The sequence below is a fragment of the Deinococcus cellulosilyticus NBRC 106333 = KACC 11606 genome, assembly GCF_007990775.1.
Classification (GTDB): domain Bacteria; phylum Deinococcota; class Deinococci; order Deinococcales; family Deinococcaceae; genus Deinococcus_C; species Deinococcus_C cellulosilyticus.
On the sequence record NZ_BJXB01000030.1, the window covers coordinates 1 to 56,822 of the forward strand.

The following is a 56,822-nucleotide window of genomic DNA, read 5'->3' on the forward strand; positions in this document are numbered from 1 at the left end:
TTACGCCCTGGGCGGCAGCCTGCCCGAGTGCCAGCGTCAGTGAAGCGATTCCAATCACGGACATCCATTTCTTCATCTCTCTCCTCCTTCAGGTGAGAACTGCAACACAGCGATTTCAGCGGCAGCGAAACCCTGTGGCATGTCTGGTTTGGTCCTTGGTTCACGCACATAGTAACACCCTGCTTTCGATCCGTCAATTGTGAAATCACTGTCCCACAAGGAAAAGAAATCGTTTTCAATGCGTGCTGTATGACATTTTTTGAATCAGATCAAAGATGTCCTGAGGGCCTCAGAAAATCTTGAGGGATTGCTTACATTCCCAATAAGAAAACAGAAGTGACGCCTGAAACGCCACTTCTGTTTTCAAACCTGCAAGTTTTATTCAGGATGTTTGGCACTGAGTTCCAGGAAAGCCTTGAGCATGGCCCGGTACTGGGCCAGAAACTGGGCTTTCTCGGACTTGACCTGCTCCAGACCCGTTTGCATTTCCTGCACTTTGGCATGGGCCTCGGAGAACATGCGGTCCCGGTCCAGGTTCGCTTCCCTGAGCAGTTCATCGGCACGCTTGCGGGCCTGGTCCAGAATGGCCTGGGCATCACGCTCGGCCTGTTCACGGATGGCCTCTGCTTCACGCTTGATGATCTCAGCCTCACGCTGGGCATTTTCCTTCATCTGGTGGGCGATCTGACCGGCAGAGATCACAGCACGCTTCAGGTCATCCTCGCCTGAACGCAACTCTCCAAGCTGGATCTCGAGATGCTGGATGCGGGTTTGCAGGTCGTTGGCGTTCACCAGCATCTGTTCAAACTCGCTGGAGAGGTTCTCCAGAAACTGCTTCACTTCCCGGCGGTTGTAGCCACTGACGGCACCCGAGAACTCCTGACTGCGAATGTCGAACGGTGTGATGTTCATAGAAAAATGGCACTCCCTATCCGGATGAGCGTGGCCCCAGTTTCGATGGCCAGCGGGTAATCGTCACTCATGCCCATGCTCAGCTCTCTGAGGTCCAGTTTAGCGTTTAAAGCTGCAACCCCATGAAACACCTGTCTGGCTGCCTCAGGCTGGTGGTAGGGTGCCATCACCATCAGGCCCTCCACCTCCAGACCAAGCTCGCGGGTGGTTTTCAGCAGTGCTGGAACCTCCTCAGCCGGACACCCGTGCTTCTGCACCTCACCATTATGCACCTGAATGAGGAGTTTGGGAGCCCTCCCCCACTTCTCGGCATAGCGGGCCAGGTCTGTGGCCTGTTCAGCATGCTCCAGCGTATGAATCAGGTGCACCTGCGAGAGATATTTGATCTTGTTGCTCTGGAGGGGGCCAATGAAATGCCACTCCAGCCTGGGATCGGTGAGCTCTTTCAGTTTGTCCCTGAGTTCCTGGCCCCGGTTTTCTGCCAGCCGGAAATGCCCAAACTGCAGCACTTTCTCCTGAATGGCCGAAATGGGCTGACCTTTGCTGACAGCAATCAGGTGCACTGTTGCAGGGTCCCTTCCAGATTCCACAGCACAGCGTTCAATGTCTTTCAGGAGAAGCGGCAACTGCACTTCATCCCTCCGTTCTCTGTCCAGAACAACATGCTGAATGGACCGGCATCCATGCACGTTCCCGCATCCTGATATCGTGTGAGCAGGTAGGATCGGTTCATAGGGGTAGTCTACACCACCCCTCAACTCTTCTCATGGGAGGGTCTCAGGGGGATTTCTTACTTTCCACAGCGAAAGCTGATGATTTTCATGTGAAAAGCCTTATTCTTCAATGGGAAGGCTGTTGTGTCTGTGATGTTCATCTGAGAAAGACCTCCTCTGAAAACACAGGAGATGAAGGCTTTCATGAAGTGCAGCTCTCACCTTTTGACCCACCACTTCACGCTTCTCACTGCACAATTCAGGAATAGTAGAGAAATACGGAGGAAGCATGCGTAAAAGACTGGCACTCACCCTGGCCCTGCTCAGCGTTCCTGCACTGGCCCAGCAACAGGGCACCCTGAGTGAAATTCGAGTACAAGGAGCAGATGACCTGCTCAGCAGCCTGATCAAAATTGAGTTGCCTTTTGTGATTGGCGATCCCATCAGCAAAGTCGATCCCAAACTTGCTGAACTGGCCGTGGAAGGCCTGGGTTTTTTCAAATCTGTGGATGCACGTCTGCTGGAAGAAAGCGGACAGACCATTCTGGTGGTGCAGGTGGAAGCCAACCCCACCATCACCCAGGTGGAGATCAAAGGCAACACCCTGGTCCAGTCCAGCCAGATTCAGGCCCTCCTGGAGAACCAACTCAACATCTCTGCAGGCACAACCCTCAACACCCTGCGCGTGGACCAGTCCCGGCAGTTGCTGTCTGAGGGATACCGTCAGGCGGGTCTGCCTTTCGCTCCAAAAGTCCAGACCGATCTCGCTGTGGACAAAGATGGGGTGAAACTCACCTACACCATCGACGAAACGGCCCCCATTGAAAGCGTGAAAGTGACTGGCAACACCCTGGTCACAGATGAAGAACTGCAGCAAGCCGTTGCCCCTCTGGTGCAGGCCAAAACCTTCACCATGCAGGTGTACCAGCAGGCCCTGCAGAACATTGCCAATCTGTACTCACGCAAGGGGTATCAGGGCAGTGGACCCAATGTTTCTGGTGCTGAATTGGCCGGGAACGTGCTGACCATCCAAGTGCGTGAGCTGAAAATTGGCAGCATCGACACCAGCAACCTGGGCGAAGGGGTTCAGCTGACCAGCAAGCCCGGGGATTTCCTCAACACCCAGAAATTGCTCGATGACGTGCGTGCCCAGGGCAACCGACTTGGCAAGTATGTCAGTGTGGAGTACCAGCAAGACCCCACCGAACCTGCAACCGTCAATGTCAGTTTCGTGCTGTCTGATCAGGCCACAGGCAAAGTTGAAAAGATCGTCATCAACAATGAAACCGCGCTCACTGAGGAAGAGTTGCGCCCCCTGTTGCGCCTGAAAGCGGGTGACCAGTTCAACCTGGAGCTTGCCCAGAACGATTATATGGCCATGCAACGGGCCTACCGGGAAAAAGGCTTTGAACTCGTCACCCAGCCCAATCCCATCGACTTCGATGGCACCACCCTCACCTTCAACCTTCGAGAGCTGAGAATTGGTGGCTATGAACTGGAGTGGAAAGGAGACCACCGCAGCCAGGAGCGTCTGGTTCTGCGAGAGTTGCCCCCCGCAGGCAGTGCCTTTAACAAGGACATCTTCAACAAGAGCCTGGAGCGCCTGATCCGCACAGGTTACGTTGCACCACCTGAGGTCCTCACCAAGGTCAACCCTGAAGACCCCAACAGTGCCATCTTCGTTCTGAAGCTCACCGAGAACAGCAACCGTTACTTCAGCCCAGCAATTGAGTACAACAGCCTGGGTGGAGGCTGGAGTGGAAGTCTGGCTTATGAGGACAACAACTTCTTCGGAACGGGTCACAGTGCCAGTGCCCAGGTCAGTGCCAGCCTCAATGAGGCCAACCAGCCCTTCAATGGACAGCTCAGTTACAGCATTCCCTGGCTGGACTTTGATTTCCTGGATTTTGCCACCACCCCCACCAGTGCTTCTCTGAGTGTGTACTCTATGGTGACGCCCAACCTTCCCATCAAGCGAACGGTTCCTGGCACCACAGATACAGAAGACACTGGACGCCAGTACTCTGAACGTGCCACCGGCTTCAGCGTCAACCTGGGTCGACCCATCACCCCCGAGTTGCGGGTTTCACTGGGATACAGCATGGAATGGACCCAGGCCTACCTTGAACGCCGCGCTGCAGGTGAAGGTGGCCTCCCAGACAATGACCCGGATCTTGTGGCCAGTTTCCCTCCAAACGGTCAAAACAGTCAGGTCTACAGCAACCTGTCTTTTGACAACACCAACTTCCCGGAATTCCCCAGCAGTGGGTTCAGAGCCAGTCTGGGAGCCTCGTACGGGTTCGGTTACACAGGCAGCACCCGCCTGAACTGGTGGCAATTGACAGGTGGCGGCCGCAGCTATTTCGGATTTGGCAACAAGATGGACAACGGCATGGACCAGTTCGCCGTCGCCCTGAGGGCAAATGCTGGAACCATTCTGGGCTCTGCCCCCGCTTCCCGAACCTTTGTGATTGGGGGCAGTGAACCTTCTGACCGTTTCACCCTTCGTGGGTACGACAACAAAGCTTTCACTGGAAGCAATTACTTCACAGCAAGCACAGAGCTCCGGTACAACACTGGCCTTTCCACAGGGTTTTCACAGGGACTCTATGGGGTTGCTTTCGTGGATGTGGGGGATGCCTGGACCAAATCCAGCGAATTCAAAGTCAATGTGGGGTACGGCCTTGGGGTGCAATTGAACCTGGGCACTTCCAGTTTCCTGCTGCCTGCCATCCGACTGGATTATGGCTTCAGTCCCGTCAACCCGAAAGGCAAGTTCCACTTCAGGCTGGGTTCTTTCTTCTGAGCCAGATGACAACACAACATCACCCCGGCATCAGCCGGGGTGTCTTTTTGACCATCGATTATCCTGCTTTGCACGTGCAGGTCTCAGCGCAGGATTCGAGGATAAATCACCACTTTGCTGCTGGGCTTGATGTCCGCCCGACTGACAATGCCCACCAGCACACTCCCTTTGAGGGTCTTCAGGCTGTTGACCATGTTGACGGTGTCAGCAGTGCTCAGGCCAGAAGGCAGGTTTTCCAGTGGAATCCCCTGTTCCTGTAAAGATTTGATGGCATCCAGAGCGAGGTTCTGCAGGAACTGGGTGAGTTCCCGGTTGGTCTTGACTCCGGTGGGGCCCACATTGATCAGCCTGGAGCGGATGGGTTGCTCTCGCACATAAAGCACCCTGTTGTCCAGCAATTGCATGTCCACACTGACCGGGAAACCCTTGATCTGGTTGTTGGTGGCCCGAATCACCACCAGCACCTCCCCGTTCAGGTTGCGCAGGTTCTGGGAGAGCACAGAGACCTGATCTTCACCAACCAGAAGTGCACTGGGTTTGCCTCTAGCGCCTCTGGAAATGGCTTTCAGTTCTGCCTGACGGATGGCACGGTCCAGCGCATCAATCCCCTCATCGGCCTGGTAGACCCCCTGAAAAACAAGGTCACCCTTTTCAAAGATGGCATCCTGGGTGCGTCTGGCCTCCAGTTCGGTTCGTTGCTGGTCCAGGCTGACTTTGAGCTGGGAGGATTCAGATTTCAGTTCCGCAATCTCCTCGGTCATTTTTTTGATGGAGCCTCGCAACTGGGCATTGTCTTTTTTCAGGTCTTCGGACTCCTTGATCAGCTGCGCCCTCAGGTACTGCAAACCGGAAACCTCTCCCTGAGCAGCCTGTCTGGCTTTCTTGAGGGATTCGTTTTCCTTCTTGAGGTTTTTTTGCTCTGTGCGCAAGGCATTGATGGTGGGGCTGATCTGCTTGATCTGTTGCTGGGCAGACTGATACTGGGCAAGTGCCTGCTGGTACTCTGTCTGGATCTTCTGATACTGTTCTCGCTCAGTGGTCAGATCGGCAACCATCTGGTCATAACTGCTGCGCAATTTTTTGTTCTGTGCTTCCAGATTGGTGCTCTTGATTTCAAGCTCCCGGATGCTCTGTTCAAGCACCTGGCCTTGTTGAAAGAGGGCAGCTGCACGTGAGTTCAGTTTCTGGTTCTGGGATTCAAGAGCAACCCTGTATTCCTTGAGCTCATTCACTTCTGCTTTTAGACTGTCAGATTCCTTCTTCAGGCTGTCCCTGGCCTTCAGTGCTGCCTCACGCTCGGAGCTGAGACGAACCACATTGTCCTGGGTGACTTTCAGCGCAGCCTCCAGCTCTTCTTTGTTTTTTCGGAGGGGAGCAATCTGCACCTGCAGTTCCTGCAGTTCCTTGCGGTACTGTTCAGCTTTGCTGATGGTGACAATCGCCTGCTGGTTCACCAGTGCAAAACCCAGCATGCTGAGAAAACTGATCCCCATTCCTGTCGCCACCGCATAGATCAGGGCTGTGGTTTTGGGCCTGAGGCCAAAAAGACGGATATGACGCCTGCCCACCCGTCTGGCCACGTTGTCTGCAACGTAAGCAATCAGACCGGCAAGCAGAACCACAAAAACGAGGAGCACCCAGAGCATCCTGACCTCCTCTTATTCGCTGGCCGCTGGGACAGGGTCCAGAAGCATCACAGGACCCTGAGCCTGCAAGCAGCAGACATGGACATGGAACCTCACAGGAGCATCGGTCATGGTCTTCCGTGGGTTCTCAGAGTTCGAAGTTTTCACCGAGGTAGTGCCTGCGGGCGCTGTCATCGCGGGCAAACTCTTCCGGGGTTCCCTGGAAGCGCACCTGTCCATCGTACATCAGGTACACCCGGTCACAGAGGGCCATGGTTTCCCGCACCGCGTGGTCCGTGATGAAAACCCCCAGCCCTCGACGCTCACGCAATTCTTTGACCAGGCGCTGGATCTCGGCCACACTTTTGGGGTCTACACCTGTGAAAGGCTCGTCCAACAGGATGAAATCCGGGTCTGTGGTCAGTGCACGGGCGATTTCCAGACGCCTTCTCTCGCCCCCAGAAAGCTGATACGCAAAGGAGTTTGCCAGTTTTGTGAGACCAAATTCCTCCAGCAAGGAATCTGCACGGTTCTCCTGATCCTGCCTGGAAAGATTCTGGAATTCCAGAATCGCGAGCAGATTGTCTCTGGCGGTCATTTTACGAAATGCACTGGGTTCCTGGGGCAGGTAGCCCAGCCCTTTTTTGGCCCGGTGGTGCATCGCCAGACTGGTGATGTCCTCCCCTTTCAGGGTGATCCGGCCACCGTTGGGGCGAACAAAACCCACCATCATGTAAAAAGTGGTGGTCTTGCCCGCACCGTTGGGACCAAACAGTGCAACAATCTCGCCCCGCTTGATGTTGAGGTCGACGCCACCCACCACAGTTCGTTTTCCGTATGATTTGTACAGCCCTGAGGCTTTAAGTTCCAGAAGGTTTGATGAAGTCATCAGTGTTCACGTTAGCATGCTGCAGGATGTGACCCATGAGCAGAAAAAACCCCGCTTCTCGCGGGGAGGAAGGGCTTCATGACAGTGTGCCACCTCTGCATCAAACTCACTGCAGGGTGCTGAGGAAAGCGTGCAGGTCTGCCACCTTTTCGTCACTGATCTGGTTGGCAGCAAAGTGCGGCATGGAGGGTTGCAGGGTCTTGCCTTCCGGGGTCTTGCCTTCGCGCAGGGTGGTGTTGAATTCTGCAACAGACCACTTGCCCACCACACCAGCAAGTTTGGGACCAAAGCCTCCTTCAGCGTTGGCACCGTGGCATCCAGCACAGTTGTTGCTGACAAACACTTCTTTGCCGCTGTCGACATTGCCGCTGGCCTGGGCAGAGTTGCCACCGTTGCTCTCAGGGTTGTTGCCGGTGTTGTTGATCACGTCTCCACCAGCAGGGCTGCCAGGGCTCTGACGTTCAGGGTCATCTTCCTGTGTGCCAACAGTTTCAGAAGGTGCCGTGTCAGGTTTGGCCTGATCGTTGGTGGGGTTGTCTGCAGCATCATCGATGGGCTTGTCCACTTCGGCGTTGCCTTCAATGTCCCCTTCCTTGCCCGGGTCCTCTGTGGGATTTTCAGGATGATCAACGGTGGTTCCTTCTGCACCGGACTCTCTGGCCTCTTCCGGGCTGGGAAGGCCCTTGTCATCGTGTCCAGCTTCCACGCTGTGGGCACTGCCATCCCGCACACCCAGATTGTAGGCGTAAATTCCACCCCCCACCAGAAGCACGGTGAGAATGGTGATGTTCACAGCAAAACGGTTCATATGTCCTCCTCGGTCTGGCTTGCAGCCTGTTCGAATTCTTAGGCTACATCATGAAGACTTCCATTTACAGGTCTTTTCAGACAGGTTTATGCCTCATCTGGTGGCAATGCCACCAGGCAACCCCTGTTCGGCGTGAAACCCTTTGACAACACTTCACTGTACGAAGCCCTGTCGGGACGCTTGTCCCTTTCATGGCGGGTCAAGGGTCAAAAGGGCTTGCATGGCCCGCATGCATTCTTCCCGGTACTGGTTCAGGTCTGCCTGATCGTCAAACAGGAACTGGATGGCCAGACCATCAAGCACAGCCCGCATCAGTTTGGCCTGTTCCGGGGTCCGGGCGATCCCCACCTTGAGCATGTCGGTGTTGTCAAAAAGCATCTGCGTGAGAAGACGCAATTCATAGACTTTGGTGCTTGCAGACAGAAAATCCAGATAGACCGTGTAAAACCTCTTGGTGTTCAAGAGGCCATAGAACTGGTTTTCCACAAACACCTTCAGGCGGTCTTCGGTGGTGCCCTGTTGCCGCACTGCCCGGGTGGTGGCCACCGTGATGGTGCGCACGAAACGCTGCAGCACCTCTTTGAAGAGGCCTTCTTTGCTGCCAAAGTAATACACCAGTGTTCCCTTGGCGACCCCTGCCTGCTGGGCAATGTCAGAGAGCGTCACACTGGCATACCCCCGCTGGTAAATGGCGTGGTAAGCCGCCTGAACAATGTGGGTGCGGCGCTGTTTCTCTGCTTTTGGATTGACGGTTCTGGCCATAAGGGTTCTGGGAGAGGCCAACAAAAAGGCCGGGCAAAATTGCTTCTGCCCAGCCATGTTAGCACTTTTGCTGCCTGCGTTTACGCCTCAATTGGCTGGCTTGCGGTCGTAGGTGGTGACCATGTAGGGCAGGGTGGTCTGGTGGTAACGGCCTTTTTCGTCGAACCAGTACACGTAACTGCCATTGGTCTGCTCAGACTCAGCCCGGGTGACTTTACCGTCCACCAGTCCATTAAAGATCTCCTTGCCATCGTAACTGTACAGGGTGATGTACTGTCTGGTGTTGGCAAAGTCGAGCACCTGACGCCTGAGCTGGTTCTGGGTTTCGCTGCGGCAACCCACCAGTGCCAGCGCAATGACTGTAAAAGCAACAATGGATTTCTTCATGTGCACCTCTTACCCTCTGTTACGCTTTCAGGGTCCAAAAAGATCCCGTGGTCGTTCAGGGAGCAGGGGGAGCGTCTACAGGGGCTTCCTCACCCATGTCTTCGGGCATGTCCATCTCTTCGCCCATGTCCATCTCTTCGCCCATGTCCATGTCTTCACCCATGTCCATGTCTTCCGCCTGTGCAGGTGCAGGGGTGTCCACGTGGACCACTTCACCGTTCAGTTCAACCGGCACTTTGGCAATGTGGGCCTGCATGACTTTGTAGGCAGCACTCTGTTTGATGGTGGTGGCCAGTTGCTCTCTGGCCTCTTCAAAGGGCACCAGACCTGCTTCATTGCGCTTGTTCACGACCAGCAGGTGGGTGCCGAACTGGGTGGTCACCTGCTGCAACTGTCCAATGGGGCCTTCAAAGGAAGCCTTGTCGAATTCGGCAACGGTTTCACCTTTGGAGAAGCAGCCGAGGTCGCCGCCCTGTGCAGCGCTGCCCGGGTCCTGGGATACTTCCTGGGCCACTTTTGCAAAGTCTTCACCAGCGTCCAGACGGGCCTTGGTGGTGGCTGCAATTTCAGGGGTCTGCACCAGAATGTGCTTCACACAGGCCTGTGCAGAACGGTTGAATTTGTTTTTGTCCAGGAGGTACAGGATGCGCAGGCCTGCCTCGGGCACTTCCGCCTCTGCCTGGAAGGTCAGGTTGTTGATCCAGTTCTGGGTGGCAATGTCACGGCCAATCAGTTCGCGCAGGAAAGCCTCATCACGGATGCCTGCATCTTTGATGGCCTGCAGGTAAGCGGCCTCATCGGGGAAACCTGCCTTGATTTGCTGGATCTGGTTGTCAATGACAGCGGGATCTGCAGCAAAGCCCTTTTCCACAGCCATGTTGGAAGCCACAATCTGCTGAACCACATCTTGCAGAATCTGTTCGCGGTAGGGGTTGAAAAAGGCATAATTCTCAGGGGAAGCTGTCATGCCCTGCTGGTTGAGCAGGCGGCCAGCGTAAGCCTGATATTCGGTTTCAAATTCAGCCAGCGTCAGTTCCTGGTCGCCGTAAGTGGCGGCCACTGCGTTGGGATCAGCGGGAATTTCTGCAGTGGGTGCAGCAGGAGCATCAGCGGGTGGGGTGGGAGCGGTCTCCTGGGCGAAGACAAAACCTGCCATGGCCAGCGTCAATGTGATCAGATGTCTTTTCATTTCATTCCACCTTAGCAGAGAAAGAGAAGCTTGGATAGCGTTTTTGGCACCAAAGGAGGGGCCTGATTTCATGCCCTTTTGACCGTGACAGACGATCCTGAGAAATTGTTTTTACAGCAGCATGAAAACGCTTCACTGTGATACACAAACCCCACATGCAGTGGTTTCTCTCACCTGCCTTTGCTACACTCGGGCCGTGTCGAGTTTGCGATTGATTGAAGCGCCCTCCAGGGACCATTATGACGAGGTGGTGGCCACACTCCCCTACACCAGTCCTCTTCAGGCATGGGGGTTCGGGGAAGCCCGCAAAACCCTCGGGCAGGAAGCCCACCGTTTCCTGATCCAGAAACAGGGCAAAACGGTTGGGGCTGTTCAGATCCTCCGAAAACCCCTGGTGGCGGGTTTCAGCCTGCTGTATGTTCCCAGGGGACCTGTCTTCGAGAATCCCGATGACCTGCTGGATCTCCCAAAGGCCATTCGCAGCTTTGCCAGAGCCACCGATCTCAGTGTCAAAATTGAGCCCCCCAACCCCATTCCCAGCACCGATCCACAGGAACAGGAAATTCCTGAACAGCTGGGAATCTGGAAGCGGGCCAAAACAGAACAACCCGAACACACCATCGCCGTGGATCTGCGCCTCGGTGAAGACGAACTGCTGAAAAACCTCCACCAGATGGCCCGCAGAAACGTCAAAACCGCCCAGAAACTGGGAACGGTGGCAGGCCGGGATGAAAATTTTGAGGACTTCTGGCATATCTTTGAATCCACCAACGAACGGGCAAAGCTCGGGCAGTATCCCAAAAGCTATTACACCACCATGCTGAATGCCATGCAGGGCAGGCACAGCGAAGCCTACATCGTGCTGGCCCGCCATGAAGGAAAAGCCCTCGCAGGAGGATTTTTTGTGGCGGTGGGAAAAGGCACATATTACCTGTATGGTGGCTCCATCCGGGATGACCGCCTGACCCCTGAAGGTGAACCTTATAAAGACGTGAAAGCCCCAACAGCTTTCTACTGGAATGCCATGCTGGACGCCAAACGCAGAGGCTATGAATTTTTTGATTTCTGGGGGATTCCAGCCAGACTCTCTGAAGACAAGCACTCTTTTGGGGTCTTCAAGATGAAAGAGAACTTCGGGGGCTTCAAACTGTGGTACCCGGCGTACGAAATCGACCTGAACCCTCTGGCCCCAGTGGTTCGCAAAATGCTGCAGGCCAGAAAGCGCCGCATCAACATCAAGATGCGTGGAACGGCTGAGGACGTCCTTTAAAGGCCGAGAGCACAGGGCCGAGGGCAGAATGTTCTGCCTTGTGAGCGCCTGAATCAGGGGTAAGACAGGATTGAGAGCAAAAAGAAAAAATCTTTAAATGGATTTGCAGGACTCTGGGCGCTTCCTGTAAATCCATTGTGAGATGGGACTTCTGGATGTGCAGGTGGTCTTGCTGAATGCTTTAAAGTCTGTTCAGAAAATCACATGACTGGACAGTAAAAGCTCTCGGCCCTCGGCCCTCGGCCTTCCACCTTTTGCTAAAGTAAAACCACATGAAGCCCGTTGCACTCATCGGTCCCCACCAGCCTGAACTCCCCGAGGTCCTCAGGCGCGTCTTTGAAGAGAGCCACCTGCAGCTGGTGCCCCACACCCTGCCGCAGACCCATCCAAGCAGTGTGCTGCAGAGCCTGTCCACCCTGGGCTATGCGGGAGGACTCATCAGCGATGATTTCAGTGAGTCGTACTTTTCGTACTGTGCCCGGGTGGGCGTTGAAGCCCGCCGCATCGGACGCATCGACACCCTGAGCAGCCTGGGTGGGGGTTTTGATGCCACCCACACCCTGGAAGACAGCCTGTTCCAGTGGATGGAGAACAGCGGTTACCGTTCTGCCGGAGCGAAAGTGATGGTGATCGGGGGAAACTTCAAGGCCAAAGTGGCCTTGCAACTGGCGAGACTTGGGTTCGTGTCGGTGATGCTGGCTGCCCAGAGCATGTCGGTGGCCGAAGACCTCCTGAAGGTGGTTCCGGTGGGCATCGAGAAATACCCACTGGTGGTGGGAGGGTACACCTTTGCTTCTTTCATGGAGCAGCAGGACCTGCTGATCATCACAGAAGATGTTGGCAAGTTGCGGTTCCAGCCCTACCATCAGGTGATGGACCTGTCGGACACCTATGGTCAGGTGATTGCACAGGATGGGGCACACGTGTGGGACAACAGCCAGCTGGAAATTCTGCGCCTCAGCCACCAACTGAAGTTTCTGACCGGGCGTGGCATTGCCCCGAGCCTGATCCAGTGGGCCTGGCAGGCCGTGCGGGAAGGGGCCTGAAGTGCAGCTCAAACTGTACACCTGCGATGTGCTGTATTCCGGAATGGGAACCCCCAGAAACAATGGGGCCATTGTGGTCTCTGAAGAACTCATTGTGGCCACGGGCACACCAGATGAATTGAAACAGATGTACCCGCAGGCCGTTTTTGCAGGGCACCACAGAGTGATCGCTCCAGAGCCTGCCAACGCGCACACCCATCTGGACCTCAGTGCCATGCCCTACACCGAAAAGCCCTACACCGAATGGATTGGTGAGGTGATTGCCTTTTCCCGCACAGGCAAGCGCAATCTGGAATCGGCTTTACAGGGTTTGACCCAGACGGCCCGCAAGGTGGGAGACATCGTCACCGAAGAGAACGTGATGGAAGCGTTGTTGCAACACGAATCTGCTCAGGGGATCGCCTACTGGGAGGTCATCGGGGTGAATCCTGAGCATGCAGACCCCATCTTTCAGGCCACGGTGGAACGTTTGCGAAGGTGGCGCAAGCTGGAACGTCCAGGGGGCATGAAAGTCGGGCTCAGTCCGCACACCCCCCACACGGTCTCTGGAAAACTGCTCAAAATGCTCTGTGAATTTGCAGATGCCGAGGGCTTTCCCATGCAGATCCATGTGGCAGAACACCCGAGTGAACTGGAGTTCCACACCTCCGGCACCGGAGATCTGGCCCGTGCCGTGGAAGGCTGGTCAGGACAGAAGACCACAGACATTCTGGGCCACGCCAATGGACCCACCATTGTGGAGCACCTGCATCTGCTGGGTGTGCTGAAAACCCGTCCCACCCTCATTCATGTGGTCAACGTTCATGAATCGGACATCCGCCTGATTGCCGAAGCAGGCTGTCCGGTGGTGACCTGTCCCAGAAGCAACCAGGCACTGGACTGTGGTGTGTTCAACTGGCCTGCTTTTGCCCAACATGGGGTTGAAATTGGCATGGGCACAGACAGCACAGGCAGTGGCAAAACCCTGAACATTCTGGATGAGATTCAGTTTGCCAGCACCCTGTACGGAGAGGAGGTGCCCCTGCGCTCTCTGGTCCGTGCTGCCGTCAAAGGCAATTACCGGGTGCTGGGCCTGAACGTGCCGTTTCTGAGGCGCGGCGAACCGGTCAGTAACCTGCAGTTCTGGTCATTTTGACTTGTGCTGGGCGTACCAGATGTAAAAACTGGTGGAGTTGAAGGTCATGAATTCCAGATCGCTGATGGACATCATGGTGGGCTTGCCAGGGGCCTGCTTGGTGTCCAGAATCCCCAGCAGCCGTGACTTGAAAGGGCCAGATTCAATGGTCCAGTAATTCACTTTGTTGCCCTCATACAGGCCCAGATACGTGACTTTTTCTGTTCCAATAAAGTCCTTGTAGTTGCCCGACCAGCCAAGCAAGATCAGGCTGCGGGACTGGGGTTTCTGCTTTGGATAGGACAGGGAGACCGCCTGGGCGGGCAAGCCTTTCAGGTACCCTTGCTCCCACATGAACATGTCCAGCAATTCTGTGGGGCTCGGTAGACGCTGGGCCCCTGCAGCTTTGCCCTGCCAGAATTGGTTGAGCAGAGCACTGTGGTCTTTTGCAAAAGCAATTGCACCTGCAAACATCAACAAAGCTGTCAATTTCTTCATGTCACCAATGATACTGTTTTGAACCAGACCGCACTGGTTTGAACATGTCAAACGCATTTTGGACCCGGTAGATGTTTTGGCGTATACCGCTTGAGTCCTCTAGGCAGGTTAAACTGTGGGCGTATGTTAACTTTCGAGCAAAAACTGCGCAATTACGCCGAAATTGCCGTGAAAATCGGCATCGGTCTCAAAGAAGGCCAGCGACTGCTGGTGCTGAGCCCCGTGGAAACCGCCCCTCTGGCCCGACTGGTGGTGGAAGAGGCCTACAAAGCTGGAGCCCGACTGGTGGATGTGCTGTGGAGCGACGATGCAGTGCAGCTCGCCCGTTTTCAGCATTCCAGAATCGACAACTTTGACGAGGTGTCGAACCTCAACCTGAGCGTCCAGATGGAATACGCCAGCAAAGGTGATCCCGTGCTTTCCATCCGCGCCACCGACCCCAACCTGCTCAAAGGCCAGGACCCCGAGAAGGTCAGCAAGTACAATCTGGCCTTCAGCAAGTCTCGCAAGCCCTACCTGGAACTGGTGCAGGTCAATGCTTTCAGCTGGACCCTGATCAGCGCACCGATCCCCAGCTGGGCCGCCTCTGTGTTCCCCGATGTGCCTGCCGAAGAGCAACAGGACAAACTGTGGGATGCAATTTTTGCTGCCACCCGCGCCGACCTGGAAAACGGCCTGCAAGCCTGGCAGGAGCACATTGTGGCTCTGGACCACCGTGCAAAAACCCTCAATGGCAAAAACTACAGTGCCCTGCACTTCAAGAGCACAGCCACTGACCTCACCGTGGGACTGCCGGAGGGCCACTTCTGGGAGAGCGCCCAGAACCCCAACCGCGCAGGTGACCCGTTCTGCGCCAACATCCCCACCGAGGAAGTCTTCACCCTGCCTCACCGCGAAAAAGTGGATGGCGTGGTTCGCAGCACCAAACCGCTCACCTACATGGGACAGCTGATGGACGGCTTTGAAATCACCTTCAAAGACGGTCAGGTTGTGGACTTCAAAGCAGAACAGGGCGAAGATGCCCTGCGCAAACTGCTTGCCACCGATGAGGGAGCCACCCGCCTCGGTGAAGTGGCCCTGGTGCCCACCTCAAGCCCCATCAACCGCTCTGGCATTTTCTTCTACAACACCCTGTACGATGAAAACGCCGTGTGTCACATCGCTCTGGGCAGCGCATACCGCCACAACATGCATGGAGGCGTGGACCTCTCCACCGAGGAATTCAAAGCCCGGGGCGGCAACGAAAGCCTGATCCACGTGGATTTCATGATCGGCAGCGACGACATGGATGTGGACGGTCTCCTGCCTGACGGCACCCGTGAACCGGTGATGCGTCAGGGCGAATTTGTGATCTGAGCCCCAAACCAAAAACATCCCCTGCATGCAGGGGATGTTTTTGGTTACCAGACTTCAGCTTCGAGTTCGACTCCTTCGAGATCCAGCCCTGAAACGGCCTCCCACACCTTCTGACCTTTGAGTGGGTGCACCCAGTCTGGCAGGATGTCTCCGAGGGGTTTCAGCACAAAGGCACGCTCCCACATTCGGGGATGCGGAAGGGTCAGGCGTTCGGTGTTCAACACCAAGTCGTCATAGGCCAGCAGGTCCAGGTCCAGGGTCCTTGCACCATTTTTGATGAAACGTTCCCGGCCACGGGCATGCTCGATGTTGAGAAGTTCTTCCAGCAGTTCTTCAGGGACAAGGGTGGTTTCCAGAGAGACCACGGCGTTCAGGTAGTCTTCCTGTGCATCCACGACCCCCACAGGGATGGTGCGGTACAGGCTGGACTTGCCCTGAATGGTGCCCAGTTCATCCAGCCAGTCCAGTGCGAACTGGAAACTGGAGACCACATCTCCAAGGTTGCCGCCCAGGGCAATCAGGGCCAGACTCATCTCACACGCTCCACTTCTGCATACACATCCCTGAACACCCCTGGGAGGGGCGCATGGGGTTTGTGCACACGGATCAACAGCCTCTGCAGTCGGGGGTGTTCCATCATCAGGCGGTCTGCGATGGTGTTGGCCAGCACCTCTATGAGGTAATAGCGTTTGGCGGTCACCTCGTCCTGCACCGTGAGGTACACCTTTGAATAATCGATGGTGGATTCCACATCATCGGGAATGCCTGCGAAGTCAAAAAACAGCTCTGCATCCACCACAAAACGCGCCCCGAGGCGTGTTTCCTCCTGAAACACCCCATGCCTGCCGTGAAACTCCAGACCAGAGAGCACCACTTTGCCCAGAGGCTGGTTGGCAAGCGTCGGGGGCACTTTTTCAGCAGAGTAATGGTAGCGGATGGCTGCACGGAGCGCCTCATCGTTGAGGCCATCAAAAATGGGACGGTTGTGCAACGCTTCCAGGGCACTGATCAACAGGTGCTCGGGCAGGATCTCACTCTGACCGAATTGCTTTGCCACAATGGCTGCCGTTTCCATGACCTCCCCCACCCCGCTGGACATGCTGATGGATTTCTGGTCCCTGCGGGTGGTCGGAGGAAACAGACGTTTCAGGCGCTTTCGGAGGACTTCCGGTGTGAATCCATGTTCAGTGATCTGCGTCTGAAAAGGGTAAGCTTCCCGCAACAGGCCCAGCAGAAGGTGTTCCATCAGGACTTCATCATGCCCGAGGGCATGGGCTTCTTCACGGGCATGCTGGAAAGCAGTTCGGGCGGCTTGGGAATACTGCATACACAAGGATTGTATATCAGTGGTCAGCCATCAGCGGTCAGCCGTCAGCAAAACCAGTGGGATGTTTTTCAGATTCTGGTTCAGACAAAAATAAAAAGGAGAATCCAGATGGATTCTCCTTGAAAGCTGAGAGCTGAATGCTGATCGCTGTTGGCTTATCGAACCACGTCGTAGAAGGCGGTGTCGGTGATCCACTTGTCCTGAGGGATGGGTTTCACGATGATGGAGAGCTTCTGGGCCAGTTGCTTCTGACCGCTGGCGTTCACACTGGCGAAGCCACTCTGCTGGTCCTCAAAGCGGGCCAGGGTGTTCAGGTCCAGTTGGGTCTTGCTGGCCAGGGCCAGAACCTTGTTGCGGCCATAAGGGGCAGCGATGTCGAAGGTGAACTGGTCGTTGGTGTCAGGGAAGACCTTGGTGGTGTTGGCCTTCACGAAGTTGCCACCGCCAGCGTACTTGTTGGGGAGAACCATGTCCACGGTGCCGTCTGGGCCCACGTTGAACAGGTAGATGTAGGCGTCCTGGGTGACTTTGACGTACAGTTTGATCTGTTCGCCGGGACGGTAGTCCGGATCGGTTCCGGTCTTGTTGACCCAGGTGTCGACTTTGAGTTCAGTGGGAACGGGGTTGACAATGATTCGCTGGGGACTGACCAGGGGGGCTGCAAGTGCGGTGGTAAGTGCGGTTGCGGCAAGAGCGCCTAAAACAAGTGTGTGTCTTTTCATGCATTCACCTTACCTGTCTGGCCTTGTACAACCGTGATAAAACCGGGCCAAATCTTTAATCAAGGTTTGATTTTTCCTGAATTTTTTCTTGGGAAAACTGTAGCCACGTTGAATTTCTCAAAAAATATGCCGTCCTGGACATCTAAACGCTTCTGAGCGCAGACCAGACTTTCAGGGCCTGAACATGGGCGGGAACATCATGCACCCGCACCATTGCAACGCCCACACCTGCCCCAAAAAGATGCACTGCAATGCTGCCAGGATCACGGCCTTTTGCGTCTGGAACGTTCGCCAGACGATCAATCATCTTCTTTCTGGAAACCCCGAGCAGCACCGGGTGGGCTGTCAACTCAGGGAGATCCCGGATCAACCTCAGGTTGTGCTCCAGGGTCTTGCCAAAACCGATTCCGGGGTCCAGCATCACTGAAGGCACACCTGACTGCAGGGCCATTTCTGCTTGCTGGAACAGGAATTCTTTTACCTCGCGGGTCACATCCTGATAGGTGGGATGTTGCTGCATGGTGCGAGGTTCGCCCTGCATGTGCATGATGATGGCCGGAGCCCCTGCTTCAATGCACACCCGGACCATCTCAGGATTTCGCAGGCCTGTGACATCATTGACGATGTGCGCTCCTGCTTTCAGAGCAGCACGGGCCACCACAGGTTTCATGGTGTCGATGCTGATGAGCACCTTCAGGTCCTGCACGGCCTCAATCAGGGGAAGCACCCTGCGGAGTTCCTCCTGTGCATCCACAGGATCTGCGCCAGGACGGGTGGATTCCCCACCAATGTCCAGCACCAGGGCTCCTGCCTGCACCATGCTTGCAGCCTGTTCCAGTGCATCTTGCAGGTGGTAATGCTGTCCTCCGTCACTGAAACTGTCTGGAGTGACATTCAGGATGCCCATCACTGCAGTTCCCGTCCAGTTCACACGCTGCCTGTTTTGAAAGGGCACACTGCCTGGAACCTCAATTCCGAAATCAAGGTGAAAGGTGTTCACGGGAATCAGAATAAGCGATCAGGGGTCAGCCGTCAGCCATCAGCGGCCAACCCTTAAACCATTCCACGAGAAATTCAGTTGGTCTCGCAGCCATTGGCTCTACACACCCACATGCTGTGACAAACACAGCTTTTGCTCAGGCATTGCTTCAGGGCTGAAAGCTGATGGCTGACGGCTGATGGCTCTTCAGGACAGCAGCTTGTAGTAGATGGCGTTGGCTTCCAGCACCCCGTGAATGTTTCTGGCATAGGCAGGAATGGAGCCCACAAAGCTGTATCCTGCGAAACGGTACAGCCTTTCGGCCTGGTCTCCGAGCACAGTGTCCAGAAAGAGGGTGGAGCGGCCCAGTTTCCGGGCAAGGGCTTCCACAGTGTCCAGCAGAGCTTTCCCGAGGCCCCGGCGTCTGTGGGTGGTCAGCACGATGAGCTTGGCGACCTCGGCACGGTGGTTTCCGTTGGTGCGGGTTTCCAGGTTGAGTTGCACGGTGCCCACCACCCGGCCTTCATCGAGGGCCACCAGAAGCCGTTTGTGGCCTGAGGCCACTGCTTCTTCAACAGACCTCCAGTATTCCTGCACTTCGGCTTCCGGGAGGGGCACCACGAAGCCGATGGAACTCCCCCCTTCTACAGCGTCTCTGAGCAGGAGGGCAAAATCCCGGCGGTGCTGGCGAATCTGTTCTGCGTTCCATTCCTGAATCATGCTGACTTCTCCGATCATGGTTTCCTCCTTCAGAGCACAATGCTTCTGGAATCAGGTTCTTCTGTTGTGTGGTTGTGGGCAGGTGGGGTCTGGATGCGTTTTCCCATCAGGGTCAGGCTGCGTTCCTGATCATCCAGAACGGCAATGTTGGGGAGTTCCCCGTGAATTTCGAAACCCAGGCTCCTGAAAAGGTTCAGGCTGGGGGTGTTGTGGCTGAAAATGAAAGCCAGCAAGGTGTGAAACTCCAGGGTGGGTGCGTGGTGGATCGCTTCGGTGAGCAGAACCCTGCCGAGTCCCTGCCTGCGGTATTCGGGGTGCAGGTAGATGCTGACTTCTGCTGTGTGCCTGTAGGCAGGGCGACCATAAAAAGGGGAAAAACTCAGCCAGCCTGCGATTCTGCTGTTGTCCTGCACGACCCACAGGGGGTACTGTTCGGGGGTGTGGGCTGCAAACCAGTTCCGGCGGCTTTCTACACTGACCGGTTCCAGGTCTGCGGTGACCTGTCTGGATGCCACTGTGGAGTTGTAGATGTCCACAATGTCTTTCAGGTCGCTGGGTGTGGCGTTACGAATCTGCACCATCGCTCCTTCCTGCCTGATCCTTTAAAGATCAGGTTTCGTGATGGATAGGTCAAGAGTATTCAGCTTCCAGAGAGGAATCAAGCGGAAGAAGTGAAACTGTCGCATCAGGTTTTTCGATGGATCTTTTGTCGGGATCTTTTAAACTGAAAGCATGGTAGAGACCGATCAGCTGCTGGCTTTTGAACGCATCGTCCGGGAAGGCAGTTTCTCGAAAGCTGCTTTTGCCCTGGGCATTTCCCAGCCCACCATCAGTGCCCGCATCCAGGCGCTGGAAAAAAGCCTGGGAGGAGCGGTTTTCACCAGAGGCCGCACCGTGCACCTGACCGAGCGGGGAACCAGTTTTCTGCCTTATGCCCGCCGTGCCCTGGCGGTACTGAATGATGGTCTGAATGCCGCTAAACTTGCTGCCAGTGGAGAGCAGGGTGCTCTCAGGGTGGCTGCGCTTCGCTCTCTGACGGTGCATTTGCTGGCCCGCTCCAGTGGGGTGTTCATGGAGCGCTTTCCAGAGGTGCAGTGCACCCTCTTTGAAGGGGACCACTGGCTGGTGATCGAGCAGTTGCATGATGGTGTGGTGGAACTTGGCCTGATCTGTTATCCCCCTCTGGATTACGGTGTGGCGGAGGTGCGGCCCCTGCTGCGCATGATTGAGCCGATCATTCTGGCGGTGCATCCCAGCCATCCCCTGAGTCAGAAACGGGTGTGGAGCCGGGAAGACTTCCTCCAAAGCTGTCCTCTGCTGTTGCAACAGCGCTGGTGGCAGGTGACTCCAATGGCCGTGAACACCCTCAACACCCAGGCCAGAAAGGTGGCGGATGTGCCGATGGAGGTGGGCAAACATCTGGTTCACACCGGACTGGCGGCTGGATTTTTCCCCAAGATGCTGATTCAGCCTGAACTGGATGCAGGGGTTCTGGTGCCTCTGGAGATTCAGGGCTTCCCTTCAATGCTGCGGGAAACGGCCCTGGTGCAACTGGCCCGCAGGCAGCACACCTCCCCCATCGCCCAGCATTTTGCAGGGATTCTGGCCCAGGTGGCCCGGAGCCTGGACATCACTGTGGTCCGGGAAAAGCAGGAGGAACCCGGCTGAAGGCAGTGAGAGCCCAGGTCTGGCCTTGCGAATGGTTCAAGCATTCAGCGAGCAGCGGTCAGGTTTCAGCCAAAGGATTTTGAGCTGCACTGAACGAACATCTCGCTGGACTTGCTGGGGTCTTTGCAGTGACGGCATTTTTTACACTTCAAAGCTTCTGCGGTGGGAGCAACTTTGCGCGGCCTCAGAACAAAAGCTTCTGGTTGACAAAGGGGATTTGCATTCCCTATGATGTTATCGTTCACAATACGACAGCACCAGCAGGGTCAGGGTTTCCACCTGAAGCTCTCATGCGCTAAAGAGCGCTAAAGGCTTTCTTGTAGTTTGAAATTCGGTTCGATCTTGAACAAAAATACACCTCAGGACCGCAGAGGCGCAACGCACCTTTTGTGGTTTTCTGGTCTTCTCTGTGTCATTTATGGCTTTCAATTGTGATCGTTCACAATCTCAAGGAGAATTCTGATGCATCAACATCAACCAACCCGCTCCAAAAAGAAAAACGCCCGCTCAAGGCTCAGCCTTGCACTTGCTCTGTCCTGTGCTGTGTCTCTGGCCTCTCCCGTCTTCGCTGCAGAAGAAGGACTGTTGCTTCACTACACCTTTGACAGCACCTCTGGAAACACCGTCGCAGACAGTTCTGGGAACAAAAAAGATGGTGTTATGGAAGGAAAAGCCAGCTGGACCGCAGCGGGCAAGATTGGAGGGGCCATCGATCTGGATGGAACCTCCGGGTTCATCCGTCTGCCAGAGGCCCTGCTTGCAGAGCAACATGACCTCACCATTGCCACCTGGGTGAAGCCTGATGCCCTGGGCACCTGGGCCAGGGTGTTTGATTTTGGGTCCGGGACCGACAACTGGATGTTCCTGACCCTGAACGACTTCACCAATGCCACCCGCTTTGCTGTTCTTCCCAAAGGCAGCAGTGAAAACCTGCTGACCGGACCGGCTTTCCCGGGAGGCAATGACTGGCACCATGTGGCGGTGGTGATTTCAGGCAACACGTACACCCTGTTCATCGATGGCATCCAGTCAGCAAGTGTCAGCAACATGCAGAATTTTCCCGTGAAACTGGGGGCCACCACCCAGAATTACATCGGGAAATCCCAGTTTGAACCTGATCCTCTCTTTGATGGCAAACTCGATGATTTCCGCATCTACAACCGGGCCATGAATGGTGAGGAACTGATGGCCCTGGTCACTGCAGGCATGACCGACGCCGACAGCGTGTCCTATGCTCAAAAATGGCTGAATCTGGGAGACACCTCCCAGCAGACCCACGACCTGAACCTGCCCACCTCTGGACCTTCCGGGACCACCATCCGCTGGGCCTCTTCAAATCCCGCAGTGGTCAGTGCAGAAGGCAAAGTCACCCGTCCGGCAAAAGGCCAGAGCAACCAGACCGTGACCCTGACAGCCACCCTCCAGAAAGGCACCACCACCGACACACGCACTTTTGATGTGCAGGTCTGGGCTCAGGGGGCCACGGCGTACACGCTGGATGTGCAGGCAGACCAGCCCCTGCATGCCATCAGTCCGACCCTGTACGGGATTTTCTTTGAAGACATCAACTACGCCGCAGATGGGGGTCTGTACGCGGAGCTGGTGCGCAACCGTTCCTTTGAATTCGATCCGCAGCTGAGTGGGTGGGCTGTGGTCACGGACGCTGGAGGGGCAGGAAAGGCCAGTGGTCAGACTGAACGCCCCCTCAATGAGCACAATCCTCAATACATGCGTCTGGAGGTTACGGCTGCGGGTGCAGGACTGTCCAATTCTGGATTTGATGGCATTGCCGTTCAGAAAGGTGCAGCCTACACCTTTTCGGTGCATGCCCGCTCGACCTCTCCCCTCTCCAGACCCCTCACCGTTCAGCTCAGAGGGCAACAAGGCGAGGTGTATGGGAGGTGTGAAGTTTCAGGTGTGACTGCAGCCTGGCAGAAATTCACCTGCACCCTGACCTCGAACACCACCGATCCTGCGGCCAGTGTGGCGTTGATGGTGAATGAAGTTGCCACGGTGGACTTTGACATGGTCTCCCTCTTCCCCGAGCAGACCTGGATGAACCGTCCAGAAGGCCTGAGGGAAGACCTGGCCCAGAAGCTTGATGACCTGCAACCGGGCTTCCTGCGCTTTCCTGGCGGGTGCATTGTGGAGGGAGGTTCCTTCTTCAACCGCTACCGCTGGAAAAACACCATCGGGGACGTGACTGAACGGGAAATCCAGCCGAACCAGTGGGCCAGTGGCTACTACCAGACCTTCGGGCTCGGGTTCCAAGAGTACTTCCAGCTTGCACAGGACATCGGGGCCGAACCCCTTCCCATCCTTTATGCAGGCCAGACCTCCTGCACGGGCACTCCAGACATGGTGGCCCTCGATGACCTTGGGCCCTACATTCAGGACGCACTCGACCTGATCGAGTATGCCAATGGGGACGCGAAAACCACCCAGTGGGGTGCCCTCCGGGCTGCGCACGGTCACCCTGAGCCTTTCAACATGAAGTATCTCGGGGTGGGAAATGAATTGTGGGGCCAGGATTACCTGAACCGCTATGAGAAATTCTACGACGTGCTCAAGCAAAAACACCCCGAAATCCAGCTGGTGCTGAGCGCAGGGGCTTTCCCTTCGGATTTCAATTTTCAGCTGGCCTGGGACTGGGTGAAGAAAACCGGCAAAGCCGACCTGATCGACGAGCACATGTACCAGTCTCCCCAGTGGTTTTATGACAATGCCACCCGTTACGACAATTATGACCGCAAAGGGCCAAAAGTCTTCGTGGGTGAATATGCCGCCCACGGGGTGGGCAAACGCAACAACCTGGAAAGTGCCCTGGCAGAAGCGGCCTTCATGACCGGACTGGAGCGCAATTCAGATGTGGTGCACATGGCCTCCTTCGCTCCTCTGCTGGCCAAAGAGAACCGCACCCAGTGGACCACCGACCTGATCTGGTTCAACAACCAGCAGGTGTACGCCACCCCCAACTATCATGTGCAGCAGCTTTTCAAGCAACATCTGGGCCAGCAGGTTCTGCCCACCACCCTGAAAAAAGAGGTCCAGACCCAGGTGAATGCACAGCCCATCACGGGTTCCATCCTGCTGGGATCATGGAACACTGCGGTGCAGTATGACGATGTGAAAATCACCGCTGGAGACCAGACGGTGAAGTACGGGAATGATTTCTCAGATGCCACCCGAATCTCCGACTGGAACACTTACCGGGGAGACTGGAGCATTGAAGAAGGCACCCTGAAACAGACCAGTGCAAGCCTCACCGATGCCAGACTCCTGCTCGGGCAGGGAGAGGACTGGAGCAACTACACCCTCAGCCTGAGGGCACGCAAAGACAGTGGTGCAGAAGGCTTCCTGATTGGCTTTGGGGTGAAGAACACCAGCGATTACCACTGGTGGAACCTGGGCGGGTGGGGGAACACCTCCACGGCAGTGGAAAAATCGGTGGGTGGGGTCAAAACCACCATCGGAAATGCCACCCCGGTGACCATCGAAACCGGACGCTGGTACGACCTGAGGATTGAGGTGCAGGGCAACCACATCCGCCTGTACCTGGACAACAAACTGATTCACGACATCACCGATGCCCCGTCCAGCAATGGTCCCCTCTACAGTGTCAGCAATTTTGACCAGAAAACAGGAGACATCATTCTGAAGGTGGTCAACACCTCCGGAAACACCCAGAGCACCCAGGTGAACCTGCAAGGGGTGAAAGACCTGCAACCCACAGCCACCCTGATTGAACTCACCTCCGCTTCTGCCCTCGACGAGAATTCCTTTGCTGCACCAGATCAGGTCAAACCTGTGACGCGCACCCTGGGTGGCATCACCCGGAATTTCAGTCATGACTTCCCGGCCCACTCCGTGACCATCCTGAGGCTGCACACCGGCAAGCAAGCGGTCATCGGGTCCATTGAGCCTGTCAGCATGCAAACAGGCATCGGGAAACGTCCGGTGCTTCCTGAACAGGTGACCGTGAAAAACACCGACGGGTCCACCCGCACGGTTCCTGTAAAATGGCAGCAGATCGATGACGTCCAGCTCAGCACCCCTGGCTCTTTCAGGGTGGAGGGCAGCGTGGAAGGAACATACCTGGAGGCAGAAGCTCTGGTGACCGTCACCCCTTAAACCCACCTTCTCCTGGTCCCCCTGCGACACCCGTCCAGGGGGCTTTGCTTTTCAGTCCAGAGCATCTTGACAACCACCCCGCAAAAGAAAAAAGTGAAGGGGATGATTGACCTTTCGATGTTTGATGCATTTCCCATCCTGCAGACCGAACGCCTGGTGCTGCGGGACATCCGCGAAACCGACATTTCCGATGTTTTTCAACTGTTTTCCAATCCTGAAGTGACCCGTTTTCACGGCACCAGCACCTTCATGGAAGAAAAACAGGCGGCTGAATTTGTGAATTTTGTGCAATCCCGCTACCGCGAAAAAACCGGCATCCGCTGGGCCATCACGCTCAGGGACACCGGGGCTTTCATTGGGACGGTGGGGATGAACAGCATCATTCAGCACCGCACTGTGATTGGGTATGACCTGTCAGAAGCCCACTGGGGCAGAGGGTACATGCCAGAAGCCGTTCAGGCCATGCTGGAATATGCCTTTTCTGTGGGCCTGTACCGCGTTCAGGCGATGGTGATCCCCGGAAACCAGGCCTCGGTGCGGGTGCTGGAAAAGCTCGGTTTCCGGGAAGAAGGTTTGCTGCGCTCCTGGTACCACTGGGAAGGACGTTACTGGGACATGCTGAGTTTTTCCCTGCTCAAACCCGAGTTCAGACCAGAATCCCGGCGCTTCTCAGGCGTTCAGCATTGAAAGGCACCTCCCTGAGGCGCTTTCCGGTCAGGGCAAAAATCGCATTTCCAATGGCTGCACCCACCGGAGCAATCGGGGGCTCCCCGACGCCTCTGGGTTCTCCACTGCCGTCTTCGAGCAGGAAGGTCTGGATGTCGGGTGCCTCCTCCAGGGAAAGCAGGGGATAATCCGTAAAATTCTGTGCGGTGATCTTGCCGTCTTTCACCAGAACCTCTTCTTTCAGGGCCGAGGAAACCCCCCACATCACTGCCCCCTGAATCTGCGCTTTTGCCCCATCCGGGTTGATGACCAGACCGGGGTCCATGGCGCACCAGATGCGGTGGACCTTTACCCTTTCTTTTTCCTGGTCGATGGAGACTTCCGCAACCTGGGCGATCAGGTTCTCAAAGGAACTTCCACAGGCAAGACCAAGCGCCCTGCCAGAAGGTCTGGGTTTTCCCCACCTGCTTTCCCGGGCCACCGTCTGCAGCACCTTGCGCATCCGCACACCCCAGGCAGATGCGGGCAGGTGTTTCAGGCGGAATTCCAGAGGGTCCGTCCCACTCTCGGCAGCGAGTTCGTCCATGAAGCTTTCGAGCGCGAAGGTGTTGGCGAACAGGCCCAGACCGCGCCACCATCCTGTGCGGACAGGCAGGTGCGGGTTGTAGGAGATGCCCTGTCTGTTCGGAATGTCGTACAGCACCTTTCCTCCGGCATAAGAGCCAAAATCTGCACCCATCAGGGTTTCCAGAAAAGAGGGCAAAGTGGAGAAAGCCACCACCCCACTACCAATCCGGTGTTCCAGTGTTTCAATTTTTCCGTCTTTCAGCACGGCAGAGAGCACCGAATGGGTGGGAGGGCGCAGGAAACCCTGGGTCATCTCCTCAGTCCGGTCCCAGCCCACATGCACCGGAGCACCTGCAGCTTTTGAAAGGATGGCGGCCTCCAGTCCGGCCTGGGAGTTGATCTTGCTGCCAAAACCCCCTCCCAGATAGGTTGGGATCACCTCAATGGTCTCTTCTTTGATGCCCAGTTTTTTGGAAACTGCACTGGAAATGCGGAAAGGGTACTGGGTGGAGGCCCAGATTTTCACTCCTTCTGGCTTGACATCTGCGAGGGCGGCCTGAGGTTCCATCGCAGCCTGGACAGCGAAAGGCGAACGGTATTCCGCCCTGATGACGTTGCCCTGCTTCAAACCTGCTGAGCCCTTGCCTTCCCTCTGGAAGGTCACACCTGCCTTGCCTTCTGGTCGGATCAGGTCCAGGATCTCCTTTTGCTGCCAGAGCTTTCCCTGATCCCACACGGCTTTCACATGCCTGAGGGCATTTCTGGCCTGATTGCGGGTCTGGGCCACAACGCCCACAAAACCTGCCTCCAGATCCACATGCACGGTTTTCACTCCGGGTTGCCTGGAAACCTGGGAGACATCGGCAGATTTCAAGTTGGCCTCCAGCGTGGGAGGCCTGAGCACAGCACCGTACAGCATGCCTGGCAAACGGGCATCGTAGCCATAGATGGCCTCTCCAGTGACTTTGGCAGGCAGGTCGATGCGCTGGGCTGAGGTCCCGATCACCTGAAAACCCCGCACCTTCTTGAGCACTGGAGGCGTTTTGGGAACCTCCCACATGCCTTCCTGACGCGCAAGGTCTGCATACAGGGCTTGCTGTTCGGTGCCTTTCACCCGGACGCCTGTGGCAGTGAGTTCCAGTTGCTCTGCAGGTTTCTGCAGCTGCCCTGATCCTGCCTTCAGAAGCATTTCACGGAAGGTGGCTGCAGCCTCACGCATGGGCCGGAAGGAAGTCAGAATGGATGCACTGGCCCCGGTGCCAAAAGAGTCTTTCGGCCCCTGACGGGTGGTGCTCTGCACAACGTCCAGATCTGTGACTTTCAGCCCGAGCTCTTCAGCAGCAAGCTGGGCCAGAGCGGTGTGGATGCCCTGCCCCATTTCCGACTTGGTGACATAAAGGCGCAGGGTGCTGTCCTCCCGGATTTCGAACCAGGCATCGGGGGTTTTTGGGAGCTTCGCCTGGCTTTTCAGGGAGTCCTCGGACCCCTCGGCGAGTTTGAGCTGCATGGCAGGTTTGCCCAGGTAAAACCCCAGGGCCACCGCACCGCCTGCTGTCCCCAGACCGATCAGGAACTGCCTGCGGGTGATCCTCCACTTTCTGGAGCTCATGACCTGCCCTCACGCACACGCTTTGCTGCATCCAATACAGCTTCCCTGATCCGCACGTAACTGCCGCACCTGCAAAAATTTCCAGACATCCCCTGCAACAGTTCCTCATCCGAAATCCCCGGTTGCTGTTCCAGAAGTGCTGCAGCCTGCATCATCTGGCCGGACATGCACCATCCGCACTGCAGGACCTGATGGTCCACAAAAGCCTGTTGCACCGGATGCAGGGTCTCCCCTTTTTTGAGCCCCTCGATGGTGCGGATGTTCTTGTTCTGCACGGCCTGCACGGGGGTCACACATGCACGCATGGGCTTTCCATCCACATGCACGGTGCAGGACCCGCAATACCCGATCCCACAGCCGAATTTGGTTCCGGTCAGGCCCAGTTCGTCCCGCAGGACCCACAGAAGCAGGTCGTTGGGCTCGGCCCCGGTCTGGTAGGTGTTCCCGTTGATGTTCAGTTTCACATGGCCTCCTGCTGGTGACCTCAGCGTAAAGAAACCACTCCTCCCTTTGGGTATGGTGGACTGCAAAGTCCCAAAAAGAAGCTGTGTAACATAAAACCCATGATCCCCACCCCGTCGGAACTTCTGGAGCAGGCGACGCACATGTGGCGGCGTGGTGTTCCTCATGCCCTGGTCACCCTGGTCCACAGTGGGGAGGGACTGCAAAACCCACCCTCCCGTAAAGTGGGGGCACGGATGTGGGTGGCAGAAGATGGTCACATCCTGGGTTCGGTGGGATTTGGAAGCTGTGTGGATCAGGCGGCCCGGAAACAGGCCCTTGAAGCCCTCTGGCAGCAAACCCCTTTCCTCTACAGGCACCACATGGAGAACCTGACCCTGGAAGGCAGCCTGAGTTGCACCGGAAACCTCACCCTGTGGATCGAGCCTGTTTCTGGTCTGTTTCCCTGCTGGAAACAGGCCCAGAACCTCCTGGAACAAAGAACCTCCTGTGTGCTGATCACCAGAACACACAGCACAGAACACGCCCTGACCACCAACCTGAAGGCCTGCCCTGGCAGGACCCACTGGGACGGTCAGCTTTTCATGGAACGGTGGGACCCACCCATTCGCCTGCTGATTGCAGGAGAGAACGACGTGGCACAGCACCTGTTTGCCCTGGCCCGCATGATGGACCATCAGGTGGAGTTTTTCGATCCAGCGCTGCATGATCCTTCCAGTCTCGATGCCTTCAGTGCCCTGGTCATCACCTCCCACCAGTACGATCAGGAAGTTGAGTTGCTCTCCCAGGCCCTGAAAGGACCTGCGGGTTATCTGGCGGTGCTGTCCAGTGCTTCCAGAGCAGAACGGCTTAGGGAGTACCTGCAGGATCTGGGCGTTCAGGACACAGAGCGAATTTACGGGCCTGCAGGATGGGACCTGGGGGTCTCTTCTTCAAAGGCCATTGCGCTGGGCATCCTGGCAGAGCTCACCGCAAAAATCCACACTGCGGCCTACCGGACCGAAAACCTGGAGATGGCCCGCTGGTAATCTTCCGGGGTGTCCAGATCCAGCAACTCACGTTCAGGCCGCTGAAGCAGCTTCACCTGAGCCCGGTGCTTCTGGAAGAGGGGTTTTGCGCCCTCCTGTAGATTTCTCAACTCAGGAAACAGGTGCTGCTGAAACTTCACAGGAGGGGCCTGCACTTCACCATACCAACAGGAAGCCATGGGTGCGTCCACTTCTGACAAAAGCTGGAGGGTCTCTGGAGACACAAAGGGCATGTCCGCAAGCATGAAGATCAGTGAGGAACAGTCCTGCAGGTGGTCCACAGCCATCCTGAAGCTGCTGCCCATTCCTGTCTTGAAGTCCGGGTTCTCAATCAGCATGCAAGGTTGATGCTTCAGCACAGAGCGGAGGGTGGAGGCTTCCCTCCCAAGGACCACCACCACCTTGCCAATCCCGGCCTGCACAGCAGTTTCAACGGCATGCAAGAGCACAGGTTTTCCATCCAGAGGGAGCAGCAATTTGTGTTCTGGCATGCGACTTGAGGCTCCCGCAGCCAGAACCACAACCGCAGTTCGTTCTGAGGTTTTCAGTACAGGCGCTCCCGGTAGCTTTCATCGAGACCCTGCTGGACCGATTCACGGGTCACTCCTGTTTTGTTCACCTGTGCAGCCAGCATCGCGGCCACATCCACCTCTGGAGCAGCATCCACCTGATCTGCCCACAGTTTTGAGCGGATGACAGCCTTTCCGCAGTGCGGGTAGCATTCCTCCACAGTGACAGCCAGAGCCAGTTTCGGAACTTTGCCCTGGGCAGTCAGCATCTCGAGCACTTCAGGATCGGTGACGATTCTCGCAGAGCCATTCACCCGGTAGGTTTCCCGCTTCCCTGGAATGAAAAACAGGATGCCCACATGGGGATTTTTCAGGACATTGCGGTAACCATCTGCCAGACGGTTCCCTGGACGCTCGGGAATCAGCAGGGTGTGGTCATCGAGCACCTTCACAAACCCTGCCTCATCTCCTTTGGGGGAAGCATCACACAGGCCCTCCCGATTGGAGGTGCTCAGCACAATGAAAGGTGAGCTGGCGATAAAAGCCCTGGAATACTCATCCAGACGTGTTCGCACCTTGTTTTTGACCAGTTCACTGGGTTCTCCGCCCAGAATGGCATTCAGTTCGTCTTCGCTTTGCACCACATGTTGAAAGTCGGGCATGCTCCCAGTATGCGGGAACACCCCGACCTTTAAGACAGAATGCTTAACCGAACTGCATCACTCCTGGGGAACATCTCCACGGTACTCCAGCAAACCACTGCTGCTCAGGTACACCGGACCTTTCTGCAGCATGGTGGTGATGGCAATGAACTCCAGGGGATCATTGACCGTGAGCAGATGCCAGGAACTGTCCTCAAGCTGCACACTGATCTGGTGGGTGTTGGTGGGGTAGTGCCACTGCAGGGTGTAACTCTTGATCGCTCTTGGGGCCACTTCCACATCGGTAAAGTTCAGTTCGTCTGCCATAAGGTCTCCTGCGGGTTTGGGCTGCTTTCATCGTACCCCATAGGGGGTAGGCGGGGTGTGATCGGGAATGAGCCGAGTGCCGAGGGCAAATCCAGAATCAAAATGCCATGAATCATTTGCATTCAAAAAAAGAGGAGAATACAGTTGAATCAGACCCTGCTCAAGTATGCAAATGCATGCTGTACATCTTGAACCCCATCGCTTTCCAGAAGGCCACCCCGCGTTCATTGTGGGTGAGGACCTCGACATGAATGCGGGCTTCTTTGAACACCTCCTGCTTGAGGGTCTCGAAGGCTTTTCTGCCGAGTCCTTGCTTTCGGAAGGGGTACAGAATCAGGAATTGCCTCAGGTACACCGTCTGAATGCGGGAATCAAAGGCATCTGTGCCAAATTTATAGAGGGCGTATCCCACCTTCTGTCCATCGTGAATAAAATAGACCGCTTCCCATTCATCCATGAGAAAGCTTTCCATGCGCTGGGTGAGTTCACGCAGGTTCATGGGGTTGCGGTGTCCCTCTTCCTGAATCAGCTCCCGGTTGTAAACCGCAAGTTCTTGAGCGTCTTCGGGGGTGACTTGCTTCAATTGCATGATGGGTAGTTTATCGCATTCACAGGTCAGGCGTCTGCAAGCAAAAGGCAGAAAGTGGGCCTGAGACGACTGAAACCACCACAGTACGATCAGGATGAGAGGAGGATCATGCAAGGCTCAACCTGTCCTTGCAGTCTTTTCTACAGACAACCCTTCTCACCCCCACCAAAACGCTATACAATGTCATCTCAGTGTGTCCTGACCTGCACTTCTGAACAGCAGGGACACAACACAAGCAGGAAAGTTCGACAGGTGTTAGATGTACGGTTACGAAGAACTCGTTCACGCTCTTGACTATCTCACTGACGAAGAACGCCAGAAGGTGGACCGTGCTTTTGTGCTGGCCGAAAAGGCCCACAGGGGCATGAACCGCAAGAGTGGCGAGCCCTACATCACCCACCCGGTGGCCGTGGCCCAGATTCTGGCCGAACTGAAAATGGATGCGGACGGCATCTGTGCAGGTCTCCTGCACGACACCGTGGAGGACACCGATGTCACTTTCGAGGAAATCGATGAGGCGTTCGGGCATGATGTGCGCCGCATCGTGGAGGGCGAAACCAAGGTCTCCAAACTGACCAAGCTCTCCAAGAACCTGCAAGACGAGCAGGCCGAGAACCTGCGCCAGATGCTGATGGCCATGACCGGCGACCTGCGCATCATCATTGTGAAACTCGCAGACCGCCTGCACAACATGCGCACCCTCGGCAGCATGCCCGAACACAAGCAGAAACGCATCTCCAGGGAAACCCTGGAGATTTTTGCTCCTCTGGCGCACCGTCTGGGGATCGGGCAGATCAAGTGGGAACTCGAAGACCTGTGCTTCAAGTACCTCTTCCCCGAGGATTTCGACAGCCTGGTGCGGGCCCTCAACATGCGCAAGTCCGAGCGCGAGGGGCACATCCAGCGGGCCATCGAGCAGATCAAGTTCACCCTGGGAGACGATCAGGAACTGACCCGCTGGGTCATCAAGATCGAGGTGAGTGGGCGCAGCAAGCACCTGTATTCCATCCACAACAAGATGGTGCACGAGCACAAGTCCATCGAGCAGATCTTTGACCTGCTGGCCATCCGGGTGATCCTGACCCCCAAACCCGTCACGGCAAGTGAAATCAACTTTGATTCACCCGAAGAGTACCAGAAGGCCCTGGAAATGGCCGAGCTTGGGCGTGAGAAACGGGTCTGCTATCACACCCTGGGGATCGTGCACAGCATGTGGACCCCCATCCCGGGTCGCTTCAAGGACTACATTGCCGTTCCCAAACCCAACGGGTACCAGAGCCTGCACACCACTGTGATCAGCCTGTCTGGCCTGCCCATCGAGGTGCAGATCCGCTCTGCGCGCATGCATTACATTGCCGAGTATGGGGTGGCGGCCCACTGGCTCTACAAGCAGGACCAGCAGGGCAAGGCCACCACCGAGCAGAAGATCAACTGGCTGAACCAGCTGGAGCAGTTGCAGCAGGAAATCACCGATGCCAGCGACTTCATCGATGCGGTGAAGAATGACCTGCTGTCCGGGCGGGTCTTTGTGTTCACCCCCAAAGGGGACACGGTGAATCTGCCCAAAGGGGCCACGCCCATCGACTTCGCGTACCACATTCACACCCGCGTCGGGGACACCTGCGTGGGGGCCATTGTGAACGGCCAGATTGTTCCCCTGAACTATGAGCTGCAGAACGGGGACCGTCTGGAAATCCTCACCAGCAAGAACGCCACACCCAGCAAGGACTGGATGAATTTTGCGGTGACCCGCTCTGCAAGAACCAAAATCCGGCACTTCTTCCGCACCAAAGAACGGCAGGACGCCCTGCAGAATGGGCATGACCAGCTGGAAACCTACCTGCGCAAGCGCAACCTGCCTGTCCGCCAGCTCATGCGCACCAAGGTGCTTGAAGATGTTGCAGAGAAACTGCTGGGTGCCCGCAACCCGGACGAGCTCTATCTTGCCATTCATTCCGGGCGCATGAATCCCGCGAATGTGGCCCGTCTGCTTTCCCCGCAACTGGAAGCGGAGCAGGCCCAGCCTGTGGTCAAAGCTCCACCCAAACGCAAAGCGCCACCGAAGCAGAAAGATGGGGGCATCATCATCGATGGGGTCATCACCGATGCCAAGGTGGCCCACTGCTGCAACCCGATTGTCGGAGATGAAATCCGGGGTTACCTGACCCGTGGTCGGGGGGTTTCCGTGCACCGCGCAGATTGTCCCAATTTCCAGCGTCTGCTCCGTGAAGAGCCGGACCGTTGCGTGCTCGCCACCTGGTCGGCTTCCAATGAAGTGGAGCAACTCGTGGATCTGGACATCATCTGCACCGACCGTCCCAACCTGCTGGCAGAAGTGCTGCAGGTGATTTCCGAGCAGAGGCGCAACGTGCTGCATGTGACTGCAGGCGTGGGCTCTGGGGGAATCGCCCACATCTACCTGAGGACCACCGTGAAAGGCAACAACGACCTGAGCCTGCTCGCAGATGCCCTGAAGCGCAACAAAGACATCCAGAATGTGCTGCGCATGTCGGGCAGCAAGGGCGGCATGCCCATTCCGGGCCGAAGCAGTTTGCGAAGCTGAGTTCACAGTTCACAGCAAGCAAGACCCGTGAAAACGCTCGCTGTAAACTGTCTTCTGTTGACTGTGAACTTTTCTTTGAGGGGTTTCACAGTCCTGCATCTTCTGGAGGCCTGAATGAAAGAAATCAATTTTGCCAAAACCATTTTGCAGGACCGTCCCTGGCAGGAAGTCTCCTCCGGGGAGGTCCTGCAGAGCTCAAAGGCCCTTCTGTCAGAGTGGATGGCAGGTGAAAAGCGTCTGGAGAGACCAAAACTTTACGATCACTATGCCCTTTTGCTGGTCGCTCTGGTGGACCGTGTTGAGCGATTGGAAGAAGAATTGCAATCATTAAAAAATAAAACCTGAGTTCAATACGCTCAAGTTTGCTTAGTTTTAGGGTATACTCTGGTATGCCACTCACGCTCATTCCCGTGACTCCCGAGAACTGGGAGCAGCTCATTCAACTGAAATTGCCGGCAGAACAGGAAAACAGCAACCCACCCAACTGGTATGCCCTGCTTCAGGCCAACCAGCTTCAGTACCTCGCCTACGGCATCCAGAGTGAAGGCAGGATCATTGGACTCGTCACCATTGGCTGGGTGAACGACACCCGCAGTTACTGGATTCACCACCTGATGCTTGATGCAGACCACACCGAACCCCAGCATGCCCTCGAGGCCTTGCAGCTTGCCATTCGTTACATTCGCGGGCTTCCGGTGGGAACCAACATCACCTATCCCCTGCCCGCCACGCTGTACCATCCCATCACCAATCAACAATTGCAGGAACTCGGGTTTGTGCCCCTCGGAGAATTCAAAGGACAGGTGATCTATGGCCTGCAGGCCACGGCCCTGCCTCCCCTTCCCATCGAGGCACCCGTGGCAGCCCTGCCCCAGGATGAGAAAAAGGAGATAAATTGGGAAAGAATTTTGCTGGGGATCATCCTGATTCTGCTCACACTGTATGGGTACTTTGAAGTGTATGTGCCCCGTCTGCCTCCGCCAGGTGATCTGCCCATCACCTGACGGAAGTTTTCTTTTCGCCCGATTCGCCTTCCTGGAGGAACAACATCATGAAAAAATGGCTCATTGCATCCGCACTGCTTTTTGGACAGGGCTTTGCCCAGCAGAACCTCGCTGAACTGCAAACCGAATACCAGAACGCCCTGAAAACCGCCCCCAAAACCACCGGAAATTCCACCTGGAAAAGCCTGATGGACCGTGTGGAAGAACTCAAAAACCAGAGTCCCACCCCGGAAGTGCTGCAACTCAGGGCCAACATCTACAGCGATGTGAAATGGTGGATTCGGGCCAAAACTGCCTGGGAAGACTACCAGAAGGTTTCTGCCCTGAGTGCCGACCAGAAGCAGCGCTATTCTGAAGCCCTGCACAATCTGGCGTTCACTGCAGCCCACCGCAGCGAACCCGACCTGCAAGAGGCCCTGCAGTACGCCCAGAAAGCCATTGAAGTCACCCCGGATTACTACCCTGCCCGTTATCTGCTGGCAGAAACCTACCAGGACCTCGGGGATTACAACAACGCCAAAAATGCCTGGAAACAGGTGCTGGAGCTGAATCCCAAGGACAGCAAAGCCCAGTACTTTGTCAATGTGGAAGACCGTCTGGCCAAATATGGCAAAGACCTGAATCAGGCTTTCACCAGGGGTTACGCAGCCTACGCTGAAAACCAGAAAGGTGAGGCCCTGAACCTCTTCAAGAAGACCACCGAACTGGCCCCCGACTTCTCTGAAGGCTGGCGTTACTTTGCCCGCACTGCTTTCGAGCTTGGAGATGCAAAGGCCGCCATGGAAGGCTACCAGAAGCTGACCGAGATCGAAGGCCAGACCCCAGAAAACACCTTCTGGCTGAACTATGCCACCGAAGCCAGCCAATTTGGCATGGATGCCGTGAAAGCCTACCGTTCTGGCTACACCGCCTACCAGAACAAGAACTTCAAGGACGCCGAGAACCTCTTCAAACAGGCCACCTCCCTGAGCCCCAGTTACCAGAAAGCCTGGGCCTGGCTTGGACGGGTCAGGTATGAGCAAAAGAACTACTCTGGAGCAGTCCAGGCCTACATGCAGGCTGTAACGCTTGATCCAGACGATGAAAGCAGCGAGTATTACCTGAAGCTGGCCAAGAATCGCAAATAATGATCCTGATAACTCAAACCCTTTCCTCCGCGAAAGGGTTTTTCTTTTTGCTGACGGCGGACGGCTGATGGCTGATGGCTGGATGGGACATCTGTAAGTCCAGTTCTGTTATATTAGACGGGCATTTCCCACAGGAGCCTTATGCTTTTTGCACTCGACAAAGACCCCAGACTGCAGGCCTTCCAGCAAAGCCTATCGAAGTTCCATCACAACAACACCGATCCCCAGAAAGCCAAAGAGCTGGGCAAGATGCTGGGCAACCTGTATTATCACGACCTTTATCAGGATAAGGGCTTTTATGCTGCTGCCCGGGAGGTTGCAGATCGATTGTGCAGCATTGATCCTGCAGCCCACCAGAGCGTCAGGCGGGCGTGGGTGCGGGCCCTGAATGCCCTGGAGCCGCAGGGAGAACTCGATGAGGTGGTCAGCCAGATCTACTGGAGCCGCAAATCCCGCTGGGAACGTCTGGCAAAACAGCTGAAAATTGCAGTGCCCAAGAAGTTTCTGGCTTACCGGGCCATCAAGGGCTCTGCTTTTGTTGAAGCGGTGGCACGGGCCTGGGAAGAGGAAGAATTCCCCCTGATGTCGGTCTGGCAGGAGTCGCTGGCCTCCTGGTCCCTGTCTGAAAAAGCTGCAAGGCAGTTTTTTGGGGAGCCTTTCGAAGAGGAAGATGCCGTGCTCTTTGTTGCCGAGATTCCCTTCGAGCAGACATTCATGGACAAGTTTCTGGACGGAGGAACGCTGGTGCTGGGCCATTTTGAAGAGGACCTGATTTTTGCTGGTGGCTACAAATCTGGAGACATTTTTGCCCTCAAGGAACGCACCATTGTGAAGTACCGGGGCTTTGAGTACACCTTTGACCAGCGCAAACTGCTGAGCAACATTCTGAAGGCAGGGATCTGACGTGGCCCGCAAAAACACCCCCGAAGTCAAGAAACCCGAGGCTGTTCTGAAGGTCATCCAGCAGCTCAGAGAGCAGGCCAGCACACCTGAGGTGCGCGCCCGTGCCATCAGCATGTATGGGGAAGATGATCCTGAAGTCCATCTTAAGCTCAGCAAAAGGTCCTCTTAAGAGGAGAAATAGCATATCCTACAAAGCAAAAAGCTTGCAGGACTTAATCTGTTCTCAGGTTTTATGAACCTGTTGTGGAGAACACATTTGATGCCACAACAGCAGATTCTGGTGAAAGATTGGCCCCGTCCCCATTTCAACGTGAAGGGCAAAAGCATACAGGGCACCCGGGAACCGGACACCCTGCATTCAGGACAGATCCTTGATTGTGTTGTGAAGTTTGTGGTGAAGCGGATGGATTCGAGGCTTACTCTTCGTGCTCATCGTCCAGCGTAGAAATGTATTCCTTGAGACTTGCCGTGTCCCCCGCTGAAAGATCCTGTGCGATTTTCTCAATCGCCAGTCGGACAACCTCACTCTTGGAGATGAGGCGTTCCGGGCTGGAGAGTTCATACGCAGTCTTGGTCAGGAGTGCGTCTTGCTCTTCAGAGATGACGACTTGCAGGCGCTTTTTTTCTTTCTTCGGCACGGTCACTCCTTTAGGAATATTTTAGCATCCAGAAATACACACAAACAACACTATCAGATATTGGACTTCCATGAGTCAAGTGTGTAAGATACTCCTAGGGCACAGCCCATACACTCTGGTAACAACTCAGCACCTGCTGATCTGAAAGGACACTATGCTTCTGGACACCCCCATTACCATTTTCGGTGGCTCCCACCTGAGCGGCGAATTCAAAGCACAACCCTCCAAAAATGCCGCGCTGCCCATCATCGTGGCCAGCCTGCTCAGCAAAGAGCCCGTTGTTTTGCACGGGATTCCCAGACTCGCAGACATCTACACCATTCTTGAACTGATGACCGGCCTCGGCACCAAATACCGCTGGCTCGGACCCAACACTTTGGAGCTCCACACCCCCGAACTGACCTCCACCGTGGCCCCTTATGCTCTCGTGAGCAAGATGCGGGCTTCTTTCATTCTGATGGGCAGCCTGCTCTCCCGCGCAGGACACGCCGAAGTCAGCATGCCCGGCGGTTGCGCTTTCGGTCAGCGTCCTGTGGACCAGCACATCAAGGCTTTCCGCGCCATGGGTGCAGAGGTGGACGAAGAGGGCGGCAATTTTATCGCCACCCGCACCGATACCTTCAATGGCTCCTACGTCTTTGAAATCCTCACCGTGGGCGGCACCCAGAACGCCATCCTCGCCGCAGTCCTCGGTGAAGGAACGGTCATTCTGGACAACGCCAGCATTGACACCGATGTTGTGGACATGGTGCGCTTCCTGAACTCCCTCGGTGCCCAGATTGAAGGGGTTGGAACCAATACCATCGTGATCCACGGGGTGAAAGAACTGCGCGGTGGCGAGTACACCGTGATCCCCGACCGCATCGAAGCCAGCACCATGTTGATTGCCGCAGTTGCCACCAGAAGCCAGCTGACGGTCACCAACGTGATCCCTGGTCACCTGCGTGCAGTCACCTCCAAACTTGTGGAAATGGGTGCCCACATTCTGGAACTCGACCACAACACCCTCTCCATCGATGCCCGTCATGGCGAACTGCGCCCCGTGAACCTCACCACCAGTGAGTTCCCCGGGTTCCCCACCGACGTGCAGCCCCAGATGAGCGCTCTGCTGGCCACCGTCCCTGGCACCAGCATCGTGATGGACAAGGTTTACCCCGAGCGCCTCACCCACGTGGTGGAACTGCGCCGCATGGGAGCCAACATCGAAGTGCCCGAACACACCCAGGTCATCCAGGGCAAGAAACTGCATGGTGCACCTGTCCGCGCTGCAGACATCCGCGCCGGAGCCGCACTGGTGGTCGCTGCCATGGCCGCCGAAGGCAAGTCCGTCATCGACGGCGTGCGCTTCCTGAACCGTGGCTATGAACGCCTCACGGAGCGCCTGCAGGCCGTCGGGGTGCACATCGAGCAGAACCAGCAACTCGTTGCTGCTGCAATGGACTGAGCCTCAGGCCTTCACCTCGTACCCTCTCCTCGCTGCGCTTTCCTCTCCCTGACAGGGAGAGGATTTTTTTGTGCCACACAACTGTGTACATTCCCTTCCACATCAGATGTCACAGTCGAGTAAACTGGTTTCATTATGTCCGCCGAGTACACCCTTCTCTCTCGTCAGCGAAGCGAGGTGCGTTTCGACCCGTGATCGCTGAAAAATTAATAGACCTCGAGCGCGAGTACCGCAATCTGGAGCGCGAGATGAGCAATCCCGAAGTCTTCGGGAACAATGATGCTTACCTCAAACTGAACCGGAGGTATGCTGAACTTTCGCCCATCATGCAGCTCTGGGAGGAGTACAAGCGCCTTTCGGACTCGAAAAAACAAGCCGAAGAGTTGCTGTCCGATCCTGACATGCGGGAACTGGCAGAACTGGACCTGGAGACCGCAAACAGCCGCATCCCTGAAATTGAGCAGGAACTGGATGTGCTGCTGCTGCCCAAAGACCCCAGGGATGAACGCAACGTCATTCTGGAGATCCGCTCGGGTGCCGGAGGGGACGAAGCTGCGCTTTTTGCAGCTGACCTGCTGCGTATGTACGAACGGTATTGTGTGAAGGCTGGCCTGAAGATGGAACTGCTGGACTCCAACCCCAGCGACCTGGGGGGATTCTCCAAGGTGGTGGTGGAACTCTCCGGAGAACGGGCCTACAGCCACTTCAAGTTTGAGGGGGGCGTGCACCGGGTTCAGCGGGTTCCTGCCACAGAGTCCCAGGGCCGCATCCACACCAGCACCGTGACGGTTGCCGTGATGCCCGAGGTGGAAGAATCCGAAGTGGACCTCAACATGAATGAGGTTCGCATCGATGTGTTCCGTTCTCAGGGTGCCGGAGGTCAGGGGGTCAACACCACCGACTCTGCTGTGCGCGTCGTGTACCGCCCGGGAACCCCGGATGAACTGATCGTGGTGTGTCAGGATGCCCGCAGTCAGATCAAGAACCGGGAAAAGGCCCTGAACGTCCTCAGAAGCCGTCTTGCCGAGATGCAGAGGCAGGAAGAAGAGGAAAAAATCCGCAGTGAACGCCAGAGCATGATTGGCTCCGGGGACCGCAGCGAGAAGATCCGCACCTACAATTACCCCCAGAACCGCGTCACCGATCATCGTCTCAGCGGAGACGACAAAAACCACCCGCTGGATGTGGTGATGAACGGCAACCTGGAAGATCTGCTGGAGGCCCTGCAACGCCTGCAACGCGAGGAACTGCTTGCCGAGATGGCCGAGGCTGCAGAGTGAGGGGGCCATGTGGCAAGGCGTGAACTGCTGGTCACTGCAGCCATCCTGAGGGACAAACTGGGCCGCATCCTGCTGGTCGGGAACGACTGGCAGCGCTCAGGACGGGTGCGTTACACCCTGCCCGGAGGTGTGGTCGAGCATGGAGAAACAGCCCCCCAGGCCCTGGTCCGGGAAATTCTGGAAGAAACCGGGCTCAAGCTCAAGAAGATCCACCACCTGGCTTACTGTGTGCACATCGAAGATGTGCGCAGACATGACCGGGCCATCAGTCTGGTCTTCGAGGCCGACTGGGAAGGCCTGCTGAACCCCAGAGACCCCGATGGTTTCATTGTGGAGGCCCGTTTCTTCACCGCCGAGGAGATCACCCGCATGCTGGACTCTCCCCCCATCCGCGACCCCCTGACCGATTACCTGACTTCAGGAATTCCCGGGCTGTTCTACGCCTTCTCGGGCTGGGATGGAAAGGGCGGAATTCGGATTCCAACCATCAAAAAAGAAGTCTGATTCGAGGCATTCTGCGCCCCTCTCTGGTCCAGAGAGGGGCATTCTTGAATTCAGGTTGTGGTGGCAAGTCCCCAGAAATATGTTCCCGACCAGTATTCTCCTCCCATCAAGCCGAGCAAGTCCTCTCTGGTCGGAAAGTTCTTGAGCACCTCATGGGTCTCCCCGGAAAGAAGATGGCGGGCCTGATGGGTGTTGCCTTCTTCATCCACTCTGGAGATGGGTGTGCTGTTGCCCTCCACATACAGGTTGTCCATCAAGATCAGTGGTCTTCCTGCACCAACAGCCTCTCGGATTCCCTTCAGGAAATCTGCCCTTCTGGAGATCGGAACGTGCGAGAACCAGAATCCTGCGAACACCACATCCACCTCACAGGGCTTCGGGCGAAACGCATCTCCCAGCTCAAATTGCACCGGGCAAAGGTAAGTCTTGCTGCGAGCCAGATCGAGCACCTCCTGTCCAATGTCTGTTGCATGGATGCTTTTTGCTGTTCTGGAGAGCCGCTCGGTCCAGTATCCTGTCCCGCAGGCCAGTTCCAGCACAGCAAAACGCTGCACCCTTTTCTGCAGGTGCAGCGTGAAATCGGTGATGTCCTGTTGCCGTTCAGGTCTGGCGTAGATGCGTTCGTACTCACTGGCCCGTCTGGCGTAATACCCTTGCAGGTCTGTCATTCAGAAACCCACAAAAAAGCATATCACTCTTCCCGGTTGGTGATGCGCTCCAGCCACGAACGCACCTGACGTTCGTTCAGCACCCGGGTGACTTTCAGGTCGGCTTTCAGGGCACTGAACATGCGCATGCTGTTCCACGTTCTGTGGTAGGTGGGGGGGCCCAGCAGGATCACCCGGCGGTCTTCAAGCACAGGAATGTCTGATGGCGTGCCCTCTCCCCACACCCAGTTCTCACTGGCCTCGCTGAGGGTCAGGTCCCCGAGCAGGGCTTCGTGGGTGTACATGTTCCAGCAGCCCTCCACATGGTCTTCCCCTTCCTGGGGGCCATCCCCACGGGCAACAGCAATGATGCGCTCGCTGGTGCGTTTGCGTTTAAAAAGGCCTTTCTGTGGGAACACGTCCATCAGGAGGACATGGAGCTGAAAATTGTCCACCACGCCACTGAGAAGACCCTCAATGCCCAGACCCGTGGAAGGTTCCAGCACCACCACAGGCTCTTCATGCATCACCGGAATGAGCTTGCTGAGCCAGTGCGCCCCCTCGTGGTGCTCACTGAGGGGTTCCAGCAGAGGGAGCAATGGAGCAGCCTCTGATCTGGCTGCAGGACTGACGGACAGCAGGGCAATGGCAGGCCTCCAGAACAGTTCCAGATCATCGAGGGCTGCCAGGCATTCCTCGGACAGGTTCTCAGGATCGGTGCACCCTGACAGGTGTTCTTCTGCCCGGTGGAGCACCTCCTCCAGGCGGTCCAGGAGAGCATCCTGCACATCCTTTGGAGAACATCCTCCTTCCAGAAAAGCCCCGATGCACATGCCAATCAGGCCTGCCTTTCCTGCATGGGAAAGGCTGAGGCCCGAAGCCAGATCCCTGAGGGCCTCCTCCACCGCAGTTCTGGGTTGTTTGCGGGCCTCGTCGAACACACACTGGGCCAGAGGATAGAGATCGTCCGGGGTGCTGTTTTCGTCCTGTGCAGAAATCAATAACTGTTCAACAGCGTGTTTCAAAGTCACCTCTGGCTCCTCATTCTCATCCTACTGGTTTTGTGAGGATTTCGCTGTCCTTCAGGTCTCTGCACAGTAAGGTCATGCAGAGTCGCCTTTGGGTGGATGTCATTACAAAAGGCCGTCAGCCTTCAGCCATCAGCACCAAAACAACTGGGGGCTTTCACTTCAGCCACCACAAACAACTGCTTTGCTTTCCAGCACAGTGCAAACCTTTCATTGGTCCGCTGCAAAAGCATCCAGACATCTTTTGCTGAAGGCTGATCGCTGATCGCTTCCCACCTCAAAGAATCAGGCTTTGCGATGATCCAGTCCCGCAAATGAAGGTCAATGGTGGTGATGGTGGTGGCCTTCTCCCTCTTTCGGAGCAGGCAGGCGGTCGTAATGGTAGGCCATGCAGGCAATGAAGGTGGCCAGAGGCACTGCCAGGATCAGGCCAATGGACCCCACCATGCTCTGCACAATGGCACTGGCGACCACTTCCATGTTCATTGCCCCTTTCAGGGTGGTGTTACCAGCCTGGAAAAGCACAAAGAGGGACAGGCTGCTTCCTGCGTAAGCCAGAACCAGGGTGTTCACCAGGCTGCCAATGTGGTCCATTCCGACCCGCATGCTGGCCCGGAACAGGTCCTGCCAGGTGGGCTTCGGATGGTTGTGTCCGTGGTGCTGGTGGGCGAGCTCACGCACCACTGCCACCTGCGGAATGGTCGAATCCACCAGTGCTCCCAGAGCCCCGATGATCATGCCACCCAGCAAAAGCCCTCTCAGGTCGGTGATGCCCATCTGCTTCAGAAACATGGTCTCTTCATCCATCAGGCCTGTGAGGTGGGTGAAGTGCATGGAGACAGCAGCAAGGCCCACCGTGACGGCAGCGGTCAGGATGGTGGCAATCAGGGCAGCAGTGGTGGTCCAGTTCAGGCCGTGCACGAAGTACACGCTGAAGAGCAGAATGCCAGTGCTGCCCAGCAGGGCAACCACGGCAGGGTTCCATCCAGCCAGGATCAGGGGAATGACCATCAGAAGAATCACCCCCACCGACAGAAACATGCCGATCACAGCCCGGATGCCCTTGCCTTTTCCCACCACCCCTGCAACCAGCACGAAAATCAGGGTGAGGGCCAGCAGGTAAGGCCAGCGCACAAAATCCGCAAGGTAGTAAACGGTTTTGCCTTCCGGGTCGAGGGTCTGGTACACCTGCACCAGATCTCCAAGTTTGACGGGCACTCCGCCTTCATTGTTCAGGGAAAGAAGGTTCTGCCCCACTTTGACAGTCAGGGGGTCCAGATCGGTGATGGTGCCTTCGAGGGTCTGGGTCCCAGAGCCTGAAGAAGCCTGCGCCTGACCCACAGAAGCAAACCAGGAGATCAGGCAAAAGAAAAGGATCAGCAGCTTGCGCATGCAGCAAGACTAGCAGACCCACATGAAAAGTTCCTGCCAGATTGAATTATCGGGTCCTCAACCACAGCACGAAATACGCAATCAGGTAGATGGTGGTGCTGCCCATGATCAGTGTTGCAAGGTCAGGCTGGGGCAGAGAGGGTTCAATCCCGGACATCAGCATGTAGGCCAGTCCGCCACCAATCAGCACGGTAAAGGTGATCCGGATGGCCTCAGCGTTGCGCAGGCGCACCATCTCATCCAGCATGCTCTGGTATTTTTCCATGTAGTAAATCACTGCCCCTGCATAAACCACAATCAGCACCAGCAGCAAGTTGCGCAGGGTGGGGTCATTCGACCTCTCAACGAACACCGAAAGAATGCCAATCACAAAAGAGCCCAATATGACTCCCAGTGCACCCCACATGGAAAAATTTTTAACTCTGTATTCTCTGGATTGTTGTTTCATGGCAGGAACCTCCCAGACGGTCATCCAGGCAGACATTGCCGCCTGAATGATGGGCCTGATGTCTCCCAAGGATAGCAAGTTTGGGGCCTCATCTGCACAGGTGAATCAACCTGATGTCTGAATCAGGTGCAAAACCAGAAATTCTGGTTTTGGGGGGTTCTTCTCCTTATCATCAATGGATGGTCAAAACATCCCAATTGAAATTGCTGATTGCTGTCCTGTTTTTGTTGCCTTTCGCACTGCTCTTGATGCTGCTCTGGCTGAGCCAGCCTGGACATTTGCCTGTGACCCTGGGGGGAATTCCCGCAGATGCTGCTGAACAGCATCCCATTGCAGCAAGCCCGGACACCCCCTGGCCCAGAGCCACACTTCTGCTTCCACTCCCACAGGTGGGCGGACAGGAATTGACCCTTCCAGAAGGCACAGAGGGCCTGGTGGTGATCAGAGATGGAAAAATCATTCATGAGACTTTCAAGATGGGCAAACGTCCAGAATCAACAAACCAGTACAGCATCAGCAGTTCGGTGTTGACCCTGCTGCTGGGCATTGCCTCCCATGAAAAGCAGATGGACCTTGACCATCCCCTCCAGACTTATGTGCCAGAAGCAGAGCCTCAGACCACCCTCTGGCAGGTGCTGGAGCGCAGTTCGCGAAGCCACATGCCTTCTGCAGACGACCAGAAACAATACAGCGACATGCTTTTGCTGGCCCGGGCACTGGAAGCCGCCACCAAAACCCCCCTGAACGTCTACACTTCAGCACACCTGTGGAAACCCATTGAAGCACAGAACGAAGCTTACTGGGGCATTCCGAAAACACCCCAGGCGTCCCGAAAAGTTTTGCAATCTTTCCAGGCTTCCCTGCCTGATGTGGCCCGCCTGGGGCAACTGGTTCTGAATGGAGGTACGTGGAAGGAGACCAGACTTCTGGAACAGGCCTTTCTGGACAGGGTGCTGCCCTCTGCGCAAAACGGCTGGAAAGGCATTCACTTTGGCACCTTCAATGTGGAGCAGGCCAGGGGCATCACCTTTCAGGGTCTGGGGGAACCCCAGGGGTTCTCTTTTCCACAACTCCATGTGCTGCCTGACCAGCAGGGTGTGATGGTCTACAGTGCACCCATAGGGTCTGATTTCCCCGCTCAGTTCCTGTTGCGCAAGATGTTTGCAGTTCCTCTTGCGAATTGAAACCATGAAAAACAGGAGAGGCATTGATCCTCTCCTGTCTGGTTCTGGCTTTTACTCTACAGTCACGCTCTTGGCGAGGTTGCGGGGCTTGTCCACATCCCGGTCCAGTGCAGTGGCCGTGAAGTAGGCCAGCAGTTGCATGGCGACGGCGTTCACCACAGGAGAAACCATTTCAGCGGCTCTGGGGACGTAAATCACATCGTCGGCGTGACGGGCAGCTTCGGTGTCCCCATCGCTGACCACGGCAATGACTTTGCCGCTGCGGGCTTTGACTTCCTGGATGTTGGAGATGGTTTTCTCCAGCAGGAAGCTTTCGGTGGCGATGACCACCACAGGCAGGTTCTGGTCGATCAGGGCAATGGGACCGTGCTTCATCTCCCCTGCTGCATAGGCTTCTGCGTGGATGTAACTGATCTCTTTGAGCTTCAGGGCACCTTCGAAAGCGGTGGGAGAGTTCACACCACGGCCCAGGAACAGGTAATCGCGGGCCTGGTGGTACTTCTGGGCCACACGTTTGATGTTCTCCACACGCTCAGGTTGCAGGGATTCCTCGACCAGACGGGGCAATTCGCGTGCACCTTGCAGCAGTTCGCGGCCCAGTTCCTCATTGAGGGTGCCCCGGGCACGACCGAGCCACAGGGCGAGCATCAGCATGGCACTGACCATCGCGGTGTAGGCCTTGGTGGAAGCCACCCCGATTTCAGGTCCGGCGTGGATGTAGAGCACGTCGTCCACTTCGCGGGTCATGCTGGAGCCCTTGGCGTTGATCACCCCGAGGGTTCTGGCCCCCTGTTTCTTGGCTTCACGCAGGGCTTCGAGGGTGTCGATGGTCTCGCCGGACTGGGAGATCACGATGGCAAGGGTGTTTTCGCTGACCAGGGGGGAGCGGTAGCGGTACTCGCTGGCCACATCCACTTCCACAGGGATGCGGGCGAGTTGCTCAATGAGGTATTCCCCGACCAGACCAGCATAAAATGCGGTTCCGCAGGCGATGATGGAGATGCGCTTGAAGCTGGCAGGATCGAGGTTGATGTCGAGGTTGACCTCGCCAGTCTCGTCGTGCAGGCGGCCAATCAGGGTGTTGGTGAGGGCCTGGGGCTGCTCGTAGATTTCCTTGAGCATGTAGGTGTCAAAGCCACCTTTTTCTGCGGCTTCGGCATCCCAGTCGATCAGGGTTTCATCGCGCTGAACGGGGGTGCCTTTCAGGTCGGTGATCTTGTAACTGTCCTTGCTGAGGACCACCATGTCCCCGTCGTGCAGGAACACCATGGTGCGGGTGTAGGGCAGCAGGGCAGGCACGTCACTGGCCAGGAACATCTCACCCTGGCCGACCCCCATCACCAGAGGGCTCACAGTGCGGGCAGCAACGATTTCATCGTGGTCGATGTGGGTGACCACGATGCCGTATGCTCCACGCACTTCGGCAAGGGCTTCACGCACGGCCACTTCCAGGTTGCCCTGGTACTTTTCTTCGATCAGGTGAGCAAGGACTTCGCTGTCGGTTTCGCTGCGGAAAACGTGCCCACGGGCAGTCAGGGCGTCTTTCAGGTGCAGGTAGTTCTCGATGATCCCGTTGTGGATGATCACCAGTTTGCCGTCCTCGGTGGCGTGAGGGTGGGCATTGGTGTCATTGGGCAGGCCGTGGGTGGCCCATCTGGTGTGCCCAATTCCCAGGCAACCTTTCAGGGGCTCTTTTTCGAGCTCTCCGGCCAGAATGGCCAGTTTGCCTGCACGTTTGCGCACTTCAATGCCTGCATCTGTGCGCACAGCCACACCTGCACTGTCGTAACCACGGTATTCGAGTTTTGCAAGACCAGAAATCAGAACGTCCTGGGCATCACGGGGACCAACATAACCAACGATTCCGCACATAATTTTTCTCCTGACAAAAGGCTGTCTCTGTCCAAGCAGAAACACAGAAATGAAGTCTGGTTGTGGGATCTCAGCAGACCATGAAGCCATCAGAGCAAAGAAAGCAGAGCAGCACATGGGTCCATCCGACAAATGCTGCAACGCAAAACAGAAGTCGCGTGCTACAGGTCGGACCTGAACAGCAAGTTCAGACCGCTGAAATTGGATTGTTCATCACAGGCTGGATGGGCCTTGTTTTTGGTGTCCTGTCCGGGGTTATGCCCACGTTACCGTGGGGTTTATCACTGGACTTGGCTGCTGTTCGCAGCCTGGGGAGGGTGGGACCGTCACCCTGGAGGCATCCGCAGATGTGTTCGCTGACCTCCACCTCGTATTCCTGATCAAGTCAGGACCTTGCGCTTCCCATGCTCCAAGTTGTGTCTTCCAGGGACCTCCTTTCGATCAGACTATAGCATACACATCTTGCTGATGATGTGTAGTGATGAGGACATTTTCTGAAGGGCTTCAGAGCCATCAGCCATCAGGGTTCAGCCATCAGCAAAAGATTTCGTTCGCTTTTGCCCTGTTGAGGAAGCTTTGCTGAAGAACTTGAGGCATGGCAAAGCAGCATTTCTGGTCCACCCCTCCAGCAGGTCAAGATGTTTTTGCTGATGGCTGACGGCTCACCGCTGGCCGCTCCTTCCACCTGCCCAGACAGGTACAGCAGCACAGGTTACGGTGAGAGGGACATGGTGAAAACGTCATGGGTAATTTCATCAAGCTTCTGTTACCATATTTTGTGGCTTTCCGGTGCCTTGCAGAAATTGCCTCTGCAGGACCATCGGAAAACAGAAATTCAACACCAGGGAGGTGGCGGTCATGCCCACATACCAGTACAAGAACCTGAACACCGGCGAAGTCTTCGAAGTCACCCAGCGCATCACAGAAGCAGCCTGGACCGTGCACCCCGAATCCGGGGAACCTGTCAAACGCCTGATCAGCAAACCAGGCATTGCCTTCAAAGGCTCCGGCTTCTACGTCACCGACAGCCGTCCCAGCAGCAGCAGCTCGGAGGGGTAATTGAAACTCAACGGAATGAGGCGCATCACCGTCACTGTGGCCGCACTGGTCGCCGTGAGCCTGGCAGGTTTCTGGGTTGGGCGGTTCCAGGCTGCCAGTCCCCTGGTCACCAGCGATGAAATCAACACGGTGGAGGTCACCAACAAAAACCTCAAGGCACTGGTGCGGGTCATTGCGCGCATTCCCAAATCCCAGCTGCAGCCCGGCGAATCTCCCGAGGAGATTGGCAGCGGTTTCTTCTACAAATCCAACCGCATCATCACCAACTACCATGTGGTGCAGTACGCCGAGAGCATCCAGGTGGAGCTCGCCGACGGGCGCATCGTCACGGCCAAACTGGATGGGATTGACCCCGGAATTGACATTGCCATCCTGGCGGTTTCAGGGGTGCAGGCTCCGGCCACCGTGCGCTTTGGGACCAGCAAGAACCTGATCATCGGGCAGAAACTGATCATCTTCGGTTCGCCTTTCGGGGTGAAGCGCTTTGTGAGCACCGGAGAACTTGCAGCCGTGGAACGCACTGCCCCACCTGCGGATGACATCGGTCAGGAGGTCCCCAACATGCTGATGACCACCGCATTCCTGCAAAGGGGCAACAGTGGAGGTCCCATCATGAACTCCAGAGGGGTCGTTGTCGGGGTTGCCGATGCCATGATGGCCTCCAACACCTTCGCAGCAGATGGCTCGATTGGTCTCGCAATTCCCATTGATCTGGTCAAGGAATCCATTCAGGACCTGGAGCAGATCGGCATCTCCCAGCGTGGCTCTCTGGGCATCACCATGAGCAACCTGGGAGACCTGGAGCCCATCATCCGCAAACAGGCAGGCATCACCACCACTGATGGTGCCGTGGTTGAAGAAGTCCCCGCAGGCTCACTGGGACAGCGTGCAGGTCTCAGAGGAGCCATCCGCGACAACAACCGCGCCCTGGTCTCCCTCGGAGATGTGATTGTTGCCATCGACAACCAGCGGGTCCGGGACCAGTACGACGTGGTGCGTCTGGTGGCCGCCAAACGCCCCGGTCAGAAGCTGACCATCAAGGTGTGGCGCAACAAGAAGGAAGTCAACCTGACTGCAACTGTGGTCAAGCGGCAGCGTTGATCCCACTTCAGAAGAGCAACCCTGAGCTTTGATCAGGGTTGCAGACTCAATCATGTACAGGGGCTGCAGCCTGCGAGGGCCGGATAAGTCCCCACAGGGAGACCAGGGCCCACACCCCTTCGAGCAACACAAAGCCCCATTCACGCATGATCAGGGCGTCAATAGCCAGAACACCTGAACCCACGAAGTTGAGCGTCAGGTAGGTTCGGGAGGTGGGTTTCATTTTCTTGACCTGCACCAGGATGAAGGCACTGAGCACCATCAGGGCTCCGGCAATCTGAATGGCCTGTTCCACGAGAACACCTCCTTGCGTCGTCTTTGCTTGCTCGGGTACGGCGCGTCTCGTCCGAACGGGTTCATCCCGCAAAGAAGAAAGTACCACGGGAAAATGAGCAATAGACGAGCGTTCCAGGGGTCATTCCTGAAGCCGGACCTGCAGTTCAGCCCTGATTTTTGAGGGCTCTGGGAGGTACAGAGCAACGGTGGTGCTGCTGCGTTTCATCACGCCAAAAAGGACTTCTGCCTGCACTGGCGTTTTGAGTTTCAGGGTCAGGTTGGAGAAGCCCCCAATGCAGCAGGCCAGGACTTGCGGTTCAGGTTTTGAAGGTGAGGTCACCTGAATGTCCTCGATTTGTCCATACGGAATGCACACCTGATACGTCATGCCGTAAGGCACGTACAGTCCGTCTTCACGGAATTCCACCCCTCTGGTTTTCAACAACTGGTAATGGCCGATCATCCACAGGAAACTGTAGATGCTGATGCCTGTGAGGACCCAGGCCAGAAGATGGGCCTGAAATTTTGCCACCAGCAGCACGTGCACCAGGCCCCCTTCGATGAAGGTCAGGAAACCCAGACCTATGAGCATCCCGAGCAGGGTACCGAGGTTCTGGTGGGGAATGCCAGAGGGTTTGTCGGGACGAAAAACGCTTTTCATGATGATGAATTCTGCTTTTGCCAGTTTGAGCATGATGCCTTCTCCTGTGCAGTGTGAATGGGATTGGTTCATGGTAAGCAAAACCTGCAGGAGCAATGTCCCGGTGTTGAAAGGACATTGCTCCTGCAGGGTGTTGTTTAACGCGGGTCTGTGGTTTCTCTATGCTTTGAGTGTTTTTGCAAGTCCCATGCGGGCGATCACCTCGGCCTGCACGGGTGGGGTGTCGAACGCCGATTGCAATGGCAATGGGGGACGTTCGGTGCTCACCTGACAGCCCTGTTTCCTGAGGGTTCGGGTGCAGGTGCGCGCTTCAAAGGTGTCGGATTCGATCCACACCTCAATGTCTTCAATGCGGGTGTATTGGCTGACCCAGGCGAGCATCCATCCGACTCCGAGTTCACTGTTCGGGAACGCTCCGAGGTGTTTCTCAGAGGTTTCGCTGAGGAGACAGGCTAAAGACGCTCGGTTTTGCGTGCATCTATTCCCAGGATGTGCACTTCTTTCACCTCCGTACAAAGTCCATCCGTACATCGTTCATGCTGTACTTCAGGGAAAAGGGCGGGTTTCGGGTTGCGGGGACCAATGAAAAAGCGCCCCTTTCGGAGCGCTGTGTCAACTTCAGACAAGTTCCTCGTGCACTGGCATGCAGGCTGCAACTTCTGGTGAAACGCCCGATTCGAAGCGTTTGAAGTTGTCGCGGAACATGCGGGCGAGTCTGCGGGCGGTCCGGTCGTATTCGGTTTTGTCCTGCCAGGTGTCTCTGGGATTCAGGATGTCTTTGGGCACACCAGGGACACGGGTGGGAATGGAGAGGTTGAAGAAGGGTTCGGTGACGAACTCCACATCGTCCAGATCCCCGTTCAGGGCAGCGTTGATCATGTTGCGGGTGTAGGAGATGCTCATGCGCTTGCCCTGTCCGTACTTGCCTCCGCTCCATCCGGTGTTGACCAGCCAGACCCGGGCTCCGGTTTCTTCCACACGGCGGGCCAGCAGTTCTGCGTACACACCAGGGTGACGGGGCATGAAGGGTGCACCAAAGCAGGTGGAGAAGGTGGGGACGGGCTCGGTGACGCCCTGTTCGGTTCCGGGGATCTTGGCAGTGAAGCCAGAGATGAACTGGTACATCATCTGCTCGCGGGTCAGGCGGGAGATGGGGGGCAAGACCCCATATGCATCGGCGGTCAGGAACACAATGTTCTTGGGCCTTGTGCCGCGTCCACCAGGGGCGATGTTGTCGATGTGGGTGATGGGGTAGGCACTGCGGGTGTTCTCGGTGATGGAGCCATCATCGAGGTCAAGGGTGCGATCCGGGCGCATCACCACGTTTTCCAGCACGGTGCCGTACATGCGGGTGGTCTTGAAAATGGCGGGTTCTGCAGCGGGGTTCAGGTTGATGACCTTGGCGTAGCATCCCCCTTCAAAGTTGAAAATTCCGTGGTCGGTCCATCCATGCTCGTCGTCGCCGATCAGGGCGCGTTTGGGGTCTGCGGAGAGGGTGGTTTTGCCTGTCCCAGAGAGCCCGAAGAACAGGGCGGTGTCTCCGGCAGGTCCGATGTTGGCAGAGCAGTGCATGGGCATGACGCCGAGGTCGGGCAGTTCGAAGTTGAGCACCCCGAAGATGCCTTTTTTGTTTTCTCCGGCGTATTTGGTTCCGCCCACCAGAATCATTCGTTTCGTGAAGTTCACGATGATGAAGGTTTCGGTGCGGGTGCCATCCACTTCAGGGTTGGCTTTGAAGCCCGGGACGTTGATGACGGTGAAAGAGGGTTCGAAGTTGCGCAGTTCGGCTTTGGAGGGCCGCACGAACATGTTGCGCACGAACAGGCTGTGGTAGGCCATCTCGGTGATGAAGCGCACAGGCATGTGGTAATCAGGGTCGGTGCCTGCGAACAGGTTCTGCACGAACATTTCCTTGCCGTCCATGTGGGCGATCATTTTGTTCAGCAGGTTGTCGAAGACCTCTGCAGAGATGGGGGTGTTGAATCCGCCCCACCACACTCTGTCTCTGGTGTTGTCGTCTTCCACGATGAAGCGGTCTTTGGGGCTCCGTCCAGTGTGCGGGGTGGTTTCCACCAACAGGGGGCCACCTTCCACAATGTGGCCTTCTCCGAGACGAACCGCAGCTTCATACAATTCGGCAACACCGGGATTCCAGTGCAGCGTGACATTTTTTGCTCCCAAGTAACTCAGGTCCTGTGTGCTCATGATCAGCCTCCGTGTCGTGTTCTGGGGTCTTTCTGGAAATTTCCTTAACTCTAGCAAAATAATTTTTTTCACAGACATGAAATCATCTCATGTGTCAAGTGCTTTGCCTGAACAAAGTCCTTTTTACATGTTTCAGAGAATGTTTTCAGTCCGATTTGCACCGTGTGAAATCGGGTGAAAAAAGGTGTATTGTATACACTTAACCAGGGTTAAAGACCTGCGTCAAAGCTGTCCAGAACACAGAACCCCACTGCAAGCTTGAAAGCACGTAGTGGACTGATGCAGAAAGTGTAAACAATACGCTCTGGACTTGTGTCCCTTTTGGGGAACGGGAAGGTGCTTCCTTCGATCTGTACCAGGCACATTTCAAAAAGCCTGAGAAATGTGCACTGGAACAAATGTATTGAAGGATTTTCCCGGAGTTGAAAGTGTGTGAAAAAGCACACGAATGGTGCACAATTTTCTGTACCCTCACAGCAACCGAAAGGATTTCTGGACCCCGTTCAAATGGAGGCGCTTCCGCAGAGCGCTGCTCTGCACACAAATGCAGCCCTTGCTGACCCAGAGCTGAAAAAAGAACCCTGTCAAAACACCGAGACCTGTTTAGTTCTCAGGTGAATCCCACAGGCCGAACCTGAAAACATGCGATAGAATGAAGCAAATTTAACGCAAGGTGGTTGAAAGTGGCGAAACGAGTATTAGGAATGATTCTGGCAGGCGGACAAGGCACACGACTCAGCCCCCTGACCGCCAAGAGGTCCAAGCCCGCAGTGCCCTTCGGCAGCAAATACCGCATCATTGACTTTGCGCTGAACAACTTCATCAACTCGGGCATCTTCAGCATTTACGTCCTGACCCAGTTCAAAGCCCAGTCGCTCACCGAGCACATCCAGCGCGGCTGGCGATTCGGCACCTTCCTCTCCGATTACTTCATCACCCTCGTTCCTGCCCAGATGTACCGCTACGAAGAACTTGGGCCCGTCTGGTACCGTGGCACCGCTGACGCTGTTTACCAGAACCTCCACCTCGTGCAGAACTACCACGCCGATTACGTGGCCGTGTTCTCCGGGGACCACATCTACAAGATGAATGTGGCCCACATGATCGAGATGCACGAGGACACCCGCGCAGACATCACCATCGCCGCCTACCCCATGCCGGTCAGTCAGGCCAGCCGTTTCGGGGTCATGCAGGTGGATGAGCGTTACCGCATCATTGGCTTTGAAGAGAAACCCAAAGAGCCCAAAGGCCTTCCCGACAAACCCGACACTGCCCTCACCAGCATGGGGAACTACATCTTCTCTGCCAAGGCCCTCGAAGAACTGCTCCACGAGGCCGAGCGTGAAGGTGGTTACGACTTCGGCAAGGACATCATCCCCAAGGCCATCAGAGATGGTTACCATGTGCAGGCCTACGACTTTGCCCGCAACCCCATCCCTGGCCAGACCGGACCCAACACCTACTGGCGCGATGTGGGAACCCTGGACGCCTACTTCGATGCCAGCATGGATCTGGTGAGCGCCAAACCCGAATTCGACCTGTACAACCCCGAATTCCCCCTGCGCACCGCCATGGAATTCAGCCCTCCTGCCAAATTTGTGCATGAGGCCGGAGACCGCACCGGACGCTCCCTGAACAGTTTGCTGGCCGGAGGTGTGATTGTCTCAGGAGGCACCGTGCGCGAGAGTGTGGTTTCCCGCCGCGTTCGCGTGAACAGTTATGCCGAGGTGAACCGCAGCGTGATCCTCGATGAGGTGGAGATCGGCAGGCACTGCCGCATCCAGAACGCCATCATCGACAAGAACGTGCACATCCCACCAGGAACCCAGATCGGGTACGACCTTGAGCTGGACCGCTCCAGAGGCTTTGTGATCACCGAAAGCGGAGTGGTGGTTGTGCCCAAGTCTTACAATTTCAAATAAGCCCTGAATTGAATTGCCCCTCTTCAAGTTTTGAAGAGGGGCGTTCTTGTTGCGCTGGATGGAGTGTTTTTACAGGCGGGTTTGTAAAACCTCCGGTCCAGATGGTTTTACCACCCGAACACTTTCCGGGCAATCCGGGCGATGTTGTAGGCATCATCCCCGCCCCGATGGTGGGTGCCGTGCAGCTCAAGGTGCTCCCAGGTCAGGGCCTGACCCATGCCCAGGGCTTTTTCCAGACCTCTGGCCGCAGCATGGCGTTTCTTGATGTTGGTGTGGTTGTCTTTTCGGAGGTTTTCCTCTCCAAACGTCTTCACCAGCATCTTGAAGTCATAATCTCCCCATGAGCCCCACTGGCAGGATTTGAAATTGTGCCAGCCATGCCTGCGGGTCAGGTCATCGAGTTTTGCGAGCAGGTCTTCACGCTTGACCACTTTTTCAGACTCCCGCACGTAAGTTTCAGCACTGATGGTGGTCAGTTCCGTGCAGAATGTGCTGATTTCACTGCGCCGGGGAGAGATCAGGAAAGACCCCCACTCCAGCACCCCCTCCCCTTCCTGCAAGATGGCGTATCCCAGTTCGATCACCTCACTGGTCATGCCTGCGGGGACTTTGCCCCGCCAGCAGGTGGATTCCACATCGATCACCAGCATTTTTTTCTTCAGATCTGTGTTTTTCAGCTCTGTGTTCATTGGAACCTCTTTCAGGCCCCGGATGAACCCGAGACCCATTTCAGTTGAATTCTTCTCCGGTCTCCTTATAGGCCGGGTTGATCACTTTCAGCTTCAGCCATTCCCCATCGTCTGCCTTGCGGTCAATGTAAGGACGCACCACCACACCCTCGCGGATGTGCAAAGCCTGACCAGAAACCAGTTCTTTTCCTTTGCTGAGCGCATAAAGGTCGGCCTTGCCGAATTTGCCGTCGTAAACCACAGGGACCCAGAGGTCTCTGAAAGCTGCAAGTTCGGGGGAGTCATAGGGCAGGATGTTCCCGTCGACGCGCACCTCAAACACCCGCAGGGTCACCCGACTCTCTCCGTAGTTGTAGCCCTTCTGCACGGGAATCACCTCGGTGAAAACCTGGATGGCGTTTCCCTGCAAGGTGCTGACCTTCTCGGTCAGACCAGAGTTTTTGAGGGCCTGCCAGTAGGTGTTGCTTTCAGATTGCTTGAGAATCAGGCCCTTGCGGAGCATGCCTTTGGAGGACACCCGGATGTCCCACTGTTCACCTTCGGTGCGGTTGAACAGGTAGATCCCCTGTGAGCCGTGCAGCTTTTCAGTGACCACCACCCGCTCTGTGAAATCCAGTTCGTCCCGATAGGTGCCGTACTGGTTGCAGTCGTGCTGGCTGTAGTACACATGTATTGGCACGGGGTCCACCTCGCCCTGCATGTGGGAGGGAACCTGAGGCTCGTATTTTTCAATGTTCAGCAACGCTGAGATGTCTTCTCCGAAATCTGCAAGTTCCAGCAGGTTGCGGGTGTCCTCTCCAAAAAACGTGGAAATGTCATTCAGTGAGAGTGCAATTCCCATCGAGATCTCCCCTCTCAGCTGCACACTGCGCACCCGGCCTTCTCTGGCGTAGGGAAAGGCAGGCTGCATGATCTCTGGGAGCATGGAGTCCTTGGGAATGAAAATGACCGTGTCTCCATCTCGCATCTCGCCTTTTCGCACGACCAGCTGGTTTGCGCCAACCTTGGCGATTTCCAGAGCGTCTGCGTTGGGGTGGGGTTTGATGGACACCAGGTGTTTGGATACGGACCAGATCATGAAAAATCCTTTCGGGTTGAGCACGTGTTGGGTGTGGCTGAAGCAACATGCCCTTTATACGCCAGCATCAGCTGGTTTACATCCGCACAATTGTTCAGTCGCATTAAGCATGAATGCACAGCAGGATGATTCTTCCCCTGCTCTGCTCCGCCGGGAACTCATGTCTGCAGAAGAAATCTCCTCTTTCAGAATCACCTGGGGTGGCAACCCTGTGCTTCTCCATGCAATGCATCAGAAACATTCGTGTGAATATGAAAATATCAAGTGCCAATCTTCACAAAACAAGATCAGCCTTTCTGCATATCGTGCACAATTTATAAACGATATGGCAGGTTCAAACCCTCACAAGCAATTGACTCAAATTGCGCACAATGATGACCAGTGGTTTCTCTGCCAGATCCAATATTGATTGACATCTTGCATATTGACAATCAGACGATTCGAAGTCCATGTCCTGGTGCTAAAATTTAAAGTGAG

General features: G+C 56.0%; 56 protein-coding genes and 1 riboswitch. Of the genes, 23 read left to right on the forward strand and 33 right to left on the reverse strand.

The window, feature by feature from the left end:
* Positions 1-378 precede the first annotated feature (378 nt).
* Both DC3_RS23700 and DC3_RS23705 read right to left on the reverse strand, forming a co-directional pair.
* A complete protein-coding gene (locus DC3_RS23700; RefSeq protein ID WP_146889282.1) occupies positions 379-912 on the reverse strand; it encodes a DivIVA domain-containing protein in 534 nt (177 codons plus the stop codon).
* Entirely contained in the window at positions 909-1,544 is a 636-nt protein-coding gene (locus tag DC3_RS23705) for a YggS family pyridoxal phosphate-dependent enzyme (protein ID WP_146889285.1), read from the reverse strand. Before DC3_RS23705 ends, DC3_RS23700 begins: the two co-directional genes overlap by 4 nt.
* Positions 1,545-1,914: 370 nt before the next feature.
* Here DC3_RS23705 and DC3_RS23710 point away from each other — a divergent pair, with 370 nt between their 5' ends.
* Positions 1,915-4,431 carry a BamA/OMP85 family outer membrane protein gene (locus DC3_RS23710; protein ID WP_146889288.1) on the forward strand — a complete coding sequence of 839 codons (2,517 nt, stop codon included), beginning with the start codon at positions 1,915-1,917 and terminating at the stop codon, positions 4,429-4,431.
* Between the two features lie 83 nt (positions 4,432-4,514).
* Here the strand turns inward: DC3_RS23710 and DC3_RS23715 are convergent, their stop codons facing one another.
* The 6 genes from DC3_RS23715 to DC3_RS23740 all read right to left on the reverse strand — a co-directional run bounded on the left by DC3_RS23715 (position 4,515) and on the right by DC3_RS23740 (position 10,091).
* The gene (locus tag DC3_RS23715) at positions 4,515-6,077 is read right to left on the reverse strand and encodes a DUF3084 domain-containing protein (RefSeq protein WP_146889291.1); all 1,563 of its coding nucleotides are present in this window, start codon (positions 6,075-6,077) and stop codon (positions 4,515-4,517) included.
* 127 nt (positions 6,078-6,204) lie between these two features.
* Positions 6,205-6,945 (reverse strand): LPS export ABC transporter ATP-binding protein, encoded by a 741-nt coding sequence (gene lptB, locus DC3_RS23720; protein ID WP_146889294.1) that lies wholly within the window; start codon positions 6,943-6,945, stop codon positions 6,205-6,207.
* A 106-nt stretch (positions 6,946-7,051) separates the two neighbouring features.
* A complete protein-coding gene (locus DC3_RS23725; protein WP_146889297.1) occupies positions 7,052-7,753 on the reverse strand; it encodes a c-type cytochrome in 702 nt (233 codons plus the stop codon).
* A gap of 189 nt (positions 7,754-7,942) precedes the next feature.
* Positions 7,943-8,515, reverse strand: coding sequence for a TetR/AcrR family transcriptional regulator (locus DC3_RS23730; protein ID WP_146889300.1), 573 nt, complete (start codon positions 8,513-8,515; stop codon positions 7,943-7,945).
* Positions 8,516-8,602: 87 nt separating this feature from the next.
* Positions 8,603-8,902, reverse strand: coding sequence for a hypothetical protein (locus DC3_RS23735; RefSeq protein WP_146889303.1), 300 nt, complete (start codon positions 8,900-8,902; stop codon positions 8,603-8,605).
* 55 nt (positions 8,903-8,957) lie between these two features.
* Positions 8,958-10,091 carry a peptidylprolyl isomerase gene (locus DC3_RS23740; RefSeq protein WP_186816221.1) on the reverse strand — a complete coding sequence of 378 codons (1,134 nt, stop codon included), beginning with the start codon at positions 10,089-10,091 and terminating at the stop codon, positions 8,958-8,960.
* Positions 10,092-10,287: 196 nt separating this feature from the next.
* Here DC3_RS23740 and DC3_RS23745 point away from each other — a divergent pair, with 196 nt between their 5' ends.
* The 3 genes from DC3_RS23745 (at position 10,288) to DC3_RS23755 (ending at position 13,542) form a co-directional block, all read left to right on the forward strand.
* A complete protein-coding gene (locus DC3_RS23745; RefSeq protein WP_246130790.1) occupies positions 10,288-11,361 on the forward strand; it encodes a lipid II:glycine glycyltransferase FemX in 1,074 nt (357 codons plus the stop codon).
* Between the two features lie 272 nt (positions 11,362-11,633).
* The gene (locus DC3_RS23750) at positions 11,634-12,407 is read left to right on the forward strand and encodes a hypothetical protein (protein WP_146889311.1); all 774 of its coding nucleotides are present in this window, start codon (positions 11,634-11,636) and stop codon (positions 12,405-12,407) included.
* Between the two features lies 1 nt (position 12,408).
* Positions 12,409-13,542, forward strand: a complete 1,134-nt coding sequence (locus tag DC3_RS23755; protein WP_246130792.1) for an amidohydrolase family protein — start codon at positions 12,409-12,411, stop codon at positions 13,540-13,542.
* On the opposite strand, the gene DC3_RS23760 is transcribed toward DC3_RS23755, so the two are convergent.
* Positions 13,534-14,019, reverse strand: coding sequence for a hypothetical protein (locus tag DC3_RS23760; RefSeq protein ID WP_146889314.1), 486 nt, complete (start codon positions 14,017-14,019; stop codon positions 13,534-13,536). The two genes, DC3_RS23755 and DC3_RS23760, sit on opposite strands and share 9 nt — an antisense overlap.
* A gap of 123 nt (positions 14,020-14,142) precedes the next feature.
* Between DC3_RS23760 and DC3_RS23765 the strand changes: the two genes are divergently transcribed.
* A complete protein-coding gene (locus tag DC3_RS23765) occupies positions 14,143-15,375 on the forward strand; it encodes an aminopeptidase (RefSeq protein ID WP_146889317.1) in 1,233 nt (410 codons plus the stop codon).
* Between the two features lie 44 nt (positions 15,376-15,419).
* On the opposite strand, the gene folK is transcribed toward DC3_RS23765, so the two are convergent.
* From folK to DC3_RS23795, 6 genes are all read right to left on the reverse strand, one after another.
* On the reverse strand, positions 15,420-15,908 hold the full coding sequence (folK, locus tag DC3_RS23770; protein ID WP_146889320.1) for a 2-amino-4-hydroxy-6-hydroxymethyldihydropteridine diphosphokinase: 489 nt from the start codon (positions 15,906-15,908) through the stop codon (positions 15,420-15,422).
* Positions 15,905-16,702, reverse strand: coding sequence for a dihydroneopterin aldolase (gene folB, locus DC3_RS30100; protein ID WP_146889323.1), 798 nt, complete (start codon positions 16,700-16,702; stop codon positions 15,905-15,907). Before folB ends, folK begins: the two co-directional genes overlap by 4 nt.
* Before the next feature lie 155 nt (positions 16,703-16,857).
* Positions 16,858-17,424: a DUF4384 domain-containing protein gene (locus DC3_RS23780; protein ID WP_146889325.1), complete on the reverse strand. Its 567-nt coding sequence runs from the start codon at positions 17,422-17,424 to the stop codon at positions 16,858-16,860.
* Between the two features lie 142 nt (positions 17,425-17,566).
* Complete coding sequence (folP, locus tag DC3_RS23785) at positions 17,567-18,424, reverse strand: dihydropteroate synthase (protein WP_371863448.1); 858 nt, start codon at positions 18,422-18,424, stop codon at positions 17,567-17,569.
* Positions 18,425-18,610: 186 nt separating this feature from the next.
* The gene (locus DC3_RS23790; RefSeq protein WP_146889328.1) at positions 18,611-19,141 is read right to left on the reverse strand and encodes a GNAT family N-acetyltransferase; all 531 of its coding nucleotides are present in this window, start codon (positions 19,139-19,141) and stop codon (positions 18,611-18,613) included.
* 11 nt (positions 19,142-19,152) lie between these two features.
* A complete protein-coding gene (locus DC3_RS23795) occupies positions 19,153-19,704 on the reverse strand; it encodes a GNAT family N-acetyltransferase (RefSeq protein WP_146889331.1) in 552 nt (183 codons plus the stop codon).
* A 151-nt stretch (positions 19,705-19,855) separates the two neighbouring features.
* Here DC3_RS23795 and DC3_RS23800 point away from each other — a divergent pair, with 151 nt between their 5' ends.
* From DC3_RS23800 to DC3_RS23810, 3 genes are all read left to right on the forward strand, one after another.
* Positions 19,856-20,791 (forward strand): LysR family transcriptional regulator, encoded by a 936-nt coding sequence (locus DC3_RS23800; protein ID WP_146889334.1) that lies wholly within the window; start codon positions 19,856-19,858, stop codon positions 20,789-20,791.
* 462 nt (positions 20,792-21,253) lie between these two features.
* Positions 21,254-24,922, forward strand: a complete 3,669-nt coding sequence (locus DC3_RS23805) for an alpha-L-arabinofuranosidase family protein (protein ID WP_146889337.1) — start codon at positions 21,254-21,256, stop codon at positions 24,920-24,922.
* A 102-nt stretch (positions 24,923-25,024) separates the two neighbouring features.
* Positions 25,025-25,609: a GNAT family N-acetyltransferase gene (locus DC3_RS23810; RefSeq protein WP_146889341.1), complete on the forward strand. Its 585-nt coding sequence runs from the start codon at positions 25,025-25,027 to the stop codon at positions 25,607-25,609.
* On the opposite strand, the gene DC3_RS23815 is transcribed toward DC3_RS23810, so the two are convergent.
* The gene (locus tag DC3_RS23815) at positions 25,569-27,764 is read right to left on the reverse strand and encodes a xanthine dehydrogenase family protein molybdopterin-binding subunit (RefSeq protein WP_146889344.1); all 2,196 of its coding nucleotides are present in this window, start codon (positions 27,762-27,764) and stop codon (positions 25,569-25,571) included. The two genes, DC3_RS23810 and DC3_RS23815, sit on opposite strands and share 41 nt — an antisense overlap.
* Entirely contained in the window at positions 27,761-28,228 is a 468-nt protein-coding gene (locus tag DC3_RS23820) for a (2Fe-2S)-binding protein (protein ID WP_222594826.1), read from the reverse strand. The genes DC3_RS23815 and DC3_RS23820 overlap by 4 nt, the downstream gene beginning before the upstream one ends.
* Before the next feature lie 99 nt (positions 28,229-28,327).
* Here DC3_RS23820 and DC3_RS23825 point away from each other — a divergent pair, with 99 nt between their 5' ends.
* Positions 28,328-29,254 (forward strand): XdhC family protein, encoded by a 927-nt coding sequence (locus tag DC3_RS23825; protein WP_146889350.1) that lies wholly within the window; start codon positions 28,328-28,330, stop codon positions 29,252-29,254.
* Here DC3_RS23825 and DC3_RS23830 read toward each other — a convergent pair.
* From DC3_RS23830 to DC3_RS23845, 4 genes are all read right to left on the reverse strand, one after another.
* A complete protein-coding gene (locus tag DC3_RS23830; RefSeq protein WP_281292597.1) occupies positions 29,218-29,775 on the reverse strand; it encodes a nucleotidyltransferase family protein in 558 nt (185 codons plus the stop codon). The genes DC3_RS23825 and DC3_RS23830 overlap by 37 nt on opposite strands.
* Positions 29,776-29,798: 23 nt before the next feature.
* A complete protein-coding gene (locus DC3_RS23835) occupies positions 29,799-30,425 on the reverse strand; it encodes a pyridoxamine 5'-phosphate oxidase family protein (RefSeq protein WP_146889356.1) in 627 nt (208 codons plus the stop codon).
* A 57-nt stretch (positions 30,426-30,482) separates the two neighbouring features.
* Positions 30,483-30,731, reverse strand: coding sequence for a hypothetical protein (locus DC3_RS23840; RefSeq protein WP_146889359.1), 249 nt, complete (start codon positions 30,729-30,731; stop codon positions 30,483-30,485).
* A gap of 160 nt (positions 30,732-30,891) precedes the next feature.
* Positions 30,892-31,320: a GNAT family N-acetyltransferase gene (locus DC3_RS23845; RefSeq protein ID WP_146889362.1), complete on the reverse strand. Its 429-nt coding sequence runs from the start codon at positions 31,318-31,320 to the stop codon at positions 30,892-30,894.
* Between the two features lie 259 nt (positions 31,321-31,579).
* Here DC3_RS23845 and DC3_RS23850 point away from each other — a divergent pair, with 259 nt between their 5' ends.
* The 6 genes from DC3_RS23850 to DC3_RS29350 all read left to right on the forward strand — a co-directional run bounded on the left by DC3_RS23850 (position 31,580) and on the right by DC3_RS29350 (position 37,086).
* Positions 31,580-33,883 (forward strand): RelA/SpoT family protein, encoded by a 2,304-nt coding sequence (locus DC3_RS23850; protein WP_146889365.1) that lies wholly within the window; start codon positions 31,580-31,582, stop codon positions 33,881-33,883.
* Between the two features lie 114 nt (positions 33,884-33,997).
* Positions 33,998-34,228: a hypothetical protein gene (locus DC3_RS23855; protein ID WP_146889367.1), complete on the forward strand. Its 231-nt coding sequence runs from the start codon at positions 33,998-34,000 to the stop codon at positions 34,226-34,228.
* 44 nt (positions 34,229-34,272) lie between these two features.
* The gene (locus tag DC3_RS23860; RefSeq protein WP_146889370.1) at positions 34,273-34,887 is read left to right on the forward strand and encodes a hypothetical protein; all 615 of its coding nucleotides are present in this window, start codon (positions 34,273-34,275) and stop codon (positions 34,885-34,887) included.
* Between the two features lie 47 nt (positions 34,888-34,934).
* Positions 34,935-36,014 (forward strand): tetratricopeptide repeat protein, encoded by a 1,080-nt coding sequence (locus DC3_RS23865; protein ID WP_146889373.1) that lies wholly within the window; start codon positions 34,935-34,937, stop codon positions 36,012-36,014.
* Between the two features lie 141 nt (positions 36,015-36,155).
* Complete coding sequence (locus DC3_RS23870) at positions 36,156-36,917, forward strand: hypothetical protein (RefSeq protein WP_146889375.1); 762 nt, start codon at positions 36,156-36,158, stop codon at positions 36,915-36,917.
* A gap of 1 nt (position 36,918) precedes the next feature.
* Positions 36,919-37,086: a hypothetical protein gene (locus DC3_RS29350; protein WP_186816223.1), complete on the forward strand. Its 168-nt coding sequence runs from the start codon at positions 36,919-36,921 to the stop codon at positions 37,084-37,086.
* Between the two features lie 247 nt (positions 37,087-37,333).
* On the opposite strand, the gene DC3_RS23875 is transcribed toward DC3_RS29350, so the two are convergent.
* A complete protein-coding gene (locus tag DC3_RS23875; protein WP_146889378.1) occupies positions 37,334-37,555 on the reverse strand; it encodes a transcriptional regulator in 222 nt (73 codons plus the stop codon).
* Positions 37,556-37,709: 154 nt separating this feature from the next.
* Between DC3_RS23875 and murA the strand changes: the two genes are divergently transcribed.
* The 3 genes from murA (at position 37,710) to DC3_RS23890 (ending at position 40,783) form a co-directional block, all read left to right on the forward strand.
* Positions 37,710-38,999 carry a UDP-N-acetylglucosamine 1-carboxyvinyltransferase gene (murA, locus tag DC3_RS23880; RefSeq protein ID WP_146889380.1) on the forward strand — a complete coding sequence of 430 codons (1,290 nt, stop codon included), beginning with the start codon at positions 37,710-37,712 and terminating at the stop codon, positions 38,997-38,999.
* Between the two features lie 191 nt (positions 39,000-39,190).
* Entirely contained in the window at positions 39,191-40,279 is a 1,089-nt protein-coding gene (prfA, locus tag DC3_RS23885) for a peptide chain release factor 1 (RefSeq protein WP_146889383.1), read from the forward strand.
* Positions 40,280-40,288: 9 nt separating this feature from the next.
* The gene (locus tag DC3_RS23890) at positions 40,289-40,783 is read left to right on the forward strand and encodes an NUDIX hydrolase (protein WP_146889386.1); all 495 of its coding nucleotides are present in this window, start codon (positions 40,289-40,291) and stop codon (positions 40,781-40,783) included.
* A gap of 50 nt (positions 40,784-40,833) precedes the next feature.
* Here DC3_RS23890 and DC3_RS23895 read toward each other — a convergent pair whose 3' ends face one another.
* The 4 genes from DC3_RS23895 to DC3_RS23910 form a co-directional block, all read right to left on the reverse strand.
* On the reverse strand, positions 40,834-41,451 hold the full coding sequence (locus DC3_RS23895; protein WP_146889388.1) for a class I SAM-dependent methyltransferase: 618 nt from the start codon (positions 41,449-41,451) through the stop codon (positions 40,834-40,836).
* Positions 41,452-41,474: 23 nt separating this feature from the next.
* Positions 41,475-42,461, reverse strand: a complete 987-nt coding sequence (locus DC3_RS23900; RefSeq protein ID WP_146889392.1) for a hypothetical protein — start codon at positions 42,459-42,461, stop codon at positions 41,475-41,477.
* Positions 42,462-42,779: 318 nt separating this feature from the next.
* Positions 42,780-43,850 (reverse strand): YibE/F family protein, encoded by a 1,071-nt coding sequence (locus DC3_RS23905; RefSeq protein WP_146889395.1) that lies wholly within the window; start codon positions 43,848-43,850, stop codon positions 42,780-42,782.
* Between the two features lie 46 nt (positions 43,851-43,896).
* On the reverse strand, positions 43,897-44,256 hold the full coding sequence (locus tag DC3_RS23910) for a hypothetical protein (RefSeq protein ID WP_146889398.1): 360 nt from the start codon (positions 44,254-44,256) through the stop codon (positions 43,897-43,899).
* A gap of 221 nt (positions 44,257-44,477) precedes the next feature.
* Between DC3_RS23910 and DC3_RS23915 the strand changes: the two genes are divergently transcribed.
* Positions 44,478-45,482 carry a serine hydrolase domain-containing protein gene (locus DC3_RS23915; RefSeq protein ID WP_186816224.1) on the forward strand — a complete coding sequence of 335 codons (1,005 nt, stop codon included), beginning with the start codon at positions 44,478-44,480 and terminating at the stop codon, positions 45,480-45,482.
* A gap of 51 nt (positions 45,483-45,533) precedes the next feature.
* Here the strand turns inward: DC3_RS23915 and glmS are convergent, their stop codons facing one another.
* Positions 45,534-47,354 carry a glutamine--fructose-6-phosphate transaminase (isomerizing) gene (gene glmS / locus DC3_RS23920; RefSeq protein WP_146889404.1) on the reverse strand — a complete coding sequence of 607 codons (1,821 nt, stop codon included), beginning with the start codon at positions 47,352-47,354 and terminating at the stop codon, positions 45,534-45,536.
* Positions 47,355-48,212: 858 nt separating this feature from the next.
* Here glmS and DC3_RS23925 point away from each other — a divergent pair.
* A complete protein-coding gene (locus tag DC3_RS23925) occupies positions 48,213-48,413 on the forward strand; it encodes an FmdB family zinc ribbon protein (RefSeq protein WP_146889407.1) in 201 nt (66 codons plus the stop codon).
* Positions 48,414-49,514: a S1C family serine protease gene (locus DC3_RS23930; protein ID WP_246130793.1), complete on the forward strand. Its 1,101-nt coding sequence runs from the start codon at positions 48,414-48,416 to the stop codon at positions 49,512-49,514.
* Positions 49,515-49,560: 46 nt separating this feature from the next.
* Here the strand turns inward: DC3_RS23930 and DC3_RS23935 are convergent, their stop codons facing one another.
* The 4 genes from DC3_RS23935 to pckA form a co-directional block, all read right to left on the reverse strand.
* Positions 49,561-49,809, reverse strand: a complete 249-nt coding sequence (locus tag DC3_RS23935) for a CBU_0592 family membrane protein (RefSeq protein WP_246130794.1) — start codon at positions 49,807-49,809, stop codon at positions 49,561-49,563.
* A gap of 11 nt (positions 49,810-49,820) precedes the next feature.
* A riboswitch (guanidine-III (ykkC-III) riboswitch) is annotated at positions 49,821-49,884 on the reverse strand.
* A gap of 45 nt (positions 49,885-49,929) precedes the next feature.
* On the reverse strand, positions 49,930-50,484 hold the full coding sequence (locus DC3_RS23940) for a hypothetical protein (RefSeq protein ID WP_146889409.1): 555 nt from the start codon (positions 50,482-50,484) through the stop codon (positions 49,930-49,932).
* 126 nt (positions 50,485-50,610) lie between these two features.
* The gene (locus tag DC3_RS23945; protein ID WP_146889412.1) at positions 50,611-50,832 is read right to left on the reverse strand and encodes a hypothetical protein; all 222 of its coding nucleotides are present in this window, start codon (positions 50,830-50,832) and stop codon (positions 50,611-50,613) included.
* Between the two features lie 237 nt (positions 50,833-51,069).
* Positions 51,070-52,656 carry a phosphoenolpyruvate carboxykinase (ATP) gene (gene pckA / locus DC3_RS23950; protein WP_146889415.1) on the reverse strand — a complete coding sequence of 529 codons (1,587 nt, stop codon included), beginning with the start codon at positions 52,654-52,656 and terminating at the stop codon, positions 51,070-51,072.
* Between the two features lie 683 nt (positions 52,657-53,339).
* Here pckA and glgC point away from each other — a divergent pair.
* On the forward strand, positions 53,340-54,578 hold the full coding sequence (gene glgC / locus DC3_RS23955; RefSeq protein WP_146889417.1) for a glucose-1-phosphate adenylyltransferase: 1,239 nt from the start codon (positions 53,340-53,342) through the stop codon (positions 54,576-54,578).
* A 107-nt stretch (positions 54,579-54,685) separates the two neighbouring features.
* Here the strand turns inward: glgC and DC3_RS23960 are convergent, their stop codons facing one another.
* Both DC3_RS23960 and DC3_RS23965 read right to left on the reverse strand, forming a co-directional pair.
* Positions 54,686-55,267 carry a 3'-5' exonuclease gene (locus tag DC3_RS23960; protein ID WP_186816225.1) on the reverse strand — a complete coding sequence of 194 codons (582 nt, stop codon included), beginning with the start codon at positions 55,265-55,267 and terminating at the stop codon, positions 54,686-54,688.
* A gap of 40 nt (positions 55,268-55,307) precedes the next feature.
* Positions 55,308-56,345 (reverse strand): RNA ligase (ATP), encoded by a 1,038-nt coding sequence (locus DC3_RS23965; protein WP_146889423.1) that lies wholly within the window; start codon positions 56,343-56,345, stop codon positions 55,308-55,310.
* Between DC3_RS23965 and DC3_RS23970 the strand changes: the two genes are divergently transcribed.
* Entirely contained in the window at positions 56,344-56,754 is a 411-nt protein-coding gene (locus tag DC3_RS23970) for a hypothetical protein (RefSeq protein WP_146889426.1), read from the forward strand. The genes DC3_RS23965 and DC3_RS23970 overlap by 2 nt on opposite strands.
* Positions 56,755-56,822: the final 68 nt, after the last annotated feature.

Bases quoted from the DNA above. Each gene is read 5' to 3' on its own strand.
- DC3_RS23800 (WP_146889334.1), top strand. From the start codon at position 19,856: ATGGTAGAGACCGATCAGCTGCTGGCTTTTGAACGCATCGTCCGGGAA.
- folB (WP_146889323.1), bottom strand. From the start codon at position 16,702: ATGCAGTATTCCCAAGCCGCCCGAACTGCTTTCCAGCATGCCCGTGAA.
- DC3_RS23760 (WP_146889314.1), bottom strand. From the start codon at position 14,019: ATGAAGAAATTGACAGCTTTGTTGATGTTTGCAGGTGCAATTGCTTTT.
- murA (WP_146889380.1), top strand. From the start codon at position 37,710: ATGCTTCTGGACACCCCCATTACCATTTTCGGTGGCTCCCACCTGAGC.
- DC3_RS23795 (WP_146889331.1), bottom strand. From the start codon at position 19,704: ATGGTGCAGATTCGTAACGCCACACCCAGCGACCTGAAAGACATTGTG.
- folK (WP_146889320.1), bottom strand. From the start codon at position 15,908: ATGAGTCTGGCCCTGATTGCCCTGGGCGGCAACCTTGGAGATGTGGTC.
- DC3_RS23825 (WP_146889350.1), top strand. From the start codon at position 28,328: ATGATCCCCACCCCGTCGGAACTTCTGGAGCAGGCGACGCACATGTGG.
- DC3_RS23805 (WP_146889337.1), top strand. From the start codon at position 21,254: ATGCATCAACATCAACCAACCCGCTCCAAAAAGAAAAACGCCCGCTCA.
- DC3_RS23700 (WP_146889282.1), bottom strand. From the start codon at position 912: ATGAACATCACACCGTTCGACATTCGCAGTCAGGAGTTCTCGGGTGCC.
- DC3_RS23725 (WP_146889297.1), bottom strand. From the start codon at position 7,753: ATGAACCGTTTTGCTGTGAACATCACCATTCTCACCGTGCTTCTGGTG.
- DC3_RS23780 (WP_146889325.1), bottom strand. From the start codon at position 17,424: ATGAAAAGACACACACTTGTTTTAGGCGCTCTTGCCGCAACCGCACTT.
- DC3_RS23945 (WP_146889412.1), bottom strand. From the start codon at position 50,832: ATGCTCGCCTGGGTCAGCCAATACACCCGCATTGAAGACATTGAGGTG.
- DC3_RS23970 (WP_146889426.1), top strand. From the start codon at position 56,344: ATGAAAAATCCTTTCGGGTTGAGCACGTGTTGGGTGTGGCTGAAGCAA.
- DC3_RS23740 (WP_186816221.1), bottom strand. From the start codon at position 10,091: ATGAAAAGACATCTGATCACATTGACGCTGGCCATGGCAGGTTTTGTC.
- DC3_RS23790 (WP_146889328.1), bottom strand. From the start codon at position 19,141: ATGATCGGAGAAGTCAGCATGATTCAGGAATGGAACGCAGAACAGATT.
- DC3_RS23810 (WP_146889341.1), top strand. From the start codon at position 25,025: ATGATTGACCTTTCGATGTTTGATGCATTTCCCATCCTGCAGACCGAA.
- DC3_RS23925 (WP_146889407.1), top strand. From the start codon at position 48,213: ATGCCCACATACCAGTACAAGAACCTGAACACCGGCGAAGTCTTCGAA.
- DC3_RS23765 (WP_146889317.1), top strand. From the start codon at position 14,143: ATGTTAACTTTCGAGCAAAAACTGCGCAATTACGCCGAAATTGCCGTG.
- pckA (WP_146889415.1), bottom strand. From the start codon at position 52,656: ATGAGCACACAGGACCTGAGTTACTTGGGAGCAAAAAATGTCACGCTG.
- DC3_RS23860 (WP_146889370.1), top strand. From the start codon at position 34,273: ATGCCACTCACGCTCATTCCCGTGACTCCCGAGAACTGGGAGCAGCTC.
- lptB (WP_146889294.1), bottom strand. From the start codon at position 6,945: ATGACTTCATCAAACCTTCTGGAACTTAAAGCCTCAGGGCTGTACAAA.
- DC3_RS23715 (WP_146889291.1), bottom strand. From the start codon at position 6,077: ATGCTCTGGGTGCTCCTCGTTTTTGTGGTTCTGCTTGCCGGTCTGATT.
- DC3_RS23730 (WP_146889300.1), bottom strand. From the start codon at position 8,515: ATGGCCAGAACCGTCAATCCAAAAGCAGAGAAACAGCGCCGCACCCAC.
- DC3_RS23750 (WP_146889311.1), top strand. From the start codon at position 11,634: ATGAAGCCCGTTGCACTCATCGGTCCCCACCAGCCTGAACTCCCCGAG.
- DC3_RS23960 (WP_186816225.1), bottom strand. From the start codon at position 55,267: ATGAACACAGAGCTGAAAAACACAGATCTGAAGAAAAAAATGCTGGTG.
- DC3_RS23870 (WP_146889375.1), top strand. From the start codon at position 36,156: ATGCTTTTTGCACTCGACAAAGACCCCAGACTGCAGGCCTTCCAGCAA.
- DC3_RS23850 (WP_146889365.1), top strand. From the start codon at position 31,580: ATGTACGGTTACGAAGAACTCGTTCACGCTCTTGACTATCTCACTGAC.
- DC3_RS23915 (WP_186816224.1), top strand. From the start codon at position 44,478: ATGGTCAAAACATCCCAATTGAAATTGCTGATTGCTGTCCTGTTTTTG.
- DC3_RS23815 (WP_146889344.1), bottom strand. From the start codon at position 27,764: ATGAGCTCCAGAAAGTGGAGGATCACCCGCAGGCAGTTCCTGATCGGT.
- DC3_RS23735 (WP_146889303.1), bottom strand. From the start codon at position 8,902: ATGAAGAAATCCATTGTTGCTTTTACAGTCATTGCGCTGGCACTGGTG.
- DC3_RS23840 (WP_146889359.1), bottom strand. From the start codon at position 30,731: ATGGCAGACGAACTGAACTTTACCGATGTGGAAGTGGCCCCAAGAGCG.
- DC3_RS23940 (WP_146889409.1), bottom strand. From the start codon at position 50,484: ATGCTCAAACTGGCAAAAGCAGAATTCATCATCATGAAAAGCGTTTTT.
- DC3_RS23835 (WP_146889356.1), bottom strand. From the start codon at position 30,425: ATGCCCGACTTTCAACATGTGGTGCAAAGCGAAGACGAACTGAATGCC.
- DC3_RS23965 (WP_146889423.1), bottom strand. From the start codon at position 56,345: ATGATCTGGTCCGTATCCAAACACCTGGTGTCCATCAAACCCCACCCC.
- DC3_RS23845 (WP_146889362.1), bottom strand. From the start codon at position 31,320: ATGCAATTGAAGCAAGTCACCCCCGAAGACGCTCAAGAACTTGCGGTT.
- glmS (WP_146889404.1), bottom strand. From the start codon at position 47,354: ATGTGCGGAATCGTTGGTTATGTTGGTCCCCGTGATGCCCAGGACGTT.
- DC3_RS23865 (WP_146889373.1), top strand. From the start codon at position 34,935: ATGAAAAAATGGCTCATTGCATCCGCACTGCTTTTTGGACAGGGCTTT.
- DC3_RS23895 (WP_146889388.1), bottom strand. From the start codon at position 41,451: ATGACAGACCTGCAAGGGTATTACGCCAGACGGGCCAGTGAGTACGAA.
- DC3_RS23710 (WP_146889288.1), top strand. From the start codon at position 1,915: ATGCGTAAAAGACTGGCACTCACCCTGGCCCTGCTCAGCGTTCCTGCA.
- DC3_RS23910 (WP_146889398.1), bottom strand. From the start codon at position 44,256: ATGTGGGGTGCACTGGGAGTCATATTGGGCTCTTTTGTGATTGGCATT.
- DC3_RS23905 (WP_146889395.1), bottom strand. From the start codon at position 43,850: ATGCGCAAGCTGCTGATCCTTTTCTTTTGCCTGATCTCCTGGTTTGCT.
- DC3_RS23855 (WP_146889367.1), top strand. From the start codon at position 33,998: ATGAAAGAAATCAATTTTGCCAAAACCATTTTGCAGGACCGTCCCTGG.